This is a genomic window from Bradyrhizobium sp. STM 3557 (genome assembly GCF_045571465.1).
Lineage (GTDB): Bacteria > Pseudomonadota > Alphaproteobacteria > Rhizobiales > Xanthobacteraceae > Bradyrhizobium.
In genome coordinates this window covers 284,063-340,914 of record NZ_CP120697.1, presented here as the reverse complement: position 1 = coordinate 340,914, position 56,852 = coordinate 284,063, and the positions used below count along the sequence as shown (strand labels likewise).

The window sequence follows — 56,852 nt, the reverse complement described above, 5'->3', positions numbered from 1 at the left end:
ATATCGACTAAGTGGCTGATATTCAAAAACTTTAAGCTTCAGCATGAATTCGCTTTTGCGACCGTCGCCACAATCAGAGCAAAATATATCCAGATTTGTGCCCGCTGCCGTCCACTTTTGGGCCGATTCAGTTAGTCAATTACGACTTGTATATGGGGTGCCTAACGCGCGCGCCGGTCTTGACAAACTGACCGGTGGATACCCCGATCGTTGCGTCAGAGTTGAAGTGGGGAACATCGCCAATGGGTGAGCGGACGACCTACGGTCGGTCACACGACGGAAACAATTCACGCGATCCTGATTTTGATGCCTTCGGTGACGAGCAGGTCGGGTCGCGCGCACAGTCTTACAGGTTCGGTCGCGCGACGCGCGGCAACGAGTATCCTTCCGAAGAGTCGATGCCGATGTTCCTGTCCGGCTACGATGACGAGGAAGAGCAGCATCACCATGTCCATATGCAGATGCACGAGCGGGATGAGCTCGAATACGCGGAGCACTGGCCGGCACGCCCGCGCCGGCCGAGCCTGTCCTCGCGTATCCTGCTGGCAGTGATCGCAGCCGCAGCGGTCGCCGTGCTGTTTGCGCTGGTCACGTCGGACGCGACGCGCGACCTGGTCGCAACCGCCAAGGCCTCGATCATCGGCTCGGCGCCGGATCCGACCGCGCCGCAGCCGAGCGGCACCCAGCTGACCGCGCGCGACCTGCAGCTCAACGAGCCGGCCCGCCTGCCGCCGGCTCCGATGCTGCCGGAGACTGCCGCGAAGCCGGTACAGACCGCATCCGCGGTCCCGAGCCGCGAGGAGATCGCCAACGCCTACCAATCCGCGCTGCAGAACCGCGCCGCGGTCGAACCGACGGTGACCACTGCGCCTGAGTCGGCAAGTCCGTCGGCACCCGCCCCGATGGCGACTGCACCGGCCTCGATCACCGCACCGGGCGCTGCCACCGCGATCGTCACGCCCACTTTCGCCACGCCCTCCGTCAACGCCCCGCCGCCGCAGCAGCAGGCCGGCCGCCGGATGGATCCTGACGAACTGGCTGGCATCATGAAGCGCGCCAAGAGCCTGCTCGCCTCCGGCGATATTCCGCCGGCCCGCCTGCTGCTCGAGCGCGCAGCCGACGCGCAGGAACCGGCCGCCGCGCTGATGCTGGCGCAGACCTACGACGCCCAGGTGCTCGGCACCCGCGACGTGCGCAACATCAACGCCGATCCGAACGCGGCCCGCAACTGGTACCGCCGCGCCGCCCAGCTCGGCTCGGCCGAGGCGCAGCGCCGCCTCAACCAGTTGCAGAACTAATCGAGACGTCCAAGGCAGGAAACAGATGAAGCGTTTCAGCAGGCTGGCAGCCTTGGCTGCCATCATGGTCATAGGCTCGTTCAACGCACAGGCGGCCGAGGAGTATGATCCGGCGAAGGTCAGCGACAGCCTCAAATCGATCTTCCAATTCGGCTCGGCTCAGACCAAGCAAGCCCTCAACGCCAACACCGTGACCCTGATCACGGGGACCATCGGCGGCACCTATGTGCAGTTCGGCGCCGACCTGTCCTCCATGCTCGACGATGGCAACAAGCTGCGCGTGCTGCCGATCGTCGGCCGCGGCTCGGTCCAGAGCATCGCCGACATTCTGTTCCTGCAGGGCGTCGATCTCGGCGTCGTGCGCGCCGACACGCTCGACTATCTCGAGCGCAAGGGATTCGCGCACGACATCAAGAAGCAGTTCACCTATGTGACCAAGCTCTACAACGAGGAGATGCAGGTGATCGCGCCGCTCGCGGTCCGTAACCTGCGCGACCTCGACGGCAAGCGGGTGAGCGTCGACCTTCCGGACGGCGGCACCTTTGTGACGGCCTTGACGACATTCGAACGCCTCGGGCTCAACGCCTCCAACTTCCGCTACATCGAGCAGCGGATCGCGATGGAGAAGCTGAAGAAGGGCGAGCTCGACGCCGTGATCGTGGTCGGCGGCAAGCCCTACAAGTCGGTTACCAATTTCGTCAATGACGGCCGCTTCCATCTCGTCAATGTCGATTATGAGCGGCCGTTGCAGGCCGATTATCTGCCGGCAACGTTGACCTCGAAAGACTATCCAAACCTGATCGCCGACGGCGACAAGGTCGACACCATCGCAGTCCCGGCGGTGCTCGCGGCTTACAACTGGGCGCCCAACACCGACCGCTACCGCAAGCTGACGCTGTTCGTCGACGCCTTCTTCACCAAATTCCCGGCGCTGCAGAATCCGCCCTTCCATCCGAAGTGGAAGGAAGTGTCGCTGTCGGCGCCGCTCGCCGGCTGGCAACGTCTGCCGGTTGCGACGAAGTGGCTGGAGTCGCATTCGATGGAAGGAACAGCCGGAGCGACGACGCGTGACCGCTTCGACGACTTCCTGAACAAGAACGCCTCGGCAAAGAGCGTGTCGGACGCCGATCGCGAGACATTGTTCAAGCAGTTCCAGGCCTGGGAGGCCGAGAAGGGCGGCGGCCGGGCGCGCCAGCGCTAAAGCCTCCACGCACCGTCTGAGATCAAAGCCCCGCGGCATCGCCGCGGGGCTCTTTGTTTGAGCGATTAGTCGAAAGGAGACGGCTTTCTGCTCGATGCACGTCAATGTCTTGAAACATCAGAGCGACGTCCACAGTGCACCCTCTCCCGTTGCGGGAGAGGGTGGCTCGCCGCGTAGCGGCGAGACGGGTGAGGGGTGTCTCTCCGCAAGCCGATCTCTTGCGATGTGAGTTCGCGGAACTACGCCGCGTTCTCCTCGCCTGCCCCGTTCAGCCCACGCTGCAACGTGGCGCGGGCGGCGGCGCGATGGTCGGGCGTGATATGCGAGGCGACCATGCGGAGCGCGGTGGCGAGGACGGCGGCATCGTCGGTGAAGCCGAGCACCGGCAGCATGTCCGGCACGAAATCGAACGGCAGGATGAAATAGGCGATCGCGCCGAGCAAAGAGAGCTGAACGTGCCGCGGCGTCTCCTTGTCGAAGGCGCAATAATAGGCCGCCAGCAGTTCCTCGGCGAACGGCAGCTGGGCCACGACGCGCCTGAACTTGGCCCAGAACCGCCGGCGCACGCTTTCGCGGTCCTGCGCCAGCCGGTCGGCCGGGGCAAATCCTGTGCTGGTGTCGGTGGTATCAGATGCCACGGCGGCCTCCCCACGCGCGCGCCGTTCCTGCGGCGCGCTCAAGTCCCACGGCAAACGTGGGGACCCGGGCCGCCCGTTGCAAGACGTTCTGCAACGCCCTCAATTGCGCGGTTCAGGCGCCGAGTTGTTTGGCGATCGCATCCATGGCACGCGCCAGGTCGATATCGCGCGCGGTCACACCGCCGGCCTCATGCGTCGACAGCGTCACCTCGACCGTCTTGTAGACGTTGCGCCATTCCGGATGATGATCCCGCTTCTCCGCGACCAGGGCGACGCGGGTCATGAAGCCGAACGCCTCGTTGAAATCCCTGAAGGTGAAGGTGCGGCCGATCGCCTCGCGTCCTGCGACATCAGACCAGCCCGGCAGCTCCTTCAGCGCCTTGGCACGTGCATCCGCCGATAATAGCTCGACCATGGCCGACCTCCGGTTCGATTGAGGAACTTGGCGGGCATAAGCGGCGTTTGGCCGCGCAATGCTCAAAATACATCGCTTCCCTACGCCGCCCGCAATAGAAAGTTTCCCATGAGAATCACCCTGCGAATCAGCTGCTTGCCGAAGCCGCGGCCGGCTTTGGCGGCGTTCCGGTAACCATGACGGAGATGTAACCCCGTCGGGCTAAGAAAGCTGCTACCTTTTCAATCTACCGGCGTGCGTGCCGAATGAGCTTGCGCCTCAAGCGATTGACAGGCGGTTCGATGACCGGAGGACAGGACGAGGTGGATCGTCAGACTGCGCCGACGCAGCGCTCGTCGGTCAAGCCGGCCGTATTCATCCTGATCGCTGCGGCGCTGGCCATCTTCGGCGCGCTGGCGGGCGGGTATTATTTCGCCATGCGCCCGGCCATCCTGCATATCGCCGTGGGTCCGGCCAATAGCGACGATCTCAAGGTGGTGCAGGCGCTGACGCAGACCTTCGCGCAGAACCACAGTTACGTCCGGTTGCGCCCGGTGCCGACCGAAGGTGCAGCCGAGAGCGCACAGGCGCTTGCCGACGGCAAGGTGGACCTCGCGATCGTGCGCGGCGACCTCAACGTGCCGAAGAATGCTCAGGCGGTGGCGACCCTGCGCAAGAACGTCGTGGTGCTGTGGGTGCCGGCTGGAGCCAAGGGCAAGAAGAAGTCCGACAAGATCACCAAGATCTCGCAGCTTGCGGGCCACAAGGTTGGCGTGATCGGCCGCACGCCCGCCAATGTCGGCCTGCTCAAGGTGATCCTGCAGCAATATGGCGTCGATCCCGCGAAGGTCGAAACCATCCAGTTCCCGATCACAGAGGCGGCGGAGGCGATCAAGAACCACAAGGCCGACGTCTATCTCGCCGCTGGCCCGGTCAACAGCAAGATCACCACGGACGCCGTCGCAGCCTCGATCAGGAATGGCGAGTCGCCGACCTTCCTGGCGATCGATTCCGCCGACGCCATCGCGCAGAATCACTCGGAATATGAGTCGGCCGACATTCCGGCCGGCGCGTTCGGCGGAGCGCCGAACCGCCCGGAGGATGAGGTCAAGACGATCAGCTTCAATCACCATATCGTGGCGCGGAAAGGCCTGTCGGACTCCACCGTCGCCGCCTTCGCACATCAGCTCTTCGCGGCGCGTCAGCAATTGCTGGCGGACTTCCCGTTGGCGGCCAAGATCGAGACGCCCGACACCGACAAGGACGCCGCAATCCCGGTGCATCCGGGCGCGGCGGCCTTCGTTGATGGTGAGGAGAAGACCTTTCTTGACCGCTACAGCGACTACATCTGGTGGGGGCTGATGGCGCTGTCGGCGATGGGCTCGGTCGGCGCCTGGTTCGCCGGCTACCTGAAGAAGGACGAGCGCAGCAACAACACTTCTCTGCGTGAGCGCCTGCTCGACATGATCACGCTTGCGCGCAGGACCGATGCGACCGAGGAGCTCGACAAGCTGCAAGCCGAGGCCGACGATATCCTGCGTTCTACGCTGGCCTGCTTCGAGGACGGTGCGATCGAGGAGGGCGCGCTGACCGCGTTCAACATCGCGCTCGAGCAATTTCACAACGCGGTCGCCGACCGCAAGCTGATCCTGATGAGCATGCCGCAAAACCTGCAGCGTGCCAGCGCCCAACTGCGCGCCGCGAGCAGCTAGACATGCCGGCGCTGCGATCGTAGCGCTGTAATCGCAGCGTCATCAAAGTCTCTTAGGTCATGCGGCGGATGTCCGCAGCCGGCCAACGAGGAGACCCGCATGACGATCCGCATTCCACGCCACAATCTCCGCGGCCTGTCCCGCCGCCGTCTCCTGTCCACTGCGGCCGCTGCCGGCGTCAGCACGATTGCGATGCCCTATCTCAGCCGTGCCGCGGACCGGCCGGTCGTGACCCACGGCGTGCAGTCCGGCGACGTCGGGATTGACGGCGGTGTGGTGTGGGCGCGCGCCGACCGGCCGTCGCAGATGCTGGTCGAGGTCGCGACCACGGAGTCGTTCAAGGACGCCCGCGCGCTGCCGCCGATCGCGGCGCTGCCCGAAAGCGATTTCACTGCCAAGATGCTGGTCGACGGCCTGCCCGCCGGCCAGGACATCTTCTATCGCGTCAAGTTTCGTGACCTCTCCCATACCGGCATCGAGAGCGAGCCGGTGGTTGGCCGCTTCCGCACCGCGCCGTCGGACAAGCGCGACGTCAGCTTCGTCTGGGGCGGCGATGTCGCCGGCCAGGGCTGGGGCATCAATCCGGACGACGGCGGCATGGTCACCTTCGCGACGATGAAGAAGCATCGGCCCGATTTCCTGCTGCATTCCGGCGACACCATCTATGCCGACGGCATCATTCCGTCCGAGGTGAAGCTTCCAGACGGCAAGCTCTGGAAGAACATCACCATCCCCGAGAAGGCCAAGGTCGCCGAAACGCTCGATGAATATCGCGCCGCGCACAAGTACAATTTCCTCGACGACAATGTCCGCGCCTTCAATGCCGAGGTGCCGATCTTCGTGCAGTGGGACGACCACGAGGTGACCAACAACTGGTCGGCCTCGAAGGACCTGCCCGCCGCCTACAAGGAGCGCAATATCCAGCTGCTGGCGGCGCGCGCCGCCCGCGCCTTCCACGAGATGTATCCCATGCGCGAAAGCATCGTGGAGCCGGGCCGGGTCTACCGCACCATCCATTACGGTCCGCATCTCGACGTCTTCGTGCTCGACGAGCGCAGCTATCGCGGCGCCAACGGCCCGAACGATCAGACGACATATGGTCCCGATGCTTATTTCATCGGGCCGGAGCAGATGCGCTGGCTGAAGCGGGCGCTGCTCGATTCGCGCGCGACCTGGAAGGTGATCGCTTCCGACATGCCGCTCAGCCTGATCGTCTATGACGACGCGGCCAACAAGAAGGGCTCGGAAGCATTCGCGCAAGGCAATGGCGCGCCGCGCGGCCGCGAGCTCGAGATCGCCGAGATCCTGCGCTTCATCAAGACGGCCCCGATCCAGAACACGGTGTGGCTGACCGCCGACGTGCACTACGCCGCCGCGCATTACTACGACCCGAACAAGGCGCAATTCCAGGATTTCGAGCCGTTCTGGGAATTCGTCTCCGGCCCGCTGCACGCCGGCACGTTCGGCCCGAACGAGCTGGACAACACCTTCGGTCCCGAAGTGCGGTTCGTAAAAGCGCCGGGCGAGGACAAGCAGAACCTGCCGCCGTCGGCCGGCATGCAGTTCTTCGGCCACGTCAAAATCGAGGGCGCGACCGGACAGATGACCGTCACCTTACGCGACCGCGCAGACGTCGCGCTGTGGTCGACCACGCTCGATCCGAAGATGGGGTGAGACACAGCTGCCGTACGATCGAGGCGCGATAAGCTCTCCCCGCTTGCGGGGAGAGGGAGCGCACCGCCGTCGGAGCGAGGTTTCCCAAAAAAGAACTACACCTTCCGCCTGAGCGCCGTCTTGAGCACGTCGGTCGTGCACGGCTTTGGCAGCCGCGGCCGGTCGGCGAAGGCCGATGGTACGAGATCGGCGCCATAGCCGGTCGCGAATGCGAAGGGGATGCCGAGCCCGGCGAGCCGTTCGGCCACGGCGACGCTCTTCTCGCCGATGAGGCCCACATCGAGCAACGCGAACTCCGGCGCACGCTCGTCGATGGCGCGCAGCGCGGTCGCGACATTGGCTGCCACGCGGACGACAGTCACGCCGAGACTGAGCAGCGTGTCCTCGAATCCGAGCGCGATGATGGGATCGTCCTCGACGATCAAAACGTCCCGATAGAGTTCGGGCGAGCGGTCGTCCAAGTCGGATGTCATGTGCGGGGTTCCATGTACGGTGGATGGCCCCGCTGCCGGCGCCTGCAGAGCGCGCCGGCGGGTCCCTTGGAACCCAATCCATCACACCGGAGTTCCCTTGTCGGTTCACTTGTACACACAAGGGCGCCGGTTGGATCAATGGGACGGGAAACGAGGGAACGGACATGCTGGCCCGCGGTGTGAGCGCAATTTCCAGGGAGCGGCCTTACAATAACTTGCTGCGGCGGCTGAGCGCCGCCGATTACGTGCTGATTGCACCCCATCTGGCACAGGACGAGGTTGAAGCCGGCGATCTGCTCTACAACCCCGGAGACGACGTGCAGACGGTCCACTTCCCCTGCGGACCGGCGCTTGCCTCCTATCTCGTCCCGAGCGAGGACGGCCGCGATGTCGAAGCCATCCTGGTCGGGCGCGAGGGCGCGGTCGGGGGCATCGTCAGCCAGGGTTTCCTGCCGGCCTATACTCGCATCGCGGTGAAGTTCGGCGGCCCGTTCGCCCACATGCCGGTCAGCAAACTCGAGGCCGCCAAGCTGCAGTCGAAGACGCTGCGCAACGTGTTTGCGCGCTACGCCGACTGCATGCTGGCGCAGATGTTCCAGTCAACCGCCTGCAACGCGATCCATTCGATCGAGCAGCGCACCGCCAAATGGATCATCTCGGCGATGGAGCGCACCGGCGATGCCGACACCGTGCCGCTGACGCATGAGCAACTGGCGACCCTGCTCGGCGTCGGCCGGTCCTATGCCAGCCGGATCATGCAGGGCTTCAAGGCCGAAGGCATTCTGGAGACGAGGCGCGGCACCATTCTGGTCCGCGATCTCGCCGGCCTGACACGGCGCTGCTGCCATTGCAACGAGGCCGTGAAGGCGCATTTCGAGGAGGTGCTGAGCGGCGTCTATCCGACCGATCAGGCCGAGGCCGGCTGACCGCCAAGGCCGCCGGCTAACCATGATCCAGCCGGGCGAATTTCGGGTCTCCGATTGCTGGGATTGTCATTGTTTTTTGGCCTTTTCTCCCTATATTGCGGCGCAACGCGTCAGGTTTGCCCGGTCCCTTTGGCCGGGCTTCCTTTTTGGACCCGATGGTCCCTGTCGCAGATTAGATTTCGCGAGCGCGCGCCTGTAGCTAACAGCCTGATTCCCTTAAAGGAAACCCGCGCTCCGCACCGAGCACGAGCCGAAGAAAGCCGACCATGAACCTTCGCAACATCGCCATCATCGCCCACGTCGACCACGGCAAGACCACCCTCGTCGACCGCCTGCTGCAGCAATCCGGCACCTTCCGCGAGAACCAGAAGGTCGCCGAGCGTGCCATGGATTCCAACGATCTGGAGCGCGAGCGCGGCATCACCATCCTGGCGAAGGCGGCTTCGGTGCAGTGGAAGGACACCCGCATCAACATCGTCGACACCCCCGGCCACGCCGATTTCGGCGGCGAGGTCGAGCGCATCCTCAACATGGTGGACGGCGCGCTGGTGCTGGTCGACGCCGCCGAAGGTCCGCTGCCGCAGACCAAGTTCGTGGTCTCCAAGGCGCTCAAGGTGGGCTTGAAGCCGATCGTCGTCATCAACAAGGTCGACCGCCCGGACGCGCGCCCGACCGAAGTCATCAACGAGGTGTTCGACCTGTTCGCGGCGCTCGACGCCAGCGAGGAGCAACTCGACTTCCCCATTCTCTATGGATCGGCCAAGCAGGGCTGGATGGCCGACAGCCCGGAGGGTCCGCAGGACAAGGGCATGGAGCCGCTGTTCGAGCTGGTGCTGCGCCACGTGCCGGCGCCAAAGATCGAGCAAGGGCCGTTCCGGATGATCGGCACCATCATCGAGGCCAACCCCTATCTCGGCCGCATCATCACCGGCCGCATCTCATCCGGGACCTTGAAGCCGAACCAGCAGGTCAAGGTGCTGTCCGCCGACGGCAAGGTGGTCGAGCAGGGTCGCATCACCAAGATCCTCGCCTTCCGCGGCCTCGAGCGCACGCCGCTCGATGACGCCGAGGCCGGCGACATCGTCGCGATTGCGGGCCTGACCAAAGGTACCGTCGCCGACACCTTCTGCGATCCGACCGTGGAGACCCCGCTGCCGGCTCAGCCGATCGATCCGCCGACCGTGTCGATGTCGTTCATCGTCAATAACTCGCCGCTTGCCGGCACCGAAGGCGACAAGGTCACGAGCCGCATGATCCGCGACCGCCTGCTGCGCGAGGCCGAGGGCAATGTCGCGCTGCGCGTCCGCGAGGCCGACGACAAGGATTCGATGGATGTCTCCGGCCGCGGCGAATTGCAGCTCGCGATCCTGATCGAGACCATGCGCCGCGAGGGCTTCGAGCTCTCGGTGTCGCGTCCTCGCGTCGTGCTGAAGAAGGACGAGGCGACCGGCCAGACGCTGGAGCCGATCGAGGAGGTCGTGATCGACGTCGACGAGGAGCATTCCGGCGTCGTCGTGCAGAAGATGAGCGAGCGCAGGGCCGAGCTGATCGAGATGAAGCCGTCCGGCGGCAACCGCCAGCGCCTGGTGTTCTACGCGCCGACCCGCGGCCTGATCGGCTACCAGGGCGAGCTGCTCACCGACACCCGCGGCACCGCGATCATGAACCGCCTGTTCCACGGCTATGCGCCCTACAAGGGCGAGATCCAGGGCCGCCGCAATGGCGTCCTGATCTCCAACGACCAGGGCGAGGCGGTGGCCTATGCCATGTTCAAGCTGGAAGACCGCGGCCCGATGATGATCGAGCCGGGCTGGAAGGTCTATCGCGGCATGATCGTCGGCGAGCACACGCGCGACAACGACCTCGAAATCAACGTGCTGAAGGGCAAGCAGCTCACCAACATCCGTACCACCTCCAAGGACGAGGCTGTGCGCCTGACGCCGCCGATCAAGATGACCTTGGAAAAGGCGCTCGCTTACATCGAGGACGATGAGCTGGTCGAGGTCACGCCGAAGTCGATCCGCTTGCGCAAGAAGCACCTCGATCCGAACGAGCGCAAGCGCGCGGAGAAGGCCAAGGAAGCGGTGGCCTGAGATAAGCCAATGGTGAGTGGCGAATAGCGAGTAGGGCAGATACCCTATTCGCTACTCCCTCTTCGCTATTCGCCCAGACTATGTCCTTTCCTTGCGATATCGATGTCGCGATCATCGGCGCCGGCGCCGCCGGCCTCGGCGCTGCGCATGCGCTGAAGGACGCCGGCATCTCCTTCGTCGTGCTGGAAGCGCGCAATCGCATTGGCGGCCGTGGCCACACCATCATGGCGGCGCCTGATATCACCTTCGATCTCGGCTGCGGCTGGCTGCATTCGGCTGACAAGAACTCGTTCGTTGCAATTGCGGAGCAGCTTGGTTTCGAGATCGACCGGGCGCTGCCGCCGTGGAGCCAGCGCGTCGTCTCGACGGCGTTTCCGCCCGATGAGCGCGAGGATTTCCTGTACGCGCTGCACGCCTTTTACGACCGCGCCGAACAGGCCGCCGAGGTGGCTGAGCGGGACGGGAACGATAAGCCCGCAAGCCTCTCGCTCGAGCCCGGCAATCGCTGGAATCCGATGATCGATGCGATCTCGACCTATGTGAACGGCTGCGAGCTCGACCAGGTCTCGATCCTCGACATGGATGCCTATGAGGACACCGAGATCAATTGGCGGGTGCGGCGCGGCTATGGCGCGCTGATGACCGCCTACGGCGCCGCGCTGCGCATCGCCTTCGACTGCAACGTCATGCTGATCGATCATGCGGGACAGCGTATCCGCATCGAGACATCGCAAGGCACGATGACGGCCGACAAGGTGATCGTCACAGTGCCGACCAATCTCATCGCGGACGAGGCAATCCGCTTTCATCCCGCGCTGCCGGACAAGGTCGACGCCGCCGCCAAGCTGCCGCTCGGCATCAACAACAAAGTGATGCTGCGGCTGAGTGAGCCCAGCGACCTGCCGAGCGACGGCAATCTGCGCGGCGCCACCATGCGCACGGCAACAGGCGGCTATCATCTGCGCCCATTCGGTCAGCCCTGCATCGAAGGCTTTTTCGGCGGCAGCTTTGCGAAGCAGCTCGATGATGCCGGCGAGGGCGCGCTCGGCGCCCAGGCGATCGACGAGATCGCGGAGCTGCTCGGCAATGACTATCGCTGCAAGCTGACGCCGCTCGCCGAATCGCGTTGGGCCAGTGATCCCTTCGCGCGCGGCGCCTATTCACATGCGCTGCCCGGGCATGCCGGCAAACGCGTGGCGCTGGCTGAGCCGGTCGATGACAGGCTGTTCTTCGCGGGCGAAGCGACGTCGGCCAACTTCTACTCGACGGCGCACGGCGCACGCGATTCCGGCGAGCGTGCGGCGAGGGACGTGTTGAAGGCGCTCAAGAAGCTCTAGCGCTTTCCTTGTCATTGCGAGGAGCGACAGCGACGAAGCAATCCAGAGTCCCACGTGTAGCTCTGGATTGCTTCGCTTACGCTCGCAATGACGGAGCCTCCGCAGACGTCGCGCCCGCCTCCCCCGTCATCCGCAAGAATTCCCGCGCAGCCTGGGTCTGGTGATGCTCCCTGTGGCGCAGGCTGAAGAAATGCCGTTTGGGCAGCGCGACATTGGCGACAGCCAGCAGACCGGCCTTCAGCGCGCGGATCACGACCAGACGCGAGACCACCGTGACGCCGGCGCCGGCCTCGACCGCGGCGCGCACGGCCTCGTTGGACGGCAGGTCGAAGGCGACATCGAGCTCGGCCGGGTCAATGCCGAGTTGTTCGAGCGCGGCTTCGAACACGGCTCGCGTGCCCGAGCCCTGTTCGCGCAGCACCCAGCGCGCATGCTTCAATGCGTCGGCCGTGACCGGCGTGCCGTCGCACAGCGCGTGTCCGATCGGCCCGACCAGCACCAGCTCATCGTCCGCTACCACGGCCGCTGCGAGCATGGGATCGTCGACATAACCTTCGACGAAGCCGAGGTCGGCGCCGCCTTCACGCACCAGGGTTGCGACCTGTTCGGTGTTGCCGATCGAGAGCTGCAGCTTGATCGCGGGATGCGCAGCATTGAAACGATGAATGAATGCCGGCAGCCAATAGCCGGCGATGGTCTGGCTCGCCGCCAGCGAAAGCTGGCCACGCTTCAAGCCGGCGAGATCGTTCAGCACGGTCTCCGCACTGGCAACGCGGGCGAGAATGCTCCGGGCTTCGACGAGGAACGCTTTGCCGGCGGCGGTCAGCACGATCCTGCGACCGACGCGATCGAACAGCTTGGTCTGATAACGGGCTTCCAGCGCGGCGACCGCCGCTGACGTCGCTGACTGCGTCAGATTGAGATCACGCGCGGCCTGCGTGACATGCTCGCGGGTCGCGACAGCGACGAAGATCCTAAGCTGCTCGAGCGTCATGTGGCTCCTAGATCGTCAGCTTCACCAGTGCCAGGCTGAAGCACGCGATAAAGAGGAAAGACAGCAGGCCGAGCAGCAGCGGCTTGATGCCCTTGGCCTTCAGCTTGGCAAAGTCGGTTTCCAGCCCCATCGCCGCAAGCGCCATCGAGAGCAGGAAGGTGGTGGCGGTAACGACATCGGCGCGGATATCGGCGGGGATCGTGATGACGCTGTTGACGCCGAGCAGCGCGACGAAGCCAAGGATAAACCAGGGAACGGGCGCCTGCGCGCTTGCGTGACCATGACCGTCGTGACGGGCGCGGCGGGTCGCGAGCAGGCCGAGCGTGATGACGACGGGCGCCAGCAGGGTCACGCGCGCCAGCTTGGCGATGGTGCCGAAATCACCGGCCTCCTTGCCGCCCTGGAACGCGGCGGCTATGACTTGCGCGATTTCGTGGATCGAGGCGCCGCTCCACAGCCCGAAGGCGTGCGCGTCGAGCTGCAAGAGTCCCGCGAGCCAGGGATAGCTGAACATCCCAATCGAGCCGAACACGGTGACGCAGGCGACTGCGTAGGCCACGTCCTCGTCACGCGCTTGCGTGACCGTGTTGGTCGCGATCACGGCGGAGGCGCCGCAGATCGAGGTGCCGGCTGCGATCAGCTCCGTCAGCTTGCGATCGACGCCGAGCAGCCGCCCGATCCAGGTCGTGACCAGGAAGGTCGAGACCAGCGCCAGAGCGATCACGGCGAGCCCGCGCGCACCGACCTCGACCACCTGCGCCGCAGTCAGTTGCAGGCCGAGCAGGATGATGGCCAGCCGTAGCACCGGGCGCAGCGCAAACATCACGCCGGCCTTGGCCCGGCGCGGCGTGCCGATGACATTGTGAAAGACCATGCCGCTGAGAATGGCGAGGATCATCGGGCTGAAGGGTGTAAGCCCCGGCAGCTGACGCAGGCTGAAGCCGGCGCCGGCGATCGCCGCCGACAACAGCAGGCCAGGCAGCAGCGTCGTGGCTGCAGGCTTCGGCCGAGCCCGGGCGACAAGGGCTGATGTGGAGGGATCATCGGCGGCAAGATCGTGGGAGGGGCTGACCATGAAATAAATTCCCGAATTCCAGCTACGGGAGAGTATTTCATGCTCCGATGAATCGATCTAACGCATAATATGTGATAAATCGTTCGATTGGAACGAACGATTGCGTCCTCAGCTCGTCATTGCGAGGAGCGATAGCGACGAAGCAATCCAGATTTGCTTTCGCAGACCATTCTGGATTGCTTCCGCCGTCGCCCTTCGGGCTATGGCGGACACGTCGCTTCGCTCGCAATGACGACGGACGCGAACTACTCCAGCACCCGTTGGCGCAGCTCAGCATCCGGCACGAAGCACGCGTCGTACTTGCCGAAGATGCGGTAGCGGTTGCGCGCGACGAGGCCGTAGACCGCGTCGCGCAGCGGCTTCGGGACCGCGAACAGCGCGCGGGTCCAGCCCCAGCCCGCAAGCTGCGATAACACCGTGAGCGCGGCATCGGATTTCAGATGCGCGCGCCCGCCATGGACGACGGCGTTTGTGTCGGGGTCAGTGGGATCGATGCCGAAGGCGCGCGCCAGCCGCGCGCCATAGGGCGACTGGATCGGCGTGAAGCGGAAGCGCCTGGCCGTGTCGCGCGCGATCACGAAGCGGACCCAGCGCGAGCAGAACACGCAGACGCCGTCATAGAGGATCACATCGTCGTCCGGCCAGTTCGTCATCAGCGATTGTCCAATGTGAGCAGCGCGACCAGCATCAGCACGATCGCAGGCCCGGTCTTGACCAGCGCGCCCAGCGGTTCGCGCCAGAGATCCGGCGTCAGGATGGCGCAGCCTGCCATGTAACCGACCGAGAGCAGGATGCCGGCGACAAGCCCTGTTGCCGCCGTACAGCGGAACGCGATCAGCACGCCGATGCTCATGTCCATCATGCTGGTGATGGCGGCAAAGGGCACGGCGAATGCTTCCGGCCAGCCGCGCGACGTCAGGATCGCGGTGGTCGCCGGAAACGAGATCACCAGCGCAATGAAGCCCGAGACGAGCCAGAACAGCACCAGGCTCGCAATCATCAGCGCCTTCACGAGATAGAGCCGCGCGAACCATTTGTCCTGAATGCTGGCGCCGCGTGCGCCGACGACCTCGCTCATGCGCTTCGGTACAATGCCGGTCGCGCTGATCCAGCCTTGTGGATCGCCGCTGACGCCGCGACGCAGCTCGGCGACGGCGGTCGAGCGCATCGGCGACATCCAGCCAAGCCGGCTGATGAGATCGCCAGCGAGCGCGCCGGCATCGAGCAGCAATTTCGGCAAGGTGATGCGCGGCTGGGGCGCCGTGCCGAAGGCAACACGGAAGCGGTCGATCACATCGCCGAGCGTGACCGGCTCGGGCTGCATGATGTCCCAGGTCACAGCCTTGGTCGTCTCGTCGTCGAGCGGACGCGCAGCGAGCCAGGCGATGGTCGTTGCGATGTCTTCGACTGCGACCGGCTGCAACGGTCTCGCGCGCTCCTTCTCCGGGAGTTCGAACGGAAGCGCCGCGAGCGCGCGGATCATGGCGCTGCCGCCATAGGCGCTTGGTGCGATCACGAAGCCCGGCCGCAAAATCGCATGGGGATTACCCGACGCAGCGATCAGCCGTTCGGCCTCGCGCTTGGTGGTGCTGAAAGCGGTGCGGTCGTGCGTCTCATTGCCGGGAATCGAGATGTGGATCAGGCGCACATCACGGCGAGACTGCCTGATCGCCGACAGCAGCCGGACCACGAAGTCGCGATGCACCGCGCCCGTATCGCTGCCGGGGCCGTCCTGCAGCACACCCAGGCAATTCACGATCACGCCGATGTCGCGCGCGCGGATCAGTTCTGCCAGCGCCGACGCCTCCATCGCCATAACGGGCAATTCGAGATCATCGGGCGAGACGCGCTGCCCGCCCGAGAAGCGGCGCGCGACGCCAACGACATCACAACCGCGCTGGCGCAGATCGTCGGTGACGAAGCGACCGATCAAGCCGGAGGCGCCGAGCACGAGGATGCGGGGGGTGGGCGTGATGCTCATCGCACGCACACCAATCGCAAGTGGAGGAGCCAAGCTGTGGCGCCGGACGCGGTCTCACCCTCTCCCCTTGTGGGAGAGGGTGGCGAGATCGAGCGTAGCGAGATCGCGCCGGGTGAGGGGTCTGCATCCGCGGAGAAAGACCCCTCACCCGGTTTCGAGCTGCCGCTCGAAACCACCCTCTCCCACAACAAGGGGAGAGGGTGCAGCGAGCTCGTGGCCCGACCTCCTTGCACCAATATCCGCTCCTCAAAACGGTTTCGCGATCATCAGCCAGAGGATGGCCATGACCGCACCAAAGCCGGGAATGCCGCACAGGAACCAGCGGCGAAACAACAGGTGATAGCGCGGCGGCAGCGGCTGCGATGTCTGTTCCGCCAGCTGCGCCAGATCGCGCATCTCGATCTGCATGAAGATCACGGGCACCCAGAACGCGCCGGCGAGCGCGTAGAGCGCGAGCGACGTTGCGAGCCAGCGATCAGCCAGCGTGGTCGAGGACAGCCACATCAGAACGGCGCCAGTAACCGGCTGCAGCAGCACGGCCGACAGCGTGAACAGCAAATCCGCGATCACCACCACGCCTGCCGTGCGGGCGATGAAGGCGGCGTCAAAGCTGCGATGAGCCATCAGCATGAAGAACGCGATACCCGTGCCGGTGCCGAGAATGACGATGGCGCCGAGCACGTGCAGGTATTTGACCAGGAAATACAGCGTCATCGTGTCTTGGCGAGCTGCGGCCCAGAGCCTGGTGATGCCGCGGCGATGGGAGATTCGAGCGCCAATGCGATTGCGTCCACGGTTGCCGCACGTCGTCCACACGCTCGGCCAGCCCTTGCCATCATCGCTCCTTGGAACCTTTGTACGATCGATATCATTACCGGGAGGAGCAGCCCAGTTTGTCGATACCTCCGTCGTTCGGCTTGCCGAACTGTCTCTTTTCGGAACAGTTTTCCGAACACCTGATGCAGAAAGTCCACAGGTTAACCGATCTTTAACGTTGGATCTTGAAGCGGCGGCGGCGACTTGCTTTGATCTGAGCATGAGCACAACCCTGATTGAAGTCCGTCCGGCCAAGGCTGCTGATGCGGCCGCGGTGGCGTCTGCCCATGACGAAGCCTGGCGTTCGGCCTATCAGGGCATCATTCCCGGTGCCGAGCTGGAAAAGCTGATCAATCGGCGTGGTCCGCAGTGGTGGGACAGCGCGATCCGCAAGGGCAGCCGCGTCAGCGTGCTGGTGTTCAACGACAAGGTCGCCGGCTACGCGAATTACGGCCGCAACCGCGCCCGCAGCCTGCATTTCGATGGCGAGATCTACGAGCTTTACCTCCGGCCTGAGTTTCAGGGGCTGGGCTTTGGTCGCCGGCTGTTCACCGCGGCCAAGCGCGACCTTGCGCAAAGCGGCCTGAAGAGCATGGTGGTGTGGGCATTGTCGGACAACGATCCCGCCACCGAATTTTACCGCGCGCTGGGCGGCCGCATGGTGGCGCGCTCGTCGGAGCGATTCGGACCGAAGTCGCTCGACAAGGTGGCATTCGCCTGGACGCATCAGGCCTGACGCTCCTGGCCGGCGGGCGTTAGCCAATCGAACTGAACCGAAATTTTGGGCTTAAGTAGCTGTTGCGGAACCGCGAGTTTTTTGCGACTGCGAAGTCCGGCGCGCGCTCGTGGCGCGCCCGCCCCTCAACGTTCAAGTTCTATGGAGCCCATCCATGCGCATCGACGCCATTCCGATCGGGAAAGATCCCCCGCGCGACGTCAACGTCGTGATCGAAGTGCCGGTTGGCGGCGAGCCGATCAAGTATGAGCTGGACAAGGACGCCGGTACCCTGTTCGTCGATCGCTTCCTCTACACGGCGATGCGCTATCCCGGCAATTACGGTTTCATCCCGCACACGCTGTCGAATGACGGCGATCCCTGCGACGTGCTGATCGCCAACACCCGCGCCATCGTGCCCGGTGCCGTGATGAGCGTGCGCCCCGTCGGCGTGCTGTTGATGGAGGACGAGGCCGGCGGCGACGAGAAGATCATCGCGGTGCCTTCCTCGAAGCTGACGCAGCGCTATGACAAGGTGCGCACCTATAGCGACCTGCCCGATATCACGCTGCAGCAGATCCAGCACTTCTACGAGCACTACAAGGATCTCGAGCCCGGCAAGTGGGTGAAGGTGCTGCGCTGGGGCTCGGCCGAGGACGCCCACCAGCTGATCAGCGAAGGCATCGCGCGGGCGAAGGCGGGGAAGAAGTAAAACGGCCTGTGTGCTGGTCGGCTCTTCACCCTCCCCTGGAGGGGGAGGGTCGATCGCTCACGAAGTGAGCGAGCGGGGTGGGGTGATCTCTCGGCAAGCGACGACTGCGGTGAGATCACCCCACCCCGTCTCACATTTCGCTTCGCTCATGTGAGCCGACCCTCCCCCTCCAGGGGAGGGTGACCTCAACCCGTCGCTTTCAGCTCGATTCACACCGCCGGCTTCGGCAGGCCCGCGATCGCGCAGGCCGCGCGCAGCGTGTTGACGAGCAGGCACGCCACCGTCATCTGGCCGACGCCGCCCGGCACCGGCGTGATGGCACCCGCGACCTCGGAGACTTCGGCGTAGGCGACGTCGCCGACCAGCTTCGTCTTGCCGTCCCCGCGCGGGATGCGGTTGATGCCGACGTCGATCACGGTCGCACCCGGCTTGATCCAGTCGCGCTTGATCATCTCGGGACGGCCGACCGCGGCATAGACGAGATCGGCGCGCGCCACGAGTTGCGGCAGGTCGCGGGAGCGCGAATGCGCGATCGTCACCGTGGCATTCTCGTTCAGCAGCAGCTGCACCAGGGGACGGCCGACCAGGTTGGAGCGGCCGATCACGATCGCGTTCATGCCCTCCAGCGAGGCATGCACGGTCTTGCTCAGGATGATGCAGCCGAGCGGCGTGCAGGGCGACAGCGCATCAAGGCCGGCGGCGAGCCGGCCAGCATTATGCGGATGCAGGCCGTCGACGTCCTTGGCCGGGCTGATCGCGTTGATAACGGCTTCCGTGCTCAGCCCCTTCGGCAGCGGCAGCTGCACCAGGATGCCATGCACGGCTGGATCATGGTTGAGCCGATCAACAAGCGCCAGCAGGTCATGTTGTGAAACGTCAGCCGGCAGCTTGTGCTCGAACGAGGCCATGCCGGCAGCTTGGGTCTGGGTGTGCTTGGAGCGGACATAGACCTCGCTCGCCGGATCATTGCCGACCAGCACGACCGCCAGACCCGGCGTCAGGCCGTGCTCGCGCTTGACCCGCTCGACCTCGCTCGCCACACGGCCGCGCAGATCGGCGGCAATGATCTTTCCGTCAATAATGCGGGCGGTCATTGTTCAGTCCTCTATGCTCGATCGCAATTATGTTTAGGCCGCTCGCCCCAGCAAAGACGCCCACCCTCCCCCTCCAGGGGGAGGGTGAAGTCGCCGCCGATGCAGTATGGCCCAACCGGCCGCGATTTAGCTCTTTCTCATCGGCTTATGGGCTGCCGTAAGCGCACGCAAGGTCTGATCGAGCGCGACCGGATCGCCTGATATGGCAACCTGCTTGAGCCGAGCGGTCGCCCCGGAGGTCAGCTGCACCGCCGCCTTTGGCACGCCGAGCGACTTCGCCAGCAGCTCGGTCACCGCGCGGTTGGCTTCGCCGCCATCGGCGACGGCACGAACCCGCAGCTTCAGCACGCTACGGCCGTCCGATAGCGTCTCGATGCCGTCGATCGCGTCACGGCCGCCGCGCGGCGTCACCCGCAAGGCGACCTGCACACCCCCGGCGATCGCGCGCCACGGCTTCATGCTTCACGCGCCGCAAGCGGCCCTCAGAACACCACCGGGTAGATGTAATAGGTGATCACGCGCTGGATGAACATGATGATCAGGATCAGCACGATCGGCGAGATGTCGAGCCCGCCGAGATTGGGCAGCGCCCGGCGGATCGGCGCCAGCAGCGGCTCGGTGATTCGGTAGAGGAACTCGGCGACCGCGGCCACGAACGGGTTGCGCGTGTTGACGACGTTGAAGGCCACCAGCCAGGACAGGATGGCAGCGGCGATCAGGAGCCAGACGTAAAGGTCGAGAACGATGAGAACGATGTCGAGAACGGCGCGCATGCGGGTCTACTCGGGGCTCGGTCGCGGATTCGACCGGGATTTGCGAGCTAGATATCGGTTCCGCCCCGTATGAACAAGGGAAGCCGGCCGTCAAGGCTAACGGCGGATGTGACGGTTCTTGACTTGACCTTGGACCGGACTGTAAATGGCGCCGACTTCCCCGGCTGCCATCCCGCGCATATGCGGCAACCGGGCACGATCGCGGTGATCGTGGACAAAGTTCATGGGGCCATAGCTCAGCTGGGAGAGCGCATCGTTCGCAATGATGAGGTCGGCGGTTCGATCCCGCCTGGCTCCACCAGCCTCCGCAGGCTTCGCCTGCTTCGGCTCGGCAAGCCCGCACGTGGCGGAGGCTGTCGCGCCGTAGCTCGAAGAGCGAAGGCGGACTCAATCGGCCCAAGCGCCCTATTCCTATTCTATTCCGCCGCCTCCGCGAGCGCTGGCATCGGCTCGCGCTTCAACCAGCCATCAATGAAATGGGCGAGGAAGGCGCGCTCGGCCAAATCATGCATCGCGCGTCCCTCGAAATGATGGTGCCGCGGCCGCGCGCCGGGCGTGTCGAGCCGCGCATGCCCGCGCGTGGTCCAGCGGCACATCATCGCGTAGGTGACGTCGGGGTGGAACTGCAGCCCGGTGGCGTTGCCGTATTGATAGGCCTGGATCGGGAAATCGCCGCCTTCGGCCAAGAGGTCGGCGCCGGCGGGAAGCTCAAAGCCCTCGCGATGCCAGTGATAAACCTGATCCGGCCAAAACGGGCACAGCTTGCGCCCTGAGGCTGTGGGGCGGATCGGATAATAGCCGATCTCGGCACGTCCTTGCGGATGCGGCGCGACCTTGGCGCCGAGCTGGATCGCCAGCATCTGCGCGCCGAGGCAGATGCCGAGAAAGGGCCGCTGCTCGCGCAGGGGCACCTCGATCCAGTCGATCTCGCGGCGGACATAGTCGTCCGGATCGTTGGCGCTCATCGGGCCGCCGAAAATAACGGCGCCGGCATGCGCCTCGAGCGTCTCGGGAAGCGGATCGCCAAAGCGCGGCCGGCGGATGTCGAGCGCGTGGCCAAGCGCGCGGAGCGCGTTGCCGACGCGGCCGGGGCTCGATGTTTCCTGGTGCAGAATGATGAGGACCGGACGCAGCGGCGTACAGGCGTCGCCTGTCACCGGAATTGGCTGCCGGGTGCCCGCTTTGGCGGCATCGATCGGCACCGGCGATGGATATGGCCTGAGCATCGAGCTCCGATGATAGCTAAGCAAAGGTTAACAGCGCGTGAGCGCGCGACCTTTACGAAGCAAGGGCCGGGCCAATACGGGGATGGGTGTCAGCTGCGGCGCAGTTGCAGCCGTCCGACGGCATCCAGGATGAAGCCGCGCGGAAACCAGCGCAGCATGAAGGGCACGATCTTGATGCCAAGGCCCGGGAGCACGACGCGCTTGTCCGCCATCAGCCCGCGATAGCCGGCCTCGGCCACTGCGCGCGGCGATACGTTGAGAATGGCCGAATCGACGCCGGGCTTGAAGCCGGCGCGCGCCTGGAATTCCGACGGCACCGGCCCCGGGCACAGCACCGTGACCCGCACACCATATGGCGCGAGCTCCTTGCGCAGCGCCTCGGTGAAGGAGATCACATAGGCCTTGGACGCGTAGTACACTGCCATGCCGGGCCCTGGCAGGAAGCCCGCGACGGAGCCGAGATTGAGGATGCCGCCGCGATTCCTGATGAGCTGATCGGTGAACCGCAACGACAGGTCCGTCAGGCTGCGGATGTTGACCGCGATCATGTCGAGCTGCTCGGCGCGATCGAGCTGGACCGCGCGGCCGAACAAGCCGAAGCCGGCATTGTTGACGAGATATTCGACCTCCACACCAGCCTCTGACAGTGCGGCGGCGATGCAGTCCGTGCCATCGGGGGCCGTCAGGTCGCAGGGAATGACGATCGGCGATGGTGCACCGCTCGCGGCAAGCTCGCGCGCCAGTGCATGCAGCCGCTCTTCGCGGCGTGCAACCAGCGCCACGCGGTGTCCATTCGCGGCGAAGACGCGGGCCAATTCGGTGCCGATGCCTGCCGAGGCACCGGTCACCAGCGTCACACAGTCACTCACGATGCAATGCTCTTTGATCAATTCCCGGACGTTCTGAAGATGAACGGACGAGAGCATAGGCGCGAGGGAACTTGCAAGATGCCGGCCGCCGGTGGCGCGCCATCGGCTACAGCCGGTAACATGAGGATTCACACGGGCTTAGCCGCCGGGTCGAGCCGCGCGCGACATTAAACTTTATCCATGTAACGGACAGGCGGCCGGTCCGGCGACGGCGCGCCACACGTCAGCGCTTGACTGATGCGCTGGGAACCTTGGCCGCCACGCGATGCTTCAGATCGATGCGATCGCGCGAGGAGATGCCAAGCAATTCGGCAGCCCGCCAGACGACATTGTCCTCGAACTCGGTGACCTTGCCGTCGACATAGACCAGCTCCCACATCATCTCGATGATGCGCAACCGGCCCGCCTCGTCGACCTCGCGCATGATGACGCTGGTGAAGCGATAGAGATCGACCGCTTCGCCTTCGGCCAGCATGGCCTGCGAGATCAGCCGGTCAGCGCTGCCGGGATCGAGTCCGAAACGCGCCTCGATCAATCCGTGCAGCTTGCGTTTCTCCACATCGCTCGGCTCGCCATCGAGCGAGATGACATGGATCAGGAGTGCGGTTGCGGCGAGCTGATAGCCGTTGTCGTCAAAGGTCGGAGTCTCGTGGGGCGAAATCACATCGGCGATGAATTGACGCAATCCTTCCAGCATAATGTCCCGAAATCTCGATCTCGTCCCACGCCGCCACCATGGCGGGTTTCTTTTAGCAGATATGCGGGTGCACGGTTGCGATGGCAATCCGCCGCGACGTTCTGGCGCCATGACATTTCGGTAACGCACCAGCCGTCAAGCCCGGGCTATTCCGGGCACGCGCGTCCCTGTCGTTCCGAAGCGCGGAGCTGGCGGCCGGGTATCACGGAATTTCGTACACCATCATCTTGTCAGCGATGCCGCGCAGCGCAGCCTGCTTTTGGATCGGCATGATATGCGCCTTCTCGAGGATCGCGGCGACGCCGGGCGCCTCGATGACGGGCGCGGTGAGATGGATCTCCTGCGCGGTCGACAGGCTCTGCACGCGCGCGGCGATGTTCACCGTCTGCCCGAAATAATCCTGCCGATCGTTGAGCATCACCGCGAGGCACGGACCTTCATGGATGCCGATCTTGACGACAAGCTCGTCGCTGCCGCGCTCGGCGTTGAGCCGGGCCATCGCATCGCGCATCCGCAAGCCTGCCGACAGCGCGTGCTCGGGCTTGATGAAGGTCGCCATCACGGCGTCGCCGATCGTCTTCACCACCGCACCCTTTTCGGCATTGATGATGTCGAGCAGCGCACGGAAATGCGCACGCACGAGGTCAAAGGCGGCGAGATCGCCGACGCGCTCGTAGAGCGCCGTCGAGCTCTTCAGGTCGGTGAACAGGAAGGTCAGCGAGGTGATCTTCAAGCGCTGGTCGATGTTGAGGTTGTCGGCCTTGAAGACGTCCCGGAAGGTCTGGTTCGACAGCATCCGCTTCGCGGTAAGGAACGGCTTGCGGCGGCCGATCAGGTGATGCAGCGCATCGGCCGCGACCATCACAGTCGGCAGCACGCGCACGCCCGCCTTGTTGTCGAGCGTGAGCTCGAGCGGACCCGGGCGCAGCGTCGTGGTCTCGACCTGAGCGCGGACACCATCATATTTCAGCGACAGGCGCTGCACCTCGTCGGTCGGCTCGCCCTGTACGTCGATGAAGCGCGAGGCATGGGTGACGGGCTCGAATACGATGATGAACTGCGGCGGCAGCTCGATCGAGATCGTCATGTGCTCGCCGGCCGGCAGCTCGCTTGTAGCCAGCACGACGTCCTTGGAAAGCTCAGCCATCGCCTGCTCATCGAATTCGACGCCAGAGCTCCAGAACACCTGCTTGTAGTAGTCCCACACCGGCAGCGTATGCGGATCATGCGCCGCGATCCGCCGCACCCGCGGGCTCACCGTGAAGGCGGCCTCGACCTGCTGGTCGACCGAGGCCTCGTAGCTGCAGGCGCACAGGCCGCAATGATAGTCGTCGGTGCGCAGCGATTTCAGTGTGCCGTGCGCATCGAGCACGCCGCCGCAGCCGGGGCACAGCACGTTCCAGGTCAGGTCGAACAGGCCGAGCCGCGCCGAATGGATGAAGCCTGAGATGACCCGCTCTTCATCGAGGCCGGTGCGATTGGAAAAATCCAGCGCGTTGATGCGGTTCAACTCGGGATCGGCACCGTCATGGATCAGCTGCATGATGGCATCGGCCACTTTGGGATCGGCGGCCTCGTGAAGGGCCGAAAACTGCGGAGGTGCGTCGCTCATGGCGGTCCTAACAAAATTAAGAACGTTATGTCATAGGATGGGTATCGCTTCGCTCAACCCGTCCTACATTCTTGGTCTCATTCCGATCATCACCTTGGATACCTAGCGCGGCGCGATACGGAACATCGGCGACCGGTTCGGCTGCGTTGTCACCACGCCGACCGGCATAACCGGGACTTCGTCGGCAAGCTCGATCCTGTAGGCACCGACCAGTCGCGCCAGCGCCAAGGTCGCCTCCACCAAGGCAAAATGCGCGCCGATGCAGACCCGCGCGCCGGCGCCGAACGGCAGATAGGCGAAGCGCTCCGGCGGCGGCGCGCCGGGCATGAAGCGCTCGGGCAGGAAGGCGTTTGGTGCCTGCCACAGCTTCTCGTGCCGGTGCAGCAGCCATGGCGCAATCAGAATGACATCGCCCTTGCGCACCGGGAAACCCGAAACCCGATCCGGCCCCATCGCGGCGCGCGCAATCAGGAAAGCCGGCGGATAGAGCCGCAACGCCTCGTCGATCACGGCGCGGGTGAATGGCAGCCGCTCCGGCTCGGCAGTGCCTTCGACGCCCCGCGCCTCACGCGCGAGCTTCTCCTGGCTCTCGGTATCGAGCGCGAGCAGGTACAGCGCCCAGAACAGCGCGATCGCGGTGGTCTCATGGCCGGCGAGAATCATGGTCGCGACCTCGTCGGCGAGCAGTTCGTCGGAGAAGCTGGCCCCGGTCTCCGGGTCGCGCGCCGCGTCCATCAGGTCGAACAGGTCCTGCGGCGGCGCATCGCCGCTCTTGCCGGCGGCGCGGCGCTCCGCCATCAGCTGCGCGACGAAGGCGGTCCAGCGCTTGCGAAAGCGGGCGCGGGCAAAATCGCGCGGCGTCGGCCAGGACAGCGGCAGCACCAGATCGAGCAGATGCGGGCTCGCCAGCCGTGTGCCGTATTCGAAGACAAAGTCGCGCAGAGTCGCGCCATGCCGCCCCATCTCGAACGAGAACATGGTGCGCCCGGCGATATCGAGCGTCATCCGCTGCATGACCTCGCGCAGATCGATCGGATGGCCGCACTGCTGCTTCAGCTTCACCACGGTCTCATCAGCGACCGCGATCATGTGCGGGATCAGCGTGTTCACTGCGCGCGGCGTGAACGCCGGCGCCAATGTGCGGCGCTGGTGCTTCCAGGCCTTGCCTTCGGCGATCAGGAGGCCTTCACCGAGCATCGGGCGCAGCACGCGAATGCCGCCGGGCGTGCGGGTGTAGTTCTCGTAATTGTCGACCAGCACATGCTTGATCGCATCCGACGTGTTGAGGATGAAGCTGGAGCGGCCGAAGAAGCGGCCGCGGATCACGTCCTCCTCATAGGCGCGCTGGCCCCAGCTCTCGATCGCGTTGTCGCCCATCTTCAGGACGCGCCGGAACGCACCCATGCTGTCGGGCGCGCGTGGCGGCGCCGGGGGCACCAGCGGCCGCCGTGACAGCGACAGGTCATGGATCTCGGCGATGGTCATTGACGGCCTTTCACCCACTCGAAAAGAGCACAGTCAGACGCGAGCGAACCGGCTCGGCATTGGAGGTGCACCCTCTCCCATCGTCGCGACGGCGCAGCCGCCGTCGGCAGTGGGAGAGGGTGGATCGCCGACGCGGAAGCGGCGGCGAGCCGGGTGAGGGGTCTGCATCCGCGGAGACAGACCCCTCACCCGCCTTCGATGCTTCGCATCGCAGGCACCCTCTCCCACAAGGGGAGAGGGTGCAGCCAGTTCGCGGCGCTGGTTCGGTCCATCAGCTCAATCGTTCTCGCTACATCAGCTAAGTCGTCAGCTCGATCACCGCAATCCTGCCTTCGGAAGCGGGCCAAAGCCGGGCAGCGATCCGTTCCTCGTTGAACAGGCCGACCACGCTGCGGCCGACCTCGCCTGCCGGCAGCCGTAACGTCGTGACCGAGTCGGTCGGAACGCCCCTCTGCACGTCCAGCGGCTCCTTGCCGTCGAGCAGCACGATATCGCGGGGCAGGCAGAAATAGCCGCGCGGCCGTGTCATCATGACGATGGCGCCGGCGCCCGTCGGTTCGAGCGGACGCGCGGGGCGCAGATGCACGATCTCCGAGGTGCGCGGGAACGGCGAGCGATAGAAATGCGTGATCGGCGCGCCCTGCGCGGTCAGCACGATCTCGAGATAGGCCGTGGGGTCGACCTCGGCCGGGCCCCAGCGCCCGTCGGCACCGGTCTCGACGCGATAGAGCGCCTCGCCCAGCCGCTCGCCGGTGTCGGGCGAGACATGAAAGAGCTCGACCTTGGCACCGGTGACCGGCCGGTTGGTGGGCACGCCGCCTGGCGTGCCCGTCACCAGCCCGCTCAGCCGCACCTTCGGCTCGGCCACGATCGCGATCCGATCCGGCTCGTATCCGGCAATGAATTTGTAGATCTCGCGGAACGCGCGCGCATGATAGGCGCTTTCGCGGTGATCGACCGGTCCGAGCACCAGATTGGTGGCACCCTTCAACTCCGGCCCCTCGGCGGTGACGCCGGTCGGCACGCCGGGCTTGCCGATGAAGCGGCCATCGGCTTGCGCATATTTGTCCAGCCCATCGCTGCGCAGCGTCAGGAACGCTGTGCCTGCCGTGACCTCGCTGTCACCGCTATTGAGGCCCTGCAGAAACGGCCCACGGCCGTTGAATTCATTGCCGAGCTGATCGTCCGAATTGAACACGCCGTGATTGGGCGTGCCGCAGAGCACGGCATGGCTGATATCGCTGCCGCCGGCCTTGATGTAGCTGCGGATGGAATTGCCGCCGCGGGAATTGCCGACCAGCGCGACCCGCGCCGCCCCGGTTGCCTTGCGCAGCGCCGCGACCGCCTCGCCGAGCTCGCGTCGTTGGTCCTCGGTCGAGGAGCGACCAGCCTGCGCCACGGTGTCGTCGCTGCGCGCAAGCGGATCGGTGAAGTTGAGCGCGGCCATCCGCGCCCGCGGCACGCCGTTGGATTCCATCCGCCACAGCGTCGTGATCCAGAGCGCGGCGTGGTCGCCATTGCCATGGACGAACAGGATCGGCGGCATGTCCTGCGCGGCCGCGGTCGGCGCGGCCTGAGCCAGTGCCGCACGGCGCAAATCGGCGGAGAACAGCGGCAGGGTTCCGAGGCCCTGCAGCATGGTGCGTCGCGTCAGAGTCATCGGCAGTTCCCCCCTGCCCGCCATGATTGTTCCCTGCACGATTCCGGACTGGAAACGCACTGGACAGGGGCGGACCTTCGCAGGCATCACATACGACCTGCCGGAATCAAGCACCAGTCGATCACAGGCTGGCGACATCGCGACAAGGAGCGACGCCCGGACATGAACGCCCCGTCCCGACGCCAGATCTTCTCCACGGAAGGCATTGCGGCTCCGCTGCGGCACCTGGCGTTTCGGCGGATCTGGCTGGCGAGCCTGCTGTCCAATCTCGGGCTTTTGATCCAGGCGGTGGGTGCGGCCTGGGCAATGACCCAGATGACCGCCTCGGCCGACAAGGTGGCGCTGGTACAGACCGCCTTGATGCTGCCGGTGATGTTCATCTCGATGCCGGCCGGCGCCATCGCCGACATGTATGACCGCCGCGTCGTGGCGCTGGTCGCGCTGTGCATCGCGCTCGCTGGGGCAACCGCGCTCACGGCGCTGTCGTGGCTCGGCCTGGTCACGCCGCAGATCCTGCTCGCCCTGTGCTTCGTGGTCGGCAGCGGCATGGCGCTGATGGGCCCGGCCTGGCAGTCGTCGGTGAGCGAGCAGGTGCCGCCGGACACCCTGCCCGCGGCCGTCGCCCTCAACGGCATCAGCTACAACATCGCCCGCAGCTTTGGTCCTGCGATCGGCGGCGTGGTGGTGGCGGCGGCCGGCGCGGTGGCCGCCTTCGCCTGCAACGCCCTGCTCTATCTGCCGCTGGTTGCCGCACTGTTTTTGTGGCGGCGCGTGGTCGAGCCGCAGCATTTGCCGCGCGAGCGGCTGAATCGCGCCATCGTCTCCGGTATCCGCTACATCGCCAACTCGCCATCGATCCGGATCGTGCTGATCCGCACCTTCGTGACCGGCGTGATCGGTGGCGCGATTTCGGCGCTGATGCCGCTGGTGGCGCGCGATCTGCTGCACGGCAGCGCGCTGACCTATGGCATCATCCTGGGCGCCTTCGGCGTCGGCGCCGTGATCGGCGCGCTCAATATCGGCGCGATCCGCCAGCGGATGAGCGGCGAGGCCGCCGTGCGCACCTGCGCGCTGTCGATGGGCGCCGCGACGGCTGCGGTCGGGCTCAGCGTCCATCCAGTGCTGACCTCGGCCGCGCTGGTGCTTGCCGGCGCGGTCTGGATGCTCGCGGTGGCGCTGTTCAACATCGGCGTGCAGCTCTCGGCGCCGCGCTGGGTGGCGGGCCGCGCGCTCGCTGCCTACCAGGCCTCAATCTCCGGCGGGATTGCGATCGGAAGCTGGGGCTGGGGCCGGCTGACCGATGCGTATGGCGTCGAGGTCGCGCTGCTGGTGTCCGGCGCCCTGATGGCGCTGTCGCCGCTGCTCGGCCTGTGGCTGCGCATGCCGCCCATCGGCGCGCGCAACGAGGACGCCACCGAGGCGCTGACCGATCCGGAGGTGCAACTATCGCTGACGCCGCGCTCGGGGCCGCTGGTGGTCGAGATCGAGTATCGCGTCGCGCAGGACGACGCCCGCGCCTTCCATAGCGTGATGCAGGACGTGCAGCTCAGCCGGCAGCGCAACGGCGCCTATGGCTGGTCGCTCGCGCGCGACATCGCCGATCCCGAGCTGTGGACCGAGCGCTATCACTGCCCGACCTGGCTCGACTATCTGCGCCAGCGCAACCGCGCCACGCGCTCGGAACGCGAGCTGCACCGGCAGGCGATGGATTTTCACATCGGCCCTGATCCGGTGCGCATCCGCCGCATGCTGGAGCGGCCGTTCGGCTCGGTGCGCGGCAAGGAGGATATGCGCGAGCACGCCGGCGAGATGCGGCCGGACCGCGCGGTCGAGCAGGCCCCGGCGCTCGCCACGGCGACACGGAGCGGGCCTTAGCCGTTGCCTTCAGACAGTCATTCCAGGGCGCGCGTGAAACGCCCGAACCCGGAATCCAGAGATGAGTCCGGCCATTTCGAGATTCCCCGATGCGCAATTGCGCATCTGAGGTTCAGCCGCTATCGCGGCTGCCCTCGGAGTGACGGATAAAAATTACTGCCCGTGCTCGGTCAGCACCTTCTCGCAGGCCTTGGACAGCCGCGCGCGGTGCTCCTTCAGGCAGGCCAGCACGGCCTGATCGCCGTCATTCATGACCGCCCGGCACAGCCGCGACACGTCGCGCGCGCAGGCATCATGTCCCACCTGCTGCGCCTGCGCTGCCGAGGCCAGCACGGCGAGCGACATGACGACGAGAATTCTGCTCATGGGTACCGCCTCGCTCCCGCATTTCCAGTTGTTCATCCGCTTCTAGTGAGGGTCGGGCAACCTCGCAAGCCGCGACACCGATCCAATGCAGCGCGGGCCCGGCGGGTTCGTGTGACCATCCTTGCGACGCCATGCCGCTGGAAATCTTCCGCAATCGGCGACGTGTTGGGACCGCGTTAACGTTTCATTGGCATTAATCGAACTTAATCGGATCGGACCGGAGTCATCCTGTCCTCCGCCACCAGTTTCGCGTTCTCGGGAAAAGTAACATGCGTAATGCGTTAGGCCTGATGCTGGCCACCGTTGCCACCGCAGCGATCATCGCCGGAACGTGGCACTTCATCTCCTCGCCGCGCGCCGTGCAGGCCGCAGCCCCCCAGACCGCGGCCGCTTACCCGTCCGAGAAGGCGCCCCCATCGGCCAAGCTCGCCGCCAAGGATGACGTCGAGGTCACGGCCGCAGTCCCGGCCAAGCCCGCAACGCCGCCAGCGCCGCCGCCCGTGCCTGCGATGCAGAAAACGGCTTGCGCCAATCCGGACGCGCTGGGCATCTCACGCACCGTCGTCGTCGACACGACGGGCGGTCCCGGCTTCGGCATGGACCACTTCAAGCAGTTCGACTTCCTGACCGACCATGAGGTGGTGCTGACCTTCGATGACGGTCCGTGGCCGCACAACACGCCGGCCGTGCTGAAGGCGCTGGCCGATGAGTGCACCACCGGCGTGTTCTTCCCGATCGGCAAGCACGCGACCTATCATCCGGAGATCCTGCGCCAGGTGCTGGCCGCCGGCCACACCGTCGGTGCGCATACCTGGTCGCATCCCAATCTGAACGGCAAGAAGATGACCGATCAGATGGCGCAGGATGAGCTGGAGAAGGGATTCAGCGCGGTGAAGTTTGCGCTCGAGGCCAAGCCGTCGCCGTTCTTCCGCTTCCCGCAGCTGCAGCACCGGCCGTCGGCGGTCGCCTATCTCGGCAGCCGCAACGTCGCGATGTTCTCCTGCGACGTCGACTCCTTCGACTTCAGATCCAAGGATGCCGACCAGGTCGTCAACACTGTCATGAGCGGGCTGGAGAAGAAGGGCAAGGGCATCATCCTGATGCACGACTTCCAGAAGCACACGGCCGAGGCGCTGCCGACGCTGCTGCGGCGGCTCAAGGCCGGCGGCTACAAGGTGGTGGCGATGAAGGCCAAGGCCACGCTGGACACGCTGCCCGAATATGACGCGATGATCGGCCAGGATCCGAAGCTGCCGACCACGATGACCAACGCCCGCCCGCTGTCGAGCGTGATCCAGACCGTCTCGCAGTAAGCTTCGTTCGAATTCGTGTGAAGGGCCTCGTCGCTCGCCCCCGACCGGGCGGGCGCGCTCCACAGTCCAAGCGCGGAGGACAAAAGTGTTCGCTGTCGCCCGGCGTTGTGCCGGGCAAGCGGGCCACAATCTCCAATGTCGTCCCTGCGAAAGCAGGGACGCATAACCCCAGGCCTGATTTGTCGTGCGCCGTATGAGCCGCGTGCCCTTTTCTAAGTTCACGCGATATGGGTCCCGGCGTTCTCGGCGCAATTGCGCGCCTGACCGGACGACACTGAGTGGGTTGGAGCGGCTATGCATCTCGCCGCACTCTGAGCGCGAACACACGGTTGCGTGAACATCGGGCTGATCGATGAACCGATGCGAAGGCGCCGACGTCTGATCGGCGAGATCGGGGCGTCGTGGAATACCGCTATGTTATTCCGATACCGTCACCTCCGGGTGCGGGGGGATCGTTTGACACCCCCTGATTGAGGTATGATGGTATGCATGGCCGTCCGAATTTCAGCACGTTCTGGATTGTTTGCAATTGAGCTAGACCGGCGCTCCCCAACCACGTGGAGATCCTCCCCATGCGTTTCGCAGGACTCGTGCTGTCGGTGATCGCCGGCGCATTGCTATTCAGCCATGCGCGCGCGTGGGCACAGACTGGCGAAGGCGAGGTCGAGGAGATCTATGTCGCGCGCACATTGCGGGTCTCGCGCGTGGTGCCGTCGGATTATTGCGCGCCGACCAAGACGGGCTTCGCTCCGGCGCTCGAGGATCGGCTCGTGATCAAATCGATCACGACGCGGCCTGAGAACGGTCGCATGACCGCGACGAACGACAAGGACATCGGCGACATGCATGTCTGCATCGGGCAGGCGATGGACCCGACCCTGCTCGGCACCTATTCGGAAGGCCACATCGCCGGCATCCCCTATGTCGGCGTCGGCGACTGTCGCCTGGTGCGCGGCAACCAGCCGGAAGAGGGCCTGCTCACCCATCGCTGCTGGCTGTCGCTGTCGGGCCTGCCCGAGCCCTATGTCGGTGGCTTCCTGGTCTCGAGCTCGCTCTATTCCAGAACGCCGTTCGGCACGGAGACCTCGCCGCCGGGCTACAACCAGGCGGCCTTCATCCTGGTCCGGCTGTGGAAGCGCCGGCAGCCTTAGAGCGTTTTCGAGCGAAGTGGACACCACCGGCAAGACGGTGACAACGATCCCGATATGTCGTGCGACGCTCCTGATGAAGTCGATCAAATAGCGGACGTTGTCCGTGCTTTTGCGAAGATCGCCAGCACGGCGAAATCGCTGCACGGTCTTAGCGACCGCGATGCCGTGCGGAATGCCGCTCGGCCATGTACCGGCCTGGCGAGGTGCCGAGCGTCTTGCGGAACATCGTGACGAAGCTCGGCACGCTCTCATAGCCGAGGTCGGCTGCGACCCGCTGGATCGACGCACCGCCCGCCAGCCACTGGACTGCAAGCATGACACCAAGCTGCTGGCGCCATCGCGCGAAGCTCATCCCGGTCTCGCGGCTGATTAGGCGCCCAAGCGTCCGTTGGCTCAGGCCCGCGCGCTTCGCCCATCCGTCCAGCGTGCCGCGCTCCGAAGGCGCTGATATCATCAGGTCGACAAGGGCGCGGAGCCGCGGGTCCGTCGGCATCGGCAGATGCAGGTTCTCGATTTCCGCCGCGGCGATCTCGTCGAGCAACACCGAAATCAATCGCGAGTTCGCACCGCCCTCCTCGTAGAACAGCGGCAGGCTGGCCGCGCGGAACAGCAGCTCGCGCAACAGAGGCGACACCGAGACCGTGCAGCAGCCGCTCGGCAAGTGCGCGCCAGCGCTGGGAGCGACGAACGCACTATAGCCTTCGAGCGAGCCTGTCGCCGTGATGGCGTGGAGCGCGCCGCCCGGAATCCAGACGGCGCTACGGGGTGGGACGATCCACAGTCCGCTGGCCACCCGGCAACTGAGCGCACCACGCTGCACGAGCAGGATCTGCCCCTTGGCATGACGATGCATGTCGAGCTCGATCCTGCCGATCTTCTTCGATGCGATGCCATAGGTGACGACCGGGCGCGCGACGTCGTCCGGTTCAACCCAGTCGGACGGAGCGGAGCTGTCTGTCAGGATCGGCATGGCCCGATGTTACATGCTGATTGGCGCAAACGAATAAGAACTTGTCCAGGCTTCGTAATGACGCCAGAGCGACCTCGATTTATCTCAGCCGCGCACCAATCGAGGCCGACTCGGACTCGATCATCAGTGAAGGGATTGTCATGGCTTTGATCACCAGCGGCCGCGTCGCGGAGACGCTCGACAAGCTTCATCGCGAGGCCGATGCGGCCGATCGCGATTTCATGGCCGAAATCATGGCCCGGTTCGAAGCATCCGGTGAGACGCTGGAAGACGCGGCCGCCAAGCTGGTCGCCGAGGAACGGGCGAGCTATCGGACCGTGTATCACGGTCACGCCGAGCATTTCCTGGCCGTCTCGAAGGCCTATGGCCGATTCCTCTACGCGATCGCCCGCGCGCGGCGCGCGAGGCGGATCGTCGAGTTCGGCACCTCGATGGGGATCTCGACGATCTATCTCGCGGCTGCGCTTGCCGACAATGGCGGCGGCCGGCTGATCGGCTCGGAGCTCGAGCCCAGCAAGGTGGCACGGGCGCACGCCAATCTCGAAGCGGCCGGTCTCGCCGATCTCGTGGAGATCCGCGAAGGCGATGCGCTGGAGACGCTCAGGGACGTCGGCGGCGAGGTCGACGTTCTCCTGGTCGACGGCGCGTGGTCGCTCTACCTGCCGGTGCTCAGGCTGATCGAGCCGCAATTGGCGCCCGGCGCTGTGGTCCTCGGTGAGAATGCGTTCGCGCAAGATTATCTCAACTACGTCCGCAACCCGGCGAGCGGCTATCTGTCCCAGCCACTCGCCATAGACGAGGGTCGCGGCAACGAATTCACGGTCCGGGTCAGGTGATGGCGGTGGAGATTCAGCACCGTGAGACGGCAGATGGCTTGCCAAGCCGTAGCTCGCGAAGCGAGCGGAGGCTGGTGCCGCAAGAGGGACTCGAACCCCCGACCCCGTCATTACGAATGACGTGCTCTACCAGCTGAGCTATTGCGGCGAACCGTGACGTTCCGCCCCGAATGGCACCGGCGGCGGTCGGGCTCCTGATATCCGGCGCGGCCGCGATTGGCAAGGACAACGCGGACGCACTGCCTTAACCTCGCGCGATTTTGCCTCGGCCGGACGTCGGTGTCGCCGCACCGGGCGAAATGAATGACCCAAAGATCCCCTACCCGCCGAGCCTGGACCAGAACCCGCGCCAGCCGCCGGCCTGCTTGCTCGGGGCGAGCTGCTCGGCGAATTCGTCGCGCGGCTGCTCCTCTTCCTCAACGCCGGGGTCATCGGGCGCGCGCACGATCGGCACGATCACCGGAACCGGCTGCGGTGGTCGATCGAGATCGGTCCGGGCGCGGAACAAGGGTGTTGGAGCCGGTGATTCGGCAGTCGGCGTCGGTGCGGCCGGTTCGAGGGCTGGCGTCGGCGCGACTGCAAGCGTCGGCGGCGCGGCAGGCTCCTCAGCCTTCGGCGGCGTGACCTCCACGCCTGCGGCCTGTGGTGGGGCTAGGGGCGGCGAGGCCACCGGCGCGACAGGCTCGGCGGCCGTACGCTGTGGCGGCAGATTGTCCTGCACCGCGGGCGCCGTCACCGGCTCCGGGACCGCTTCCGCCGCCTCGACCGGCGCGGGGGCCGGCTCGACATCCACCTTGGTCTCGGCCTTGATTTCGGGCTGCGGCTCAGGCTCGACCTTGGGCTCGGCCGCAGCTTCGAGGTCCGGCGCGAGGTCGCGCGGCGGCTCGGCCAGCCCTTCCGGAATCGCCGGCCGCATTGGCCGCGGCGCCAACATCGCCTCCTCGAACGCCGACGGCTCGATGGCGCCGCTCCTGTCCGATGGCAGGCTCGCGACCGGCGTCTGCCATTGGAAGGCGTCGAGCCTGCCGGTGACCGGCGAGACCGGCCGCCAGCGGTCGCTGACATAGCCATCGGCGGTCCAGGCGGGATCGTGGCGCGCACGCACCGCGCGCAAGGTCCATTCGCGCGCCTTGCCGGCATCGCCATGCTCGGTGCGCTCCAGCTCCGCCATGAGCATCGCCACCCGCTGGGTCGGATTGTCGAGGAAGGGAGCGAGCACCGCGCGCGTCCGCTTGAACTCGGCGGCATCGATCGCCGCGCGCGCCACCGCGAGCGCGCCCTCGATGTGCCCCGGCGTGCGCGCCGCCAGGTTCTCCACCCGCGACAGCCGCTGCCTGGCGGAATCGCCGAGCCGCACATGGGCATAGGCGTCGGCGAGGTCGGGATGCGGGCAGGCCACCCAGGCGGCCTCGATGATCCTCATCGCGCGCCGCACCTGGTGCGCCTCGCTCTCATATTTCGCCGCCAGCACCGCCGCCGGCACCAGGGTCGGCGCAAGCTTCACCGCCTCCATCACGCTGTCGCGCGAGGCGTCCCTGTTCTTGCTCTCCAGATCGAGCGCGCGTGCGGTCAAGAGCACGCCGCGCTGCCGCCGATAGGACGGCTTGTCGAGCAGGCCGGCCGTGTAGTTGCTGTCGAGGATCGCCAGCGCGCCGTTCCAGTCGCCGCGCGCGCAGCGGAAGCCGAGCACGGCATGCGAAGCCCAGGGCGCATTCGGCGCGACCTTCAGCGCCTCGTCGGCGATCATGACGGCGGCGACCGCATCGTCGGCGCGCTGCGCCTCGATGAACAGGCCGCGCAGGCCGAGCAGGCGCGTGTCCGCGCGCTCGGACATGGTCCGGAAGGCGCGCTGCGCGGCATCACGGTCGCCTTCGAGCTGCGCCGCCTGCGCGTGCAGCAGCAAGGTCAGCGGATCATCGCCGGCGAGCTTGCGCGCGACATTGGCATGCTGGCGCGCGGCGACGGAATCGCCGTGGCCGATCGCAAGCAGGCCGTGGGTGATGGCATGGCGGCCGCGCGCGTGACGGCGGGCGTGATGACGACGGCGGATATGGCCGGGCGCGCGAACCAGCGCACGCAGGATGCTCCAGAGCAAGAGCGCCGCCACGATCAGCAGGAACACCGCGAGAACCGCGACCGGCAGCGTGGCCTCGATGCGCCACGGCCCCCAGGTCATGACCACGTCCCCGGGCTGCTCGGCGACCCAGGCGGCGCCAACGGCCGCGGCCCCGATCAGGATGAGAAAGAGGATGATCCGGATCATAGGTATTCCCTGGGCATTCCTGTTGCGGGGCCGTCATTGCTGCGAGGCTGTTAGTTCTGCGAGACATTGGCGAGCGCGGCCATCGCCTCGTCGGCGAACTGCCGGGATGCGGCGAGCGCGGCATCGCGCGCGTCGGCCTTGTCGAGCCAGGCTTGTGCCGGTGCGCGATCCGCGGGCGCCAGCGTTTTCAATTCGCGCCTCGCGTCCGTGAAATCGTTGCGCAGCGCCGCCGCGGTGATCCGCGCCACGATCGCGCCGCGGTCGGTGCCGGCCGCGTCGGTGCGCTCGATGCGCACCAGCTTGGCCGCGCCCGCCTGCAGCCGATCGACGATCGAAGAGCCCGATGTCGTCCCCTCCTGCGGCTGCGGCGACAGCTTCGGCACGATGGTGAGCAGGTCGCGGTCGAGCGCGCCCGGACTGGGAACACCGGTCGACGCGAACATCTCGAGCGGCTTCAGCGCATCGGCGCTCGGCGCCAGCGACTTGGCCGTCGCCAGCGCGGTGGCGTATGGCTCGCCGTGCCGGACTGCGACGTCGAGCAGCGCGGCGGCGACGACGCGGCGCAGCGGCAGGTCGTCGGCCGGCCTGGCGTCGGCGATCTTCTTGTCGGCCTGCGCCAGCGCGGCGCTTTGGCTACGGCTCAAGCGCTCGATCTGGTCAAGACGCGCGTTCAGCGCCGACAGATCGATCTGGCTGCTGGCCTCGCGCGGCATGGCCTTCAGCTCGTTGGCCGTGGCGGCGATCTTGTCCGACTGCGCACGCAACGCGGCGACATCGCCGCGCACCGCGGCCAGCGACTTGTCGAGGGTGTCGAGCCGCGCGGCCGCCGTGCTATCGGCCTTGCCGAGCTTTGCTTCCAGTCCGTTGACGCGCGCATTGATGCCTTCGACGACGGTCGTGAGCTGCGGCGCGGCCGAGGGCGGCTGAACCTGCGGCCAGCCCAGCATCCAGCCGACGCCGATGACCAGCGCGGCGGCAACCGCCCCGGAAAACGGCGCAACGACCCAGGGGGAAATCGGCCGCGCCGGCGGTGGGCCGGCCTCGCCACGTGGCGGCAAATCATCAGCCGCAGCCGATGCGGCAGCGATCTCTTCCGCACTCGGCTCGACCTCGGGTGCGACATGCGGATGCGATTCGCCCGCGAGGTCGGACGAGGCTTCCGCGACCGCCTCGGCCGGCGCGGGATGAGTCTCGCTCGACGTCGGCTCGAGATCGATGGTCGGCGGCGGACGCCTGGAGCGGCCGGTATCGGGAGCCGGCCCTGCAGGTTCGGTGATGTCATCGACCATGGCGGGAGTTCCCATGTTGAGCATTGACTGGGCAGGTCTTACGCCATTCAGGACCGCAACGCACGGCTTAGCCCTTCCAACAATTCATTTTCATCCGGCCGCGCGGCGACGCTGACTTGCGCAGCGCCGGCCTCGCGCAGCACGTCGGCGACCGCGGCCGACATGCAGCATTGCGGCACGGCCAGCGCCGAGATCTCGACACCGCCGCTCCGCGCCGCCGCCACAAAGGCCGCGGCGCTGCGGCGCGAATAGTGCAGCACGGCCTCGATGCCATGCGCGGCAAACGCGTCGCAGACCTCCGGCGGCAGCGCCGTGACTTGAGTCATGCGGTAGACGGTCTGCGTGACCACATGCAGGCCGCGCGCAGCCAGCTCGCCGGCGAGGTCGCGCGAGATGTCTTCGCCCGCAAAATAAAGAAGCGTGTCGCGCTTGCGGAAGATCCGCTTCTTGACGCCGCCGGCGACCAGCTCGCGCAAGGCGCCCGCATCGCCATCGGCCGAGATCACCTTTGCGAAGCCGGCCGCGCGCGCCTCTGCAGCGGTCTGCGCGCCAACCGTGAACAGCGGCAGCCGCTTCAGCGAAGAATTTTCAAGCTGCGGCGCCACCGCGCGCAGCGCATTGGCTGACGTCACGATCAGCGCACCGACCGCGCGGCCCGCCTCGTCGTCAGGCTCGACATCCGTTTCCCGGCCGAGATCAGCCGGCAGCGGAACCGGCTCGAAACGCAGCATCGGCGCCAGCAGCACCTCGAAACCGCGCGCACGCAGCGCCTCGGCGGTCCTGTCGGTGTCGGGCAATGGACGGGTCACCAGCACAGCCATGTGCTATACGTCCGGAAACCGCGCGGCAGACGGGTCGCAACTGTCGGACGATTGCACCTGGCGACCTCGTAGTGTTAGGCGGATACCGTCCTCATAATAGCCGAAGGGTTGAGATTGGGTAACGATTCACGACAGCTGGTGCTCGGTATCGAGACCACCTGCGACGAGACTGCCGCAGCAGTGGTGGCGCGCATGGCCGACGGTTCCGGGCAGATCCTGTCCAACATCGTGCGCTCGCAAATTGCGGAGCACGCGGCCTATGGCGGCGTGGTGCCGGAGATCGCGGCGCGCGCCCATGTCGATGTGCTCGACAGCCTGATCGACGCGGCGATGCGCGAGGCCGGTGTCGATTATGCCGACCTCGACGCCGTCGCGGCGGCGGCTGGTCCCGGCCTGATCGGCGGCGTCATCGTCGGCCTGACCACGGCGAAGGCGATCGCGCTGGTGCACGACACGCCGCTGATCGCTGTGAACCATCTGGAGGCGCATGCGTTGACGCCGCGCCTCACCGATCACCTCGCCTTTCCCTATTGCCTGTTCCTCGCTTCCGGCGGCCACACCCAGATCGTCGCTGTCGTCGGCGTCGGCGATTATGTCCGGCTCGGCACCACGGTCGACGACGCCATGGGCGAGGCGTTCGACAAGGTGGCGAAGATGCTCGGCCTGCCCTATCCCGGCGGGCCGCAGGTCGAGCGGGCGGCAAAGGACGGCGACGCCGCGCGCTTCGCCTTTCCTCGCCCGATGCTGGGCCGCGCGGACGCAAATTTCTCGCTGTCCGGTTTGAAAACGGCCGTGCGCAACGAGGCGAGCAGGATCGAATCCGTCACGCCAAAGGATATCAGTGATCTCTGCGCCGGCTTTCAGGCGGCGGTGCTGGAATCGACCGCCGACCGGCTGAGCGTCGGGTTGAAATTATTCCGCGAGCAGTTCGGCGGGCCGACGGCACTGGTCGCCGCCGGCGGCGTTGCCGCCAACCAGGCGATCCGCGCCGCGCTAGATGACGTCGCCAAAGCTGCCGGCACAAAACTCGTGATGCCACCGCCGGCGCTGTGCACCGACAACGGCGCCATGATCGCCTGGGCCGGCGCCGAGCGGCTCGTGCTCGGCATGATCGACGGCATGGACTCCGCGCCGCGCGCCCGCTGGCTGCTCGACGCGAATGCGCAGGTGCCCAAGAAGTTTTCCAACACACGCGCGGGGTTTTGATATGGCGCGTGACATTGGTTTGGCTGGTTCGTGCGGCGGGCTCGGATCAACCTCGCCCCGCTTGCGGGGAGAGGTCGGCGCGCAGCGCCGGGTGAGGGGGTACAGGTCTCAATACTCGCACCAATCGGGCGTCTGCCCCTCATCCCACCTCTCTCCCCGTAAGAACGGGGAGAGGGAGCAGACCTGAGCCTGCCGCGGTGTCTCGCTTTCAAACGATCAGCATCATCGGCGCCGGGGCCTGGGGCACCGCGCTGGCCGCCGTGGCTGCGCGCGCCGGCCGCGGCGTCACGCTCTATGCCCGCGACGCGGCGCATGCGACCGAGATCGCACAGGCACGCGAGAATCCGCGGCTGTCAGGCATTCCGCTGGCTCCAGAGATCGCCATCACCAGCGACCTTGCGCAGGCCGCCCGCACCGACGTCGCACTGATCGTAGTGCCCGCGCAGCATCTGCGTAGCGCGGCCATGCATCTCGCGCCACGTCTGAAGCACGGCACGCCGATCATCGCCTGCGCCAAGGGCATCGAGCACGGCACCCATAAATTCATGACCGAGGTGATTGCGGAGGCCGCGCCCAATGCGCGGCCCGCGATCCTGTCGGGTCCGAGCTTCGCCGACGACGTCGCACGCGGCCTGCCGACCGCGGTCACACTCGCCGCGCATGACGAGCAGCTTGCGACCGCACTGGTGCAAGCGCTGGGATCGGCGACCTTCCGGCCCTATCACTCGACCGACGTACGCGGTGTCGAGATCGGCGGCGCCGCCAAGAACGTGCTGGCGATCGCCGCTGGCATCGTGGTCGGCCGCAAGCTCGGCGCTTCGGCTTTGGCTGCGCTGACCACGCGCGGCTTCGCCGAGCTCGCGCGGCTCGGCCGCGCGCTCGGCGCCCGCAGCGAAACGCTCACTGGCCTGTCCGGCCTCGGCGATCTGATCCTGACCTGCGCCGGTCCGCAGTCGCGCAATTTCTCAGCCGGCCTTGCGCTCGGCCGCGGCGAGCCATTGCCGGCCGGCAAGCTCGCGGAAGGCCAGTACACCGCGCCAGTGTTGGTCGAGCTCGCGGCTTTGCACAAGATCGAGATGCCGGTGTCGCAAGCCGTCGCCGCGATCCTGTCCGGCGCGGTGACGATCGATGCCGCGATCGAGAGCCTGCTGACAAGACCGTTCAAGGCCGAGGAGTAAGCGCTCTTACTGCCACAAGCTTTTGGCGAACTCTCGCGCAGAACGAGGTGCGCTCCCTCTCCCCGTCCTTCACGGGGCCGCGACGAGCTTCGCTCGCGCTGAGAGGGTTGGGGTGAGGGGCAGACGCACGACGGATGTCGATGGTTAGACCTGTACCCCCTCACCCGGATTGCATCTGGCGATGCAATCCGACCTCTCCCCGCAAGCTGGGAGAGGTTAGCACCGCGTCGCGCGGCTAGACCCGCAACAAACTCCTCAAGTTCCACCGCCCTTCCCGCCGCCCACACGCTGTAATAGCCTTCGCGCGATCCGACGGATTGCGGACCAACAAACCAACAACGAATCTAGCAGAGGAAGCGCATGCGCAGAGCAAGTCTTGCCGCCGTATCAATTGGCCTCGCATTGATCGTTACCGGAGGCGCAACTCGCGCCCAGACCGCAACATCCCAGACCTACGACGAGCTCACCAAGAGCGAGGCCGCCGCCAATGGCGAGGCCGGCAAGCGGGTGGCGCCGCAGAAAACGATCGGCAATCCGACCGACGAGGTCAGCCCGGCGATGCAGGCGCTGATCGGCGCGCCCTATCCGCCGCATTTCAATGCCGATCCGAAGACGCCCGCGGAGTGGAAGGAGCTGATCGACCGCCGCGCCAAGCAAGCCATCGCGGGCCTTCCGGCAATCAAGGAGAAGCTCGGCGTCAATGTCGAGGAGACGAAGATCGGCGGCGTGCACTGCTTCATCGTCACACCGAAAAAGATCCCGCCCGAGAACCGCAGGCGCCTCTTGGTCCACGTCCATGGCGGCGGCTACGTGTTCGGTCCGGGCGAAGCGGCGCTGCCGGAAGGGCTGATGATGGCGGGCTTCGGCGGCTTCAAGGTGATCTCGATCGACTACCGCATGCCGCCGGATTTTCCATATCCCGCCGCCATGGATGACGCGATGGCGGTTTGGAAGACGCTGGTGAAGCAGCACGACCACCGCAGGCTCGCCATTTTTGGCACCTCGACCGGCGGCGCGATGACGCTCGCGATGGTGCTGCGCGCGAGGGACGAGAAGCTGCCGCTGCCCGCCGCGATCGCGCCGGGCACGCCGTGGGCCGACATCGACAAGATCGGCGACAGCTATGCAGACAACGAGTGGATCGACAACGTGCTGGTGACCTGGCACGGCTGGCTCGGCCGCGCGGCCAAGCTCTATGCCAACGGCACCGATCTGAAGAATCCCTACATCTCCCCGATCTATGGCGACTTCAAAGGCTTTCCGCCGACTATCCTGACCACCGGCACGCGCGACCTGTTCCTGTCCAACACCGTGCGCACCCATCGCAAGCTGCGTCGGGCCGGCGTGGTCGCGGACCTCAACGTCTATGAGGGCCAGTCGCACGCGCAGTACCAGTTCAACGTCGATGCGCCGGAGACCAAGGAGGCCTTCACCGATATTGCGAAATTCTTCGATAAATATCTCGGGGAATAGACGGACTCATACGCACCGCCGTCGTGCCCGCAATAGCGCAAAGCGCGTCTGAACGATATTGTCGCGGGCATCCACGTCTTGGATAGTGTGCAGGGAATAAAGACGTGGATGGCCGGGATCTTGCGAATGACGCACTTCGCTCTTTCGCCCGGCCATGACAACGGAGAGAGTGTCGCCATGAACTACTGGCTGGTGAAATCCGAACCTTCGACGTGGTCCTGGGACCAGCAGGTGGCGAAGGGGGCCAAGGGCGAGGCCTGGACCGGCGTGCGCAACTACACCGCGCGGCAGCATCTCGTCGCGATGAAGAAGGGCGACCTCGCCTTTTACTATCATTCCAACGAAGGCAAGGAGATCGTCGGCATCGCCGAGGTGATCAAGGAGGCCTATCCGGACCCGACCGACAAGACCGGCAAATTCGTCTGCGTCGACATCAAGGCGGTGAAGCCGCTGAAGACGCCGGTGACAATGGCCGCGATCAAGGCCGAGAAGAAGCTGGCCGACATGGCGCTGGTGAAATATTCGCGCCTCTCGGTGCAGCCGGTGACCCCTGAGGAATGGAAGCTGGTCTGCAAGATGGGCGGGCTGTAAGCGCGCAAGGGGTTGTGAGACACGCCGGACGGGAGCGCCATTCGTGGTATCACGGGCCAGCGTTCTTTCGACATGAACTCCATGATGCTACGTTCACCTGCAGCAGGGAGCACCTGCTTCCTGCTCTTACCGAACAGGAGAACGACATGGCTGACAGTGTCTACAAGGTCATTGAGCTCGTCGGTACCAGCGGTGAATCCTGGGAAAAGGCGGCCAGCAACGCCGTCGAACAGGCGGCGAAAACACTCCGGGACCTGCGCGTCGCAGAAGTCGTGGAGCTCGACATGCAGCTCGACGCCAAGGGAAAAGTCGAAGCCTATCGGGCCAAGCTCAACGTGTCGTTCAAGTTCGAAGGCTCATGAGCTGAGCTGGTTTGCGGACGGCCTGGACGATGGTGAGCCTGAGACGCGTGCTAGCGCGGCTCCACTCGCTGTCGTCCTCGCCTTGTGCGCAATTGCGCACTGGCGCGAGGACCCATAACCACTGGCGGAAGTGGTGACAGCTGGCTGTCGCTCCAACCTTCGCAAAAACGAATTCCTGTGGTTATGGGTCCCGGCTTGCGCTCGCTCCGCTCGCTTGCCGGGACGACACTGGTCCTTAGACGCAGGCGCAAGGATGCGCGAAGCGTCCTGTCGATTTGCCCGCCGCTCGCAATCGCGCAGGACCGGCCGGCTTCTCATCATCCCTCAGGCAACGTGAAAACAGCGCAAGGAGCTGCGATACCGCGCAAGCTGTGCGTCCCGAGCGCGATCAGCGGCAAGTCGGTTTGTGCGGCAAGGACACCTGACACAAGGACCGTCTTCTCGAGCGGCCGGCACAGGCCTTCCAGCCGGCTCACCAGATTGACCGCGGGGCCGATGGCCGTGAAATCCAGCCGGTCGGCAGCGCCGATATTGCCCCAGAACACGGCGCCGAGATGTAGCGCGACGCCGAACGGCAGCGACGGCAGACCCTGCTGCTCACGCTCCTTGTCCAGACGCGCCATGCCGGCTCGCGCCGCGGAGGTCGCGCGCAAAGCCGCGTTGCAGGCGCCGCGCGGCGAGCCTTGGCTGACCGGAAAGATCGCGAGCACGCCATCGCCGACGAATTTCAGCACCTCGCCGCTGAACGCATGAACCGCACCAGCAATCCGATCAAACCAGGCGTCAAGTGCCGAAATGATTTCGGCCGGAGGGCGGCTCTCCGAGAGCGCCGTGAAGCCGCGCAGATCGGCAAACAGCAGCGCCGCCTGGATGGTTTCGCCGACATTGCGCCGGAGCGGCGCTGAGAGCACGCGGGCGGCGCTGCGCCGGCCAAGATAGGCGTCGAGCGCCGCCTTAAGCGTATCGCGCGCCGAAACCGCGGTCAGCGGTGCTGCGGCGAACCGCGCCGCCTGGCGCAGCTCCTCGATCTCCTCAGGTGTGAACGGACGTGGGCCGATCCAGGCGAGCGTCGGTGCACCCGGCCGCACTCCGACCTGATCCTCATGCACGACGCCTGCCGCGACGCTGGTGAGCCAGCGTCGGCTCGGATCATCTGATGGGGCCGCGCCAAGCGGCGTCATCGGTCCGCCCGGCGCGAAACCCAGGGCTTCGATGATCTCTCCGCTCGAAGCCCGCCACAGCCAGGTGCGCCTCGCAATGAGCGGGTGCTGAACAGCGAGCGTCAGCGCGCCGCCGGCCAGCGGCAGACCATCTCGAACCAGATGCACGCCAAGTTCCGCGAGCAGCCGATCGGCGCCCGGAACCTCGCTTGCCGCATCGACCAGCCAAGAGAGCGTGCGAGAAAGCCTGGAGGACAACTGCATGCTATGATCATGGAACGGCGGCCCATCCTTGTCACGCCTATGCCTGTGACAGGGGCCCTCGCATCCAGCCGCCAGAGCGATGAGGAGATGTCAATGACGGAGCCGCTTGTCATCCAGCGCGAGGTCCAGATCGCCGCCCCGCCTGCGACCGTATTTGCCCTCCTGACCGATCCCGAAAAGATCATCAGCTGGATGGGCGCAGAAGCAACGACCGAGCTGCATCCGGGAGGGCTTTACCTGCTCAAGGGCGGCGGCCTGCACCAGACGGCGCGGGGCACCTTCCGGGAGGTCATACCGGTTCACCGCCTGGCCTACAGCTTCGGCTGGGAGGGCGGCCAGGAGGTACCGCCGGGCTCGAGCCTGATCGAGATCGATCTGGTCGAGCGCGACGGCGGCACGTTGTTGCGGATGACTCATAGCGGTCTTCCCAACGAAGCGCAGTGTGCCGCTCACGCGCGCGGTTGGGCTTACTACCTCGGCCGGCTGGCCATCGTCGCTGCCGGCGGCGATCCCGGCCCGGATCACGGACCTGGAGCGCGCGAGACTTGATCCGATTGATCGATCGGCGCGACGACCGAAACGCATCGGTGTCAGCCAGTGCTTTGGTCGACCGCGCCGGCCGCGCATGCATGGCATGCACAAATTGCCCGTCGGGTTACTTTGTCGCAGGCATGCGACGTTGCGTCGTCGGGCAAATCAAGACGATCTTTGTCGGCGTCCCGCGCTCTTCCGAGAGGGGCGTTTCGCGATCGTCACGAACGTTGGGCGGGGGATGCGGTGGACGTGTCAGTGTTGCAGCGCGCATTCGCGAGCGGACGAACAACATCGATGCGGACGTGAAGTCGTGTGGTCCTGGCGCCGCGGTGCTGGCGCTAAGTTCGTGATGCGCTTTGACGAGCATTGCGAGCGACGGGGGCAAGAGAGCCGGTCCCCGGGGAGAGTACGTATAAACGTTAAAACCATCGCGCAGGGAAGGCCGGGTTGTTCGGCGCGTACCTGTGGTTCTGCCGCGTGCTTTTTGTTGCACGCGGGCCATGGGTGCGGCCAGCACCCGGCCTTCCCTGCACCCTCTGTATGACGAGGGTGGTGAGATCAGCAAGACTCGGACATGTCGTGTCGCGAGAACGACGACGTGTAACTCAGCTTTGCATGTGGGATTTGAAACCGAAGAGACACCCACAACTGTCGTCCCGGGCAAGCGCGTAGCGCGCCGACCCGGGATCCATAACCACAGGATTTGATTGTTGTGCGTGGTACCCGCTAAGTGGCCATTTCAGACATCACGCGGTATGGGTCCCCGCTTTCGCGGGGACGACACCGAATGTGCGGCAACGCGCTGCGATCCTGACAACTGTGTTACAGTATTACGCTGCAGCTGCCATCACGACCTGGGCCAAAAGCTGCTCGCGCCTGGTTTGCGACCGCTGGCCCTTCATGGTCGCGGCAAAGCGCTCCAGAATGCCGTCCTCGAACGCGGTGACGATGGTGTCGTGCACATAGCTGCGGCGGCAGATCGCCGGTGTGTTGGTGAGCTCGTCCGCCGCGGCGCGGATCGCTTCCAGAATCTGTTTCTTGCGACCACGCGCGCTGGTCGCCGGCGTCACCCGCGACAGCGTCTCCAGCGCCACCGCCGAAGCCATCAGGGTGCGAAAATCCTTCAGCGAGATCTTGATGCCGGCAATCTCGCGCAGGAACGCATTCACTTGCGTGGTCGAGACCGCGCGCACCACGCCTTGCGCGTCGCGATACTGGAACATGCGCTTGCCCGGCAGATTGCGCAGGATGCCGATGGCCCGCACCAGCTTTGTGGCATCGCATTCCTTGCGCACCGCCTTTCCGCCCTTGGCCTTGAAGGTCAGCACGAAGCAATCGTCTTCCAGTGCGACGTTGGACTTGAGCAGCGTGGTGGCGCCGCGGGTGCCGTTCAGCCGGGCATAGGATTCGTTGCCCGGCCGGATCGCGGTGCGCGCGATCAGCTCGATCACGGCGGCCAGCGCAAACTCTCGCGTGGGCTCGTCGCCGGCGAGATGCTTGCTCACAGCGCGACGGATGCGCGGCAACGCACCGACCAGCTTGGCCAGCCGGTGCGCCTTGCGCTGCTCGCGCACCTTCTCCCAATCCGAGTGATAGCGGTATTGCAGCCGGCCGGCAGCGTCGACGCCGACCGCCTGCAGATGCGAGTTGGGGTCCGGCGAGTAGCGTACATCGCGATAGGCCGGCGGCATCGCCATCGCCTTCAGCCTGCGGATGGTGGCGACATCGCGCACCGTGGTGCCGTTGGCGCGCGTGAAGCTGTAGCTCTTGCCGCGCTTGACCCTGCGGATGGTCAGCTCGGCCTGCTCGCCGAGCGTCAGGCCGAGCTCCTCCGCGAGATGCTCGACCGAGGGGTTGACGGAGTCCTTGGCCGCTGGCCTGGCCTTCGAAATGTCCTTCAGGGACAGCTTGCGGCGGGGCGGCTTGGGCGGCCATTGGCCGAGTGCCTTGGCAAGGGCAACGTCGGGATCGGCGGAGCCGGGCCGGGCGGCCTCAAAATTCTGCTGATCCGTCATTACTTTAGATGCCTTGCCTGCTGCTTTATTGGCTTAATCCCCCCGGCTGACGTTTGGTTCCTGCCAGGTTATCCACACCTTAGTCGCGACATAGGAGGTTCTTACCCGGTTGGCGAGTCCCCAATTTTGGGCGATACGGTTTCTAAATACCTTTCATGCCAGCCATTCCGCGGTAACCTTGACCGGCCGTCGCCGGGAGTCGGCCAATCCATCACAACCGAGACTTGCGATGAGTTGATCGACCGCAAGGCGCCGTTCCCCGCCAAAGGTCCTACTTGTCTGCACTTGTCCGGCTCGGCTAGGCGGACGCATAGTGAGACAACGACGACGGGCTGCGATCAACGGGTGCGCAGGCCGCATAGTGGAGGATGAAATGTCCGAGAAGATCTACGACGTGCCGGCCGAGTGGACCAAGCGCGCCCTCGTCGACGCCGCCAAGTACAAGCAGATGTACGCCCGCTCGATCTCCGATCCCGACGGGTTTTGGGCCGAGCAGGCCAAGCGGCTGGACTGGATGAAGGCGCCGAGCAAAATCGAGAATAGCTCGTACGCGCCCGGCCACGTCTCGATCAAGTGGTTCGAGGACGGCGTGCTCAATGCCGCCTACAACTGCATCGACCGCCATCTTCACAGCCGCGGCAACCAGACCGCGATCATCTGGGAAGGCGACGACCCCTCGGAATCGAAGCACATCACCTATCGCCAGCTGCACGACGAAGTCTGCAAGATGGCGAACATCCTGCGGACGCGGAACGTCAAGAAAGGCGACCGCGTCACCATCTATCTGCCGATGATCCCCGAAGCGGCCTATGCGATGCTGGCCTGCGCGCGGATCGGCGCGATCCATTCGGTGGTGTTCGGCGGCTTCTCGCCCGACAGCCTTGCCCAGCGCATCAAGGACTGCAAGTCGAACGTGGTCATCACCGCCGACGAAGGCCTGCGCGGCGGCAAGAAGGTGCCGCTGAAGGCCAATGTCGATGCGGCGCTGAACAAGGTCGACGGCGTCGACTGGGTGGTCGTGGTCAAGCGCACCGGCGGCAAGGTCGAGATGAATCCGACCCGCGACCTCTGGTACCACGAGGCGGCCGAGGTAGTGACGACGGAATGCCCGGTGGAGCACATGCACGCCGAGGACCCGCTGTTCATCCTCTATACGTCGGGCTCGACGGGGCAGCCGAAGGGCGTGCTGCACACCACCGGCGGCTATCTCGTCTACGCGTCGATGACGCATCAATACGTCTTCGACTATCACGACGGCGATATCTACTGGTGCACGGCCGATGTCGGCTGGGTCACCGGCCACAGCTACATCCTTTATGGTCCGCTGGCCAACGGCGCGACCACGCTGATGTTCGAGGGCGTGCCGAATTATCCGGACAATTCGCGCTTCTGGCAGGTCATCGACAAGCACAAGGTCAACATCTTCTACACCGCGCCGACGGCGATCCGCGCGCTGATGCAGGGCGGTGACGCGCCGGTGAAGAAGACCTCGCGCGCGTCGCTGCGCCTCCTGGGCTCGGTCGGCGAGCCGATCAATCCGGAAGCCTGGGAGTGGTATCACCGCGTGGTCGGCGACGAGCGCTGCCCGATCGTCGACACCTGGTGGCAGACGGAGACGGGCGGCATCATGATCACGCCGCTGCCGGGCGCGATGCGGCTGAAGCCGGGCTCGGCGACCCTGCCGTTCTTCGGCGTGGCGCCGGAGATCGTCGATGCCGACGGCAATCCGCTGGAGGGCGAGGCTACCGGCAATCTCTGCATCACAAAGTCGTGGCCGGGGCAGATGCGCACCGTCTATGGCGACCACGCAAGGTTCGAGCAGACCTATTTCTCGACCTACAAGGGCAAGTACTTCACCGGCGACGGCTGCCGGCGCGACGCCGACGGCTATTACTGGATCACCGGCCGCGTCGACGACGTCATCAACGTATCCGGCCATCGCATGGGCACGGCGGAGGTCGAGAGCGCGCTGGTCGCGCATGCCAAGGTGTCCGAGGCCGCCGTGGTCGGCTATCCGCATGACATCAAGGGTCAGGGCATCTACGCCTATGTGACCCTGATGGCCGGGATCGAGCCGACGGAGGAGCTGCGCAAGGAGCTGGTGACCTGGGTGCGCAAGGAGATCGGGCCGATCGCCTCGCCGGACCAGATCCAGTTCGCGCCCGGCCTGCCCAAGACGCGCTCCGGCAAGATCATGCGCCGCATTCTGCGCAAGATCGCCGAGGACGAGCCGGGCTCGCTCGGCGACACTTCCACCCTCGCCGATCCCGCGGTGGTCGACGACCTCGTCAAGAACCGGCAGAACCGGAAGGACGACAAGCACGCGTGAGGCTGCCGGGCCGGCCATCGGCCGATCACAGATGGTCGGCAGATCGGGACGCGAAGAGCCGCGCAGTAACAGGAACAGAGCGACGATGTCGAAGGGGATTCCGGTGGCGCTGGCGGCCACCATCGGAGCGGCAGTTGCGATGACGGTGCCGGCTTTCGCGGAACCCGAGTTGGTCGCGGTCGAAAGCCAATATTCGCCGGGCACGATCGTGGTGAAGACGGGCGAGCGCAGGCTCTATCTCATTCTCGATGACGGCCACGCCATGCGCTATCCGGTCGGCGTCGGCAAGAGCGGCAAGCAGTGGGCCGGCACCGCGAAGATCGAAGGCAAGTACAGATACCCGGCCTGGGCGCCGCCCGACGACGTCAAGCACGATCATCCCACCCTGCCGGACCTGATTCCCGGCGGCTCGCCGCGCAACCCGATGGGTGTCGCAGCCCTCACACTGTCCGGCGGCGGCGAATATGCGATCCACGGAACCAACGTGCCGAACTCGGTCGGCGGTTTCGTATCCTATGGTTGCATCCGCATGCTCAACCCCGACATCATCGATCTCTACGATCGCGTCTCGGTTGGAACCACGGTTGTCGTCACGCAGTGAGGGCTCATCTTAAAGTCTAACTGCGCAAAGGCTGCGCCATTGCGCAGCTTTTCCAGCGATATCAAATGATACAACTTTCAGTAGTTTTACCGGGACACTTGTTTAGGTTGTATTTAACTCTGTGGCGCCAACTCGCGTGTGACGAATCGCGGGGGTTTGCGCATTATGGGACGGTTCAATTTTCGCATCGGCACGAAGCTCGGCCTCACAGCAGGAATCGGCGTCGTCCTGGTCGGCGGCATGCTGGCCAACCAGCTTTACGGCAATCGGCTGATCGCTGAATCCAGCCGGTCCGTCTCGGCCAACTACACCAACAAGTCCAGCGCGCAGACTGCAGACAGCGGAATGATTCGCGCGCAGCTTGCGATCCGCGAGATCGGCGCCGCCCGCTCCGCCGCCGAGCTCGACGAAAGCCTGCGGACGTTCCACGCCAGCATCGAGCTTGCGGGAAACGAAATCCAGGCGACGGGTCTTCGGGCCAAGCGGCCGCAGGTCAAGGAACTTTATCTCGGCACCAAGGCGCTGATCGATCAGTATCTGGGGTTGGGATCTCAGTTCGCCGCCGTGCAGAAGACCTCGATCGACGCCTTGGGCAAGAGCACCGAGGCCACGGCAGCGTGGAATCACGCTCTGGATCAGTTGCTCTCGTCGTCGGCGTTCACCTCGTCGGCGAATCGCGCCGGGCTCGAGGCGGAGCTGAATGATGCCGGCGCGCTCTTCAACGCGGCCGGTGCAGCCTTGTGGCGCTTCGCGAGCACGGGCGCTGCGGCGTCGAAGGACGAGGTCGCCCAGCGCACCGAGGGCGCGATCGAGGCGCTGAAGCGCGCGCGCACGCTCGCGGGCGATAAGCAGATCTCGGCCGGAATCGATCAATTGGCGGCGGCGGCCGACCATTTCAAATCCTCCGCCCATGAAGCCGCGGAAACCCAGCACCAGAAGAATCAGCTGTTCGCCGATCGCCTGCGGCCGCTCGCGAGCGAGATCGGCACGCGCGTCAGCAAGGCCGTGGCTTTCGGCAATGAATTTGCGCAGCAACGGCAGACCGAGCTGCTGGCGACCATGAGCTCGGTCGGCGATGTTGCGCTGATGGTCGGCCTGCTGGTCGTGCCGATGCTGATCGGATCGGCATTGTTCTCGGTGTTCAACATCGCCCGCCCGGTCCGACGCATTGGCGACGTTCTGCTTGAACTCGCCAACGGCAACAAGGCCGTGGACATTCCCTACATCGAGCGCGGCGACGAGGTCGGCGACAACGCGCGCGCCGCGCACACCTTCAAGAACAACCTGATCCGCATGGAGGAGATGGAAGCCGAGCAGAAGGATCAGGAGGCGGCCGCCGCCGCGCGCCGCAAAGCCGAGATGATCAAGCTCGCCGACGCCTTCCAGGCCGCGGTCGGCGGCATCGTCAACTCGGTCTCGTCCGCATCTCATCAGCTGGAAGCCGCCGCCGGCACACTGTCCGGCACCGCGAGCCAGACCCAGCAGCTCTCCGGAATGGTCGCCGCTGCGTCCGAGGAAGCCTCCACCAATGTGGGAGCCGTAGCCTCTGCCGCGGAGGAGATGAGCGCGTCGGTGACGGAGATCGGCCGCCAGGTCCACGATTCCAGCCGCATTGCCGGCGACGCGGTTCAGCAGGCGGAGCGCACCGACATCCGCATCAACGAGCTGCTCAAGGCCGCGGGGCGCATCGGAGACGTCGTCAAGCTGATCACCGCGATTGCCGAGCAGACCAATCTGCTCGCGCTCAACGCCACCATCGAGGCCGCTCGTGCCGGCGAATCCGGCCGCGGCTTTGCGGTGGTCGCCAGCGAGGTCAAGGCGCTAGCGGCCCAGACCGCCAAGGCCACCGAGGAGATCGGCAACCAGATCGCCGGCATGCAGGCCGCGACGCAGGATTCGGTCGCGGCGATCAAGGAGATCGGTGCGACCATCACGCAGATCTCCGATATCGCAATCACCATCGCCGCCACCGTCGAGGAGCAGGGCGCGGCGACCACCGAGATCGCGCGCAATGTCAGCGAGGCCGCCAAGGGCACCGCAGAGGTCGCCGAGAAGATCACGCAGGTCAATCAGGGTGCCAGCGCCACCGGTGCGGCCTCGGCCCAGGTGCTCGCGTCGGCCCGCTCGCTCGCCAGAGAGAGCAGCAGCCTCAAGGCCGAAGTCGAGAGGTTCCTCGACAGCGTGCGCGCAGCTTGAGGTAGCGCAAATAGGAACCTCTACCGCAATGATAGCCAACATTGCGGCCCGCCTGAAATCAAGAAACGTGAACGTAAAAGGACTCGTACATGGATCCCTGCACGACCTCGGCTGATGCCTTGGAACGAATAGCCGACCTCGTCCGGAGACAGCACTCCTCCCTCGATTCAATTGTTCTCGTACCAGATGGCAAGTACCAGACCCGGACCGTCACGCTCGGAGCCTTGGTGAATGAGACGACGGACTGCCTCTCCGAAGGCTTCCGAAACCGCCGCGACGACGACTTCCCGATGCTGTTTTTCGCATGGGGCAAGTGCAGAGTTGGTTCGACGCCGCTCAACAATCTGTTCGGAGTCGCAGGCCTGCCTTCCTATTACCAGCCCGTGAAGGGCATTCTGCGTCATGCTCTCGTGGGCAGCGCCGGCGTTCCCTGGAACGTCCCGCTCGCGGCGGATCAGCCCCACATCTTCAGCAAGGAGACCGCCGGTCCGTATGTGCTTGCCGAGAGTCTGTTCAATCCGTTGCAATCCTTGATCGAAGCCGGTTATCCGTCGAACCGGCTGCATGCCATCATTCTGGATCGAGACCCCGCGGGCTCGCTGGCGTCGTGGCTCGACAAGTGGTCGGATCGCGCATCGCAAGATACGCTGGTCTACAATTACGTTGCGGCCGTGCTCAATGCGGTCCGGATCGAAAGCTACGCACAGCAGCACGGCATCCCCGTCACCCACTACGTCTATGAGGCATGCAAGGAAGCGGTTTTTACTGTCCGGATGCTGTTCGAGCGCCTTGGTCTTGCCGACCGCTTCACCGAGGACGCCGTGACCGCATGGAACGAGATGGGAGAACTGGAATCGGAAAACACGCGCATCATCTTTTCCGACGTGCCGTCGATCCATCCGACCTCGGGCATCCACGGCTCGGATACCGCCTACCGATATCGCGCGCGGCCGACCACCTCGCTGACCGACGAGCACCGTGAGCTTCTGCAGCGTTATGGCATCAACGATGTCTATCGTGCGTCGGTCGCAGCCTGCGTGAACGACCTCACGCTGGATACGGCAACCTCTGATCGCCTGTTCGGCGACACCAATGGTGCCGCTGCATGAGGACGCTCGACGTTACGACCGCGGCCGCCCCATCATTCGCGCCGGCGCGTCCCGACAGGCCGCGCGCCATCAGCAGCCATCTCAAGCGCCTCGAGGCGGAGAGCATCCATATCTTTCGCGAGGTCGCGGCCGAATTCCGCAAGCCGGTCATGCTGTACTCGATCGGCAAGGACTCCTCGGTGTTGCTGCATCTGGCGATGAAGGCCTTCCATCCGGCCAGGCCGCCGTTTCCGCTCCTGCACGTCGACACGACCTGGAAATTTCGCGAGATGATCGCGTTTCGCGACCAGCGGGCGCGCGAGCTCGGCCTCGATCTCCTGGTTCACACCAATGCAGAGGGCCTGGCGCAGGGCATTGATCCGTTCAGCCACGGCTCGGCACTCTACACCGACGTCATGAAGACGCAGGCGCTGCGCCAGGCGCTGGATCTGCATCGGTTCGATGCCGCGATCGGCGGTGCGCGACGCGACGAGGAGAAGTCGCGCGCCAAGGAGCGCATCTTCTCGCACCGAAGCACGGCGCATCGTTGGGACCCGAAGAACCAACGGCCCGAGCTGTGGAGCCTCTACAACACGCTGCTCGCCCCCGGCGAGAGCATGCGTGTGTTTCCGCTGTCGAACTGGACCGAGCTCGACATCTGGGAATACATAGAGGTCGAGAACATTCCGATCGTTCCGCTCTATTACGCGGCGATGCGGCCGATCGTGGAGCGCGACGGCGCGCTGATCATGGTGGACGACGATCGGATGCCGCTTCAGCCCGGCGAGGTGCCGCAATTGCGCTCGATCCGCTTTCGCACGCTCGGCTGCTATCCGCTCACCGGTGCCACATTGTCGACCGCGGCCGATCTGCCGGCGATCGTCAGGGAGATGATGGCCTCGAAGATGTCGGAGCGGCAGGGCCGCATCATCGATCGCGACAGCTCGGCATCGATGGAGCGCAAGAAGGTCGAGGGCTATTTCTGATGGTTTTTCTCGAAGCGACTTTGAATGGCCGTCATGGCACGACGCCCATTCACGACGACAAGCCGACGCTGCGTTTCGTCACCTGCGGCAGCGTCGACGACGGCAAGAGCACGCTGGTCGGCCGCCTGCTCTACGATTCCAAGATGCTGCTCGACGATCAGCTCGATACGCTGACCTCCGACAGCAAGGTCGCTGGCACGGCCGGCGCGCAGCTCGATTTCGCGCTGCTGGTCGACGGCCTGCAGGCGGAGCGCGAGCAAGGCATCACCATCGACGTCGCTTATCGCTTCTTCGCGACCCAGCGGCGCCGGTTCGTGGTCGCCGACACGCCCGGGCACGTGCAGTACACCCGCAACATGGCGACCGGCGCATCCAATGCCGATCTCGCCGTGGTGCTGGTCGATGCGCGCAAGGGCGTGATCACGCAGACCCGGCGCCACGCCCACATTCTCGGCCTGCTCGGCATTCGTCACGTCGTGCTGGCGGTGAACAAGATGGACCTCGTCGAGTTCGATGCCGATCGCTTCACCTCGATCGCAGTCGAATTCCGCATGCTTGCCGAGCAGCTCGGCATTCGTGACGTCCAGTGCATTCCCGTCGTGGCACGCGACGGCGACAACATCTTCACCTCGAGCGCGCGCATGCCCTGGTACACCGGGCCAACGGTGATGGACCATCTCGAATCCGTCGACGTCAGCGGCGACATCGAGGGTCGGCCGTTCCGGCTCGCGGTGCAATGGGTCAACCGGCCGAATGCCGACTTCCGCGGCTTCTGCGGACGCATCGCCAGCGGCACGATTCGGCCGGGAGATCCGGTCAGCGTCCAGCCCTCGGGGCGCACCAGTCATGTCGCCGCGATCGTCACGGCGGATGGACGGCTCGATCGGGCGACCGCAGGTCAGTCGGTGACGCTGTTGTTGACCGACGAGATCGATGCCAGCCGTGGCGATGTGCTGACGTCAGGCGAGACACCGATCGTCTCGGATCAGCTCGGCGCACATGTCGTCTGGTTCGACGACGAGGCGATGCTGCCGGGCCGGCGCTATGTGCTGAAATCCGGCACCTCATCGATCGGTGCGGTGATCTCGACCTTGAAGCACCGAGTCGCGATCGACACCATGGCACAGGAAGCCGCCACGATATTGGAAGCCAACGAGATCGGCTGCGTCAATCTCGGCCTCGATCGGCCGCTGGTCTGCGAGGCCTATCGCGACGATCGCGAGCTCGGCAGCTTCATCCTGATCGACCCGATCACACGCCGCACCGTCGCGGCCGGCCTGATCGACTTCCCGCTGCGCCGTGCCGACAACATCCGCTGGCAGACGCTCGATGTCGACAAATCGGTGCGCGCGCGCCTGAAACAGCAGCGCCCTTGTGTGCTCTGGTTCACCGGGCTCAGCGGTGCCGGCAAATCGACCATCGCCAACCTGGTCGATCGGCGCCTCTGCGAGCTCGGCCGCCACACCGCGCTGCTCGATGGCGACAATCTGCGCCACGGCATCAATCGCGACCTCGGTTTTACAACCGAAGCGCGAGTGGAAAACATGCGTCGTGTGACGGAGATCGCGGCGCTGCTCGTCGATGCCGGGCTGATCGCGCTGGTGTCGCTGATCTCCCCGTTCCGGTCCGAGCGCGATATGGCACGGCATCGGCTCGATGTCGGCGAGTTCATTGAGATCCACGTCGCAACGCCGCTCGCCGATTGCGAGAGTCGGGATCCGAAGGGTCTCTATCGCAGGGCTCGCGCGGGCGAGCTGCCGAACTTCACCGGCATCGACCAGCCCTACGAAGCACCGGTCGCTGCGGAAATCACGATCGACACCACGTCGGCCGACGCTGCTTGTGAGCTGATCGTCAGCTACCTGCGCGAGCATCACTATCTCTGATCACGCGACATCGTCTCCGGATACCGATCGGAGACGATGTCGCGCACCTTAGAAATCTGACGCGATCCCCTTGCGCTCCCAGTCGCCGTAGCGCGTGGGCTCCGGTCCCTTCGGTCCCTGCAACTCCTTCGGCATCCCCTTCGCGTGTTCCTTGGCGTGCTCGGCGGCCTCACGCCGCCGCGCTTCAGCCTCGGCGAGCGCCCGCTGAGCCGCCGGAGGAAGCACCTTGCGCGGCAGTTCCGACGCCGCGGGCTTGAAGGGATCGTTGCTCATCTTACCATTCCACCATTGAACCGATCTGCGCCACGCATCATCAGATCGTGTGACGTCGAGTTGGAAACCAGGGCTGATGTCCCGGTTCTGACATCATATCGTTTGCGGCGAGTTCGTTTGCGAACATCGGAATCGGCGGACACTAGCAAATTCAGGATTCAACTGTGCCTTCAATCAGACATTCGCTATCCGAACCCAGCCGCGATAGTGAAGCGAATGTCGGATCTGCCACACTGGAAAGATCAGCACGGTTTCTTACATTTGGCATATTCTCGTGACACTGCTCGCGCAGCTCTCATGGCATGCGCCGGATCGTCGCGGAACTGCCTTCTTCTGCGAGTGACTTTCCAGCATGCCTCCACCGCGATACG

The 56,852-nt window shown here is 65.4% G+C and carries 51 protein-coding genes and 2 tRNA genes (1 of these 53 cut by a window edge); 27 read left to right on the top strand and 26 right to left on the bottom strand.

Features of this window, described 5'->3' with window-relative positions; translation table 11 throughout:
• Window positions 1-242: 242 nt before the first annotated feature.
• Both P6U24_RS01545 and P6U24_RS01540 read left to right on the top strand, forming a co-directional pair.
• Window positions 243-1,298, top strand: a complete 1,056-nt coding sequence (locus tag P6U24_RS01545; RefSeq protein ID WP_407157463.1) for a hypothetical protein — start codon at window positions 243-245, stop codon at window positions 1,296-1,298.
• A gap of 25 nt (window positions 1,299-1,323) precedes the next feature.
• Window positions 1,324-2,499, top strand: a complete 1,176-nt coding sequence (locus P6U24_RS01540) for a TAXI family TRAP transporter solute-binding subunit (RefSeq protein ID WP_407157462.1) — start codon at window positions 1,324-1,326, stop codon at window positions 2,497-2,499.
• 239 nt (window positions 2,500-2,738) lie between these two features.
• On the opposite strand, the gene P6U24_RS01535 is transcribed toward P6U24_RS01540, so the two are convergent.
• Together P6U24_RS01535 and P6U24_RS01530 are read right to left on the bottom strand one after the other, a co-directional pair.
• Complete coding sequence (locus P6U24_RS01535) at window positions 2,739-3,137, bottom strand: YkvA family protein (RefSeq protein ID WP_407157461.1); 399 nt, start codon at window positions 3,135-3,137, stop codon at window positions 2,739-2,741.
• A gap of 112 nt (window positions 3,138-3,249) precedes the next feature.
• Window positions 3,250-3,552: a 4a-hydroxytetrahydrobiopterin dehydratase gene (locus P6U24_RS01530; RefSeq protein ID WP_407157460.1), complete on the bottom strand. Its 303-nt coding sequence runs from the start codon at window positions 3,550-3,552 to the stop codon at window positions 3,250-3,252.
• A gap of 281 nt (window positions 3,553-3,833) precedes the next feature.
• Here P6U24_RS01530 and P6U24_RS01525 point away from each other — a divergent pair, with 281 nt between their 5' ends.
• Window positions 3,834-5,243: a TAXI family TRAP transporter solute-binding subunit gene (locus tag P6U24_RS01525; RefSeq protein ID WP_407157459.1), complete on the top strand. Its 1,410-nt coding sequence runs from the start codon at window positions 3,834-3,836 to the stop codon at window positions 5,241-5,243.
• A 99-nt stretch (window positions 5,244-5,342) separates the two neighbouring features.
• Window positions 5,343-6,917 (top strand): alkaline phosphatase D family protein, encoded by a 1,575-nt coding sequence (locus tag P6U24_RS01520; protein WP_407157458.1) that lies wholly within the window; start codon window positions 5,343-5,345, stop codon window positions 6,915-6,917.
• A gap of 95 nt (window positions 6,918-7,012) precedes the next feature.
• On the opposite strand, the gene P6U24_RS01515 is transcribed toward P6U24_RS01520, so the two are convergent.
• Window positions 7,013-7,390 carry a response regulator gene (locus P6U24_RS01515; RefSeq protein ID WP_407157457.1) on the bottom strand — a complete coding sequence of 126 codons (378 nt, stop codon included), beginning with the start codon at window positions 7,388-7,390 and terminating at the stop codon, window positions 7,013-7,015.
• Between the two features lie 164 nt (window positions 7,391-7,554).
• On the opposite strand from P6U24_RS01515, the gene P6U24_RS01510 reads away from it, so the two are divergent.
• The 3 genes from P6U24_RS01510 (at window position 7,555) to P6U24_RS01500 (ending at window position 11,746) form a co-directional block, all read left to right on the top strand.
• Window positions 7,555-8,316, top strand: a complete 762-nt coding sequence (locus P6U24_RS01510) for a Crp/Fnr family transcriptional regulator (RefSeq protein WP_407157456.1) — start codon at window positions 7,555-7,557, stop codon at window positions 8,314-8,316.
• 266 nt (window positions 8,317-8,582) lie between these two features.
• Window positions 8,583-10,409, top strand: coding sequence for a translational GTPase TypA (gene typA / locus P6U24_RS01505; protein ID WP_407157455.1), 1,827 nt, complete (start codon window positions 8,583-8,585; stop codon window positions 10,407-10,409).
• 80 nt (window positions 10,410-10,489) lie between these two features.
• Window positions 10,490-11,746 (top strand): flavin monoamine oxidase family protein, encoded by a 1,257-nt coding sequence (locus P6U24_RS01500; protein ID WP_407157454.1) that lies wholly within the window; start codon window positions 10,490-10,492, stop codon window positions 11,744-11,746.
• Between the two features lie 76 nt (window positions 11,747-11,822).
• Here the strand turns inward: P6U24_RS01500 and P6U24_RS01495 are convergent, their stop codons facing one another.
• The 5 genes from P6U24_RS01495 to P6U24_RS01475 all read right to left on the bottom strand — a co-directional run bounded on the left by P6U24_RS01495 (window position 11,823) and on the right by P6U24_RS01475 (window position 16,510).
• The gene (locus P6U24_RS01495; RefSeq protein WP_407157453.1) at window positions 11,823-12,740 is read right to left on the bottom strand and encodes a LysR family transcriptional regulator; all 918 of its coding nucleotides are present in this window, start codon (window positions 12,738-12,740) and stop codon (window positions 11,823-11,825) included.
• Window positions 12,741-12,747: 7 nt separating this feature from the next.
• Window positions 12,748-13,722, bottom strand: a complete 975-nt coding sequence (locus P6U24_RS01490; RefSeq protein ID WP_407160732.1) for a YeiH family protein — start codon at window positions 13,720-13,722, stop codon at window positions 12,748-12,750.
• Between the two features lie 338 nt (window positions 13,723-14,060).
• The gene (locus P6U24_RS01485; protein ID WP_407157452.1) at window positions 14,061-14,468 is read right to left on the bottom strand and encodes a thiol-disulfide oxidoreductase DCC family protein; all 408 of its coding nucleotides are present in this window, start codon (window positions 14,466-14,468) and stop codon (window positions 14,061-14,063) included.
• Window positions 14,468-15,796, bottom strand: coding sequence for an SDR family oxidoreductase (locus tag P6U24_RS01480; protein WP_407157451.1), 1,329 nt, complete (start codon window positions 15,794-15,796; stop codon window positions 14,468-14,470). Before P6U24_RS01480 ends, P6U24_RS01485 begins: the two co-directional genes overlap by 1 nt.
• Before the next feature lie 246 nt (window positions 15,797-16,042).
• Entirely contained in the window at window positions 16,043-16,510 is a 468-nt protein-coding gene (locus tag P6U24_RS01475; protein WP_407157450.1) for a DUF2269 family protein, read from the bottom strand.
• A 322-nt stretch (window positions 16,511-16,832) separates the two neighbouring features.
• Here P6U24_RS01475 and P6U24_RS01470 point away from each other — a divergent pair, with 322 nt between their 5' ends.
• Together P6U24_RS01470 and ppa are read left to right on the top strand one after the other, a co-directional pair.
• Window positions 16,833-17,348: a GNAT family N-acetyltransferase gene (locus P6U24_RS01470; protein ID WP_407157449.1), complete on the top strand. Its 516-nt coding sequence runs from the start codon at window positions 16,833-16,835 to the stop codon at window positions 17,346-17,348.
• Window positions 17,349-17,502: 154 nt separating this feature from the next.
• The gene (gene ppa, locus P6U24_RS01465; protein ID WP_407157448.1) at window positions 17,503-18,039 is read left to right on the top strand and encodes an inorganic diphosphatase; all 537 of its coding nucleotides are present in this window, start codon (window positions 17,503-17,505) and stop codon (window positions 18,037-18,039) included.
• A gap of 209 nt (window positions 18,040-18,248) precedes the next feature.
• On the opposite strand, the gene folD is transcribed toward ppa, so the two are convergent.
• The 3 genes from folD to P6U24_RS01450 form a co-directional block, all read right to left on the bottom strand.
• On the bottom strand, window positions 18,249-19,133 hold the full coding sequence (folD, locus tag P6U24_RS01460; protein WP_407157447.1) for a bifunctional methylenetetrahydrofolate dehydrogenase/methenyltetrahydrofolate cyclohydrolase FolD: 885 nt from the start codon (window positions 19,131-19,133) through the stop codon (window positions 18,249-18,251).
• Between the two features lie 126 nt (window positions 19,134-19,259).
• Window positions 19,260-19,592, bottom strand: coding sequence for a DUF167 domain-containing protein (locus tag P6U24_RS01455; RefSeq protein WP_407157446.1), 333 nt, complete (start codon window positions 19,590-19,592; stop codon window positions 19,260-19,262).
• A gap of 23 nt (window positions 19,593-19,615) precedes the next feature.
• A complete protein-coding gene (locus P6U24_RS01450; protein WP_407157445.1) occupies window positions 19,616-19,906 on the bottom strand; it encodes a YggT family protein in 291 nt (96 codons plus the stop codon).
• Window positions 19,907-20,131: 225 nt separating this feature from the next.
• Here P6U24_RS01450 and P6U24_RS01445 point away from each other — a divergent pair.
• Window positions 20,132-20,207, top strand: a tRNA-Ala gene (locus P6U24_RS01445).
• 115 nt (window positions 20,208-20,322) lie between these two features.
• Here the strand turns inward: P6U24_RS01445 and P6U24_RS01440 are convergent.
• From P6U24_RS01440 to P6U24_RS01415, 6 genes are all read right to left on the bottom strand, one after another.
• The gene (locus tag P6U24_RS01440) at window positions 20,323-21,132 is read right to left on the bottom strand and encodes a glutamine amidotransferase (protein ID WP_407157444.1); all 810 of its coding nucleotides are present in this window, start codon (window positions 21,130-21,132) and stop codon (window positions 20,323-20,325) included.
• Window positions 21,133-21,221: 89 nt separating this feature from the next.
• A complete protein-coding gene (locus tag P6U24_RS01435) occupies window positions 21,222-22,001 on the bottom strand; it encodes an SDR family NAD(P)-dependent oxidoreductase (protein WP_407157443.1) in 780 nt (259 codons plus the stop codon).
• A gap of 223 nt (window positions 22,002-22,224) precedes the next feature.
• Entirely contained in the window at window positions 22,225-22,698 is a 474-nt protein-coding gene (locus P6U24_RS01430; RefSeq protein ID WP_407157442.1) for a TerB family tellurite resistance protein, read from the bottom strand.
• 202 nt (window positions 22,699-22,900) lie between these two features.
• Window positions 22,901-24,310 (bottom strand): adenylate/guanylate cyclase domain-containing protein, encoded by a 1,410-nt coding sequence (locus tag P6U24_RS01425; RefSeq protein ID WP_407157441.1) that lies wholly within the window; start codon window positions 24,308-24,310, stop codon window positions 22,901-22,903.
• A 102-nt stretch (window positions 24,311-24,412) separates the two neighbouring features.
• Window positions 24,413-25,795: a cytochrome P450 gene (locus tag P6U24_RS01420; RefSeq protein WP_407157440.1), complete on the bottom strand. Its 1,383-nt coding sequence runs from the start codon at window positions 25,793-25,795 to the stop codon at window positions 24,413-24,415.
• Between the two features lie 298 nt (window positions 25,796-26,093).
• Window positions 26,094-27,455, bottom strand: a complete 1,362-nt coding sequence (locus P6U24_RS01415; protein WP_407157439.1) for a hydrolase — start codon at window positions 27,453-27,455, stop codon at window positions 26,094-26,096.
• Window positions 27,456-27,617: 162 nt separating this feature from the next.
• On the opposite strand from P6U24_RS01415, the gene P6U24_RS01410 reads away from it, so the two are divergent.
• Window positions 27,618-29,330: an MFS transporter gene (locus tag P6U24_RS01410; RefSeq protein ID WP_407157438.1), complete on the top strand. Its 1,713-nt coding sequence runs from the start codon at window positions 27,618-27,620 to the stop codon at window positions 29,328-29,330.
• 153 nt (window positions 29,331-29,483) lie between these two features.
• On the opposite strand, the gene P6U24_RS01405 is transcribed toward P6U24_RS01410, so the two are convergent.
• Window positions 29,484-29,696, bottom strand: coding sequence for a hypothetical protein (locus P6U24_RS01405; RefSeq protein ID WP_407157437.1), 213 nt, complete (start codon window positions 29,694-29,696; stop codon window positions 29,484-29,486).
• Between the two features lie 269 nt (window positions 29,697-29,965).
• On the opposite strand from P6U24_RS01405, the gene P6U24_RS01400 reads away from it, so the two are divergent.
• Together P6U24_RS01400 and P6U24_RS01395 are read left to right on the top strand one after the other, a co-directional pair.
• Window positions 29,966-31,009, top strand: coding sequence for a polysaccharide deacetylase family protein (locus P6U24_RS01400; protein WP_407157436.1), 1,044 nt, complete (start codon window positions 29,966-29,968; stop codon window positions 31,007-31,009).
• A 572-nt stretch (window positions 31,010-31,581) separates the two neighbouring features.
• Window positions 31,582-32,160: a hypothetical protein gene (locus P6U24_RS01395; protein ID WP_407157435.1), complete on the top strand. Its 579-nt coding sequence runs from the start codon at window positions 31,582-31,584 to the stop codon at window positions 32,158-32,160.
• Between the two features lie 148 nt (window positions 32,161-32,308).
• Here the strand turns inward: P6U24_RS01395 and P6U24_RS01390 are convergent, their stop codons facing one another.
• On the bottom strand, window positions 32,309-33,130 hold the full coding sequence (locus P6U24_RS01390; protein ID WP_407157434.1) for an AraC family transcriptional regulator: 822 nt from the start codon (window positions 33,128-33,130) through the stop codon (window positions 32,309-32,311).
• A gap of 140 nt (window positions 33,131-33,270) precedes the next feature.
• Here P6U24_RS01390 and P6U24_RS01385 point away from each other — a divergent pair, with 140 nt between their 5' ends.
• Window positions 33,271-33,966, top strand: coding sequence for an O-methyltransferase (locus tag P6U24_RS01385; RefSeq protein ID WP_407157433.1), 696 nt, complete (start codon window positions 33,271-33,273; stop codon window positions 33,964-33,966).
• A gap of 72 nt (window positions 33,967-34,038) precedes the next feature.
• On the opposite strand, the gene P6U24_RS01380 is transcribed toward P6U24_RS01385, so the two are convergent.
• The 4 genes from P6U24_RS01380 to P6U24_RS01365 all read right to left on the bottom strand — a co-directional run bounded on the left by P6U24_RS01380 (window position 34,039) and on the right by P6U24_RS01365 (window position 38,339).
• Window positions 34,039-34,114: transfer RNA gene (locus P6U24_RS01380), tRNA-Thr, on the bottom strand.
• Window positions 34,115-34,285: 171 nt separating this feature from the next.
• On the bottom strand, window positions 34,286-36,229 hold the full coding sequence (locus P6U24_RS01375) for a heme biosynthesis HemY N-terminal domain-containing protein (RefSeq protein WP_407157432.1): 1,944 nt from the start codon (window positions 36,227-36,229) through the stop codon (window positions 34,286-34,288).
• Window positions 36,230-36,279: 50 nt separating this feature from the next.
• Window positions 36,280-37,518 (bottom strand): COG4223 family protein, encoded by a 1,239-nt coding sequence (locus tag P6U24_RS01370; protein WP_407157431.1) that lies wholly within the window; start codon window positions 37,516-37,518, stop codon window positions 36,280-36,282.
• A 47-nt stretch (window positions 37,519-37,565) separates the two neighbouring features.
• The gene (locus P6U24_RS01365; protein WP_407157430.1) at window positions 37,566-38,339 is read right to left on the bottom strand and encodes a uroporphyrinogen-III synthase; all 774 of its coding nucleotides are present in this window, start codon (window positions 38,337-38,339) and stop codon (window positions 37,566-37,568) included.
• A 138-nt stretch (window positions 38,340-38,477) separates the two neighbouring features.
• On the opposite strand from P6U24_RS01365, the gene tsaD reads away from it, so the two are divergent.
• From tsaD to P6U24_RS01340, 5 genes are all read left to right on the top strand, one after another.
• Window positions 38,478-39,545 (top strand): tRNA (adenosine(37)-N6)-threonylcarbamoyltransferase complex transferase subunit TsaD, encoded by a 1,068-nt coding sequence (tsaD, locus tag P6U24_RS01360; RefSeq protein WP_407160731.1) that lies wholly within the window; start codon window positions 38,478-38,480, stop codon window positions 39,543-39,545.
• A 197-nt stretch (window positions 39,546-39,742) separates the two neighbouring features.
• Window positions 39,743-40,723 (top strand): NAD(P)H-dependent glycerol-3-phosphate dehydrogenase, encoded by a 981-nt coding sequence (locus P6U24_RS01355; protein WP_407157429.1) that lies wholly within the window; start codon window positions 39,743-39,745, stop codon window positions 40,721-40,723.
• 360 nt (window positions 40,724-41,083) lie between these two features.
• On the top strand, window positions 41,084-42,196 hold the full coding sequence (locus tag P6U24_RS01350; RefSeq protein ID WP_407157428.1) for an alpha/beta hydrolase: 1,113 nt from the start codon (window positions 41,084-41,086) through the stop codon (window positions 42,194-42,196).
• A gap of 177 nt (window positions 42,197-42,373) precedes the next feature.
• Entirely contained in the window at window positions 42,374-42,787 is a 414-nt protein-coding gene (locus P6U24_RS01345) for an EVE domain-containing protein (protein ID WP_407160730.1), read from the top strand.
• A 146-nt stretch (window positions 42,788-42,933) separates the two neighbouring features.
• A complete protein-coding gene (locus P6U24_RS01340; protein ID WP_407157427.1) occupies window positions 42,934-43,149 on the top strand; it encodes a dodecin family protein in 216 nt (71 codons plus the stop codon).
• Window positions 43,150-43,466: 317 nt separating this feature from the next.
• On the opposite strand, the gene P6U24_RS01335 is transcribed toward P6U24_RS01340, so the two are convergent.
• Window positions 43,467-44,573, bottom strand: a complete 1,107-nt coding sequence (locus P6U24_RS01335; RefSeq protein WP_407157426.1) for an adenylate/guanylate cyclase domain-containing protein — start codon at window positions 44,571-44,573, stop codon at window positions 43,467-43,469.
• A 93-nt stretch (window positions 44,574-44,666) separates the two neighbouring features.
• Here P6U24_RS01335 and P6U24_RS01330 point away from each other — a divergent pair, with 93 nt between their 5' ends.
• Window positions 44,667-45,122: an SRPBCC family protein gene (locus tag P6U24_RS01330; RefSeq protein ID WP_407157425.1), complete on the top strand. Its 456-nt coding sequence runs from the start codon at window positions 44,667-44,669 to the stop codon at window positions 45,120-45,122.
• An 815-nt stretch (window positions 45,123-45,937) separates the two neighbouring features.
• Here the strand turns inward: P6U24_RS01330 and P6U24_RS01325 are convergent.
• Window positions 45,938-47,122 carry a DNA topoisomerase IB gene (locus tag P6U24_RS01325; RefSeq protein ID WP_407157424.1) on the bottom strand — a complete coding sequence of 395 codons (1,185 nt, stop codon included), beginning with the start codon at window positions 47,120-47,122 and terminating at the stop codon, window positions 45,938-45,940.
• Window positions 47,123-47,495: 373 nt separating this feature from the next.
• On the opposite strand from P6U24_RS01325, the gene acs reads away from it, so the two are divergent.
• The 6 genes from acs to cysN all read left to right on the top strand — a co-directional run bounded on the left by acs (window position 47,496) and on the right by cysN (window position 56,208).
• Window positions 47,496-49,451 (top strand): acetate--CoA ligase, encoded by a 1,956-nt coding sequence (acs, locus tag P6U24_RS01320; protein ID WP_407157423.1) that lies wholly within the window; start codon window positions 47,496-47,498, stop codon window positions 49,449-49,451.
• Between the two features lie 85 nt (window positions 49,452-49,536).
• Window positions 49,537-50,052, top strand: coding sequence for a L,D-transpeptidase (locus P6U24_RS01315; protein ID WP_407157422.1), 516 nt, complete (start codon window positions 49,537-49,539; stop codon window positions 50,050-50,052).
• A 165-nt stretch (window positions 50,053-50,217) separates the two neighbouring features.
• Window positions 50,218-52,248, top strand: a complete 2,031-nt coding sequence (locus P6U24_RS01310) for a methyl-accepting chemotaxis protein (RefSeq protein WP_407157421.1) — start codon at window positions 50,218-50,220, stop codon at window positions 52,246-52,248.
• 227 nt (window positions 52,249-52,475) lie between these two features.
• Complete coding sequence (locus tag P6U24_RS01305) at window positions 52,476-53,357, top strand: sulfotransferase family protein (RefSeq protein WP_407157420.1); 882 nt, start codon at window positions 52,476-52,478, stop codon at window positions 53,355-53,357.
• Entirely contained in the window at window positions 53,354-54,322 is a 969-nt protein-coding gene (gene cysD / locus P6U24_RS01300; protein ID WP_407157419.1) for a sulfate adenylyltransferase subunit CysD, read from the top strand. Before P6U24_RS01305 ends, cysD begins: the two co-directional genes overlap by 4 nt.
• Window positions 54,322-56,208 (top strand): sulfate adenylyltransferase subunit CysN, encoded by a 1,887-nt coding sequence (gene cysN / locus P6U24_RS01295; RefSeq protein WP_407157418.1) that lies wholly within the window; start codon window positions 54,322-54,324, stop codon window positions 56,206-56,208. The genes cysD and cysN overlap by 1 nt, the downstream gene beginning before the upstream one ends.
• Before the next feature lie 48 nt (window positions 56,209-56,256).
• On the opposite strand, the gene P6U24_RS01290 is transcribed toward cysN, so the two are convergent.
• Window positions 56,257-56,481, bottom strand: a complete 225-nt coding sequence (locus tag P6U24_RS01290; RefSeq protein WP_407157417.1) for a DUF1674 domain-containing protein — start codon at window positions 56,479-56,481, stop codon at window positions 56,257-56,259.
• Between the two features lie 352 nt (window positions 56,482-56,833).
• Here P6U24_RS01290 and P6U24_RS01285 point away from each other — a divergent pair, with 352 nt between their 5' ends.
• Window positions 56,834-56,852, top strand: partial view of an RsmB/NOP family class I SAM-dependent RNA methyltransferase gene (locus P6U24_RS01285; protein ID WP_407157416.1) — the start only. 1,334 nt of this gene lie beyond the right edge of the window; the window shows 19 of its 1,353 coding nt (coding positions 1-19); the start codon lies at window positions 56,834-56,836; the stop codon falls past the right edge of the window.

Coding starts and splice junctions, on each gene's coding strand:
- P6U24_RS01365 (WP_407157430.1), bottom strand. CDS start 38,339: ATGGCTGTGCTGGTGACCCGTCCATTGCCCGACACCGACAGGACCGCC.
- P6U24_RS01385 (WP_407157433.1), top strand. CDS start 33,271: ATGGCTTTGATCACCAGCGGCCGCGTCGCGGAGACGCTCGACAAGCTT.
- ppa (WP_407157448.1), top strand. CDS start 17,503: ATGCGCATCGACGCCATTCCGATCGGGAAAGATCCCCCGCGCGACGTC.
- P6U24_RS01475 (WP_407157450.1), bottom strand. CDS start 16,510: ATGACGCTGTATTTCCTGGTCAAATACCTGCACGTGCTCGGCGCCATC.
- P6U24_RS01330 (WP_407157425.1), top strand. CDS start 44,667: ATGACGGAGCCGCTTGTCATCCAGCGCGAGGTCCAGATCGCCGCCCCG.
- P6U24_RS01530 (WP_407157460.1), bottom strand. CDS start 3,552: ATGGTCGAGCTATTATCGGCGGATGCACGTGCCAAGGCGCTGAAGGAG.
- P6U24_RS01350 (WP_407157428.1), top strand. CDS start 41,084: ATGCGCAGAGCAAGTCTTGCCGCCGTATCAATTGGCCTCGCATTGATC.
- cysN (WP_407157418.1), top strand. CDS start 54,322: ATGGTTTTTCTCGAAGCGACTTTGAATGGCCGTCATGGCACGACGCCC.
- P6U24_RS01420 (WP_407157440.1), bottom strand. CDS start 25,795: ATGACCATCGCCGAGATCCATGACCTGTCGCTGTCACGGCGGCCGCTG.
- P6U24_RS01430 (WP_407157442.1), bottom strand. CDS start 22,698: ATGCTGGAAGGATTGCGTCAATTCATCGCCGATGTGATTTCGCCCCAC.
- folD (WP_407157447.1), bottom strand. CDS start 19,133: ATGACCGCCCGCATTATTGACGGAAAGATCATTGCCGCCGATCTGCGC.
- P6U24_RS01440 (WP_407157444.1), bottom strand. CDS start 21,132: ATGCTCAGGCCATATCCATCGCCGGTGCCGATCGATGCCGCCAAAGCG.
- P6U24_RS01470 (WP_407157449.1), top strand. CDS start 16,833: ATGAGCACAACCCTGATTGAAGTCCGTCCGGCCAAGGCTGCTGATGCG.
- P6U24_RS01310 (WP_407157421.1), top strand. CDS start 50,218: ATGGGACGGTTCAATTTTCGCATCGGCACGAAGCTCGGCCTCACAGCA.
- typA (WP_407157455.1), top strand. CDS start 8,583: ATGAACCTTCGCAACATCGCCATCATCGCCCACGTCGACCACGGCAAG.
- P6U24_RS01425 (WP_407157441.1), bottom strand. CDS start 24,310: ATGAGCGACGCACCTCCGCAGTTTTCGGCCCTTCACGAGGCCGCCGAT.
- P6U24_RS01485 (WP_407157452.1), bottom strand. CDS start 14,468: ATGACGAACTGGCCGGACGACGATGTGATCCTCTATGACGGCGTCTGC.
- P6U24_RS01405 (WP_407157437.1), bottom strand. CDS start 29,696: ATGAGCAGAATTCTCGTCGTCATGTCGCTCGCCGTGCTGGCCTCGGCA.
- P6U24_RS01495 (WP_407157453.1), bottom strand. CDS start 12,740: ATGACGCTCGAGCAGCTTAGGATCTTCGTCGCTGTCGCGACCCGCGAG.
- P6U24_RS01455 (WP_407157446.1), bottom strand. CDS start 19,592: ATGAAGCCGTGGCGCGCGATCGCCGGGGGTGTGCAGGTCGCCTTGCGG.
- P6U24_RS01545 (WP_407157463.1), top strand. CDS start 243: ATGGGTGAGCGGACGACCTACGGTCGGTCACACGACGGAAACAATTCA.
- P6U24_RS01540 (WP_407157462.1), top strand. CDS start 1,324: ATGAAGCGTTTCAGCAGGCTGGCAGCCTTGGCTGCCATCATGGTCATA.
- P6U24_RS01345 (WP_407160730.1), top strand. CDS start 42,374: ATGAACTACTGGCTGGTGAAATCCGAACCTTCGACGTGGTCCTGGGAC.
- P6U24_RS01325 (WP_407157424.1), bottom strand. CDS start 47,122: ATGACGGATCAGCAGAATTTTGAGGCCGCCCGGCCCGGCTCCGCCGAT.
- P6U24_RS01520 (WP_407157458.1), top strand. CDS start 5,343: ATGACGATCCGCATTCCACGCCACAATCTCCGCGGCCTGTCCCGCCGC.
- P6U24_RS01515 (WP_407157457.1), bottom strand. CDS start 7,390: ATGACATCCGACTTGGACGACCGCTCGCCCGAACTCTATCGGGACGTT.
- P6U24_RS01395 (WP_407157435.1), top strand. CDS start 31,582: ATGCGTTTCGCAGGACTCGTGCTGTCGGTGATCGCCGGCGCATTGCTA.
- P6U24_RS01290 (WP_407157417.1), bottom strand. CDS start 56,481: ATGAGCAACGATCCCTTCAAGCCCGCGGCGTCGGAACTGCCGCGCAAG.
- P6U24_RS01335 (WP_407157426.1), bottom strand. CDS start 44,573: ATGCAGTTGTCCTCCAGGCTTTCTCGCACGCTCTCTTGGCTGGTCGAT.
- P6U24_RS01375 (WP_407157432.1), bottom strand. CDS start 36,229: ATGATCCGGATCATCCTCTTTCTCATCCTGATCGGGGCCGCGGCCGTT.
- P6U24_RS01390 (WP_407157434.1), bottom strand. CDS start 33,130: ATGCCGATCCTGACAGACAGCTCCGCTCCGTCCGACTGGGTTGAACCG.
- P6U24_RS01340 (WP_407157427.1), top strand. CDS start 42,934: ATGGCTGACAGTGTCTACAAGGTCATTGAGCTCGTCGGTACCAGCGGT.
- P6U24_RS01410 (WP_407157438.1), top strand. CDS start 27,618: ATGAACGCCCCGTCCCGACGCCAGATCTTCTCCACGGAAGGCATTGCG.
- P6U24_RS01525 (WP_407157459.1), top strand. CDS start 3,834: ATGACCGGAGGACAGGACGAGGTGGATCGTCAGACTGCGCCGACGCAG.
- P6U24_RS01400 (WP_407157436.1), top strand. CDS start 29,966: ATGCGTAATGCGTTAGGCCTGATGCTGGCCACCGTTGCCACCGCAGCG.
- P6U24_RS01315 (WP_407157422.1), top strand. CDS start 49,537: ATGTCGAAGGGGATTCCGGTGGCGCTGGCGGCCACCATCGGAGCGGCA.
- P6U24_RS01450 (WP_407157445.1), bottom strand. CDS start 19,906: ATGCGCGCCGTTCTCGACATCGTTCTCATCGTTCTCGACCTTTACGTC.
- P6U24_RS01415 (WP_407157439.1), bottom strand. CDS start 27,455: ATGACTCTGACGCGACGCACCATGCTGCAGGGCCTCGGAACCCTGCCG.
- P6U24_RS01510 (WP_407157456.1), top strand. CDS start 7,555: ATGCTGGCCCGCGGTGTGAGCGCAATTTCCAGGGAGCGGCCTTACAAT.
- acs (WP_407157423.1), top strand. CDS start 47,496: ATGTCCGAGAAGATCTACGACGTGCCGGCCGAGTGGACCAAGCGCGCC.
- cysD (WP_407157419.1), top strand. CDS start 53,354: ATGAGGACGCTCGACGTTACGACCGCGGCCGCCCCATCATTCGCGCCG.
- P6U24_RS01480 (WP_407157451.1), bottom strand. CDS start 15,796: ATGAGCATCACGCCCACCCCCCGCATCCTCGTGCTCGGCGCCTCCGGC.
- P6U24_RS01500 (WP_407157454.1), top strand. CDS start 10,490: ATGTCCTTTCCTTGCGATATCGATGTCGCGATCATCGGCGCCGGCGCC.
- P6U24_RS01370 (WP_407157431.1), bottom strand. CDS start 37,518: ATGGTCGATGACATCACCGAACCTGCAGGGCCGGCTCCCGATACCGGC.